This window comes from Azospirillum sp. BE72, from assembly GCF_031455875.1.
In the GTDB taxonomy this organism is placed as follows: Bacteria; Pseudomonadota; Alphaproteobacteria; order Azospirillales; family Azospirillaceae; genus Azospirillum.
The window spans coordinates 56,861-114,531 of sequence record NZ_JAVDTO010000012.1 but is presented as its reverse complement, the minus strand read 5'-3'; the positions used below and the strand labels follow the sequence as shown (position 1 = coordinate 114,531).

Here is a 57,671-nt window from a genome sequence, read left to right as displayed (position 1 = left end):
ATCGCCTGATCACCGACGGCTTCGCCCGCATCGCCCCGGAGGAACGCAAGGCGATCGAGCAGCGCTGGATCGGCCGCAGCCTGGGCGGGGTGAGCCCCGGACTGATCGACCTGCTGCTCAAGCTGCTGGCTGGGGTCGCGGTGCTGGGCATCGGCGCGCTGGTGTGGGTGCTGCTGCTGCGCCGGCAGGTCGAAAGCAAGACGGAAAGCCTGCGCACCGCGGTCGCCGCCCTGACCGCCAGCGAGGAGCGCGTCCGCACTATCTTCGACAGCGTCACCGACGCCATCTTCATCCACGACCTCGACAGCGGCGCCATCCTGGAGGTCAACCGCCGGATGGCGGAGATGTATCGCATCGGCGACACGCCGCTGACGGAAATCCATGTCGGGATGCTCAGCTCCGGCGTGCCGCCCTACACGCGGGACGAGGCGGCGGCCTGGATCCGCAAAACGTCCGGCGGCGAACCGCAGCTGTTCGAATGGCAGGCCCGCCGGCTGGACGGCTCCCTGTTCTGGGTGGAGGTCAGCATGCGGCGCGCCACCGTGGACGGCAACGACCGCCGCCTGCTGGTCGTCGTGCGCGACATCACCGAACGCAAGGCGGCGCAGGAGCGGGTGGAGTATCTGGCGCGTCACGACGTGCTGACCCTGCTGCCCAACCGGCTGCTGCTGCAGGACCGCACTGAACAGGCGCTGGCGCGGGCGGAACGCAGCGGCCGGCTGGTGGCCCTGGTCGCCTGCGGGCTCGACCGCTTCAAGACGGTGAACGACAGCCTCGGCCACGCCGTGGGCGACGCCCTGCTGCGCGCGACGGCGGAACGGCTGAAGGCCGCGGTGCGCGATACCGACACCGTCAGCCGCAGCGGCGGCGACGAGTTCATCCTGCTGCTGTCGGGCCTGCCCGACGGCGACGCGGTGGTCGAAACGGTCGCCTCCCTGCACGAGGCGATGGCGGCTCCCTTCCAGATCGACGGGCACGAGCTGACCGTCACCCTGTCCTCCGGCGTGGCGCTGGCTCCGACCGACGGCAAGGACTTCGCCACCCTGTTGAAGAACGCCGACACCGCCCTGCACCACGCCAAGGCCGCCGGCCGCGACACCCACCGCTTCTACGCCGAGGCGATGAACGCCGAGGCGGTCGCCCATCTCTCCACCCGCAGCGGCCTGCGCCGCGCGCTGGAACGGGGGGAGTTCCTGGTCCACTACCAGCCCCAGCTCAGCCTGGAGACCGGCGCCGTCGTCGGCGCCGAGGCGCTCGTGCGCTGGAACCATCCCGACAAGGGCATGATCCCGCCCGGCGCCTTTATCCCCATCGCCGAGGACAGCGGCCTGATCGTCCCCATCGGCGCCTGGGTTCTGGCGGAAGCCTGCCGGCAGGCGGCGGCATGGCAGGCCCGCGGCCTGTCGCTGTCGGTGGCGGTCAACCTGTCGGCCCTGCAGCTCCAGCGCAGCGATCTCGTCCGCACGGTCACCGGGGCGCTGGCCGACAGCGGTCTCGATCCGCTTCTGCTGGAACTGGAACTGACCGAATCGATGCTGATCCAGAACACCGATGTGGTGATGGACAATTTGCGCCGGATCAAGGCGATGGGCGTGCAGGTGTCGATCGACGATTTCGGCACCGGCTATTCCAACCTGTCCTATATCGGCCGCCTCGCGGTGGACAAGCTGAAGATCGACCGCAGTTTCGTCGCCGACCTCACCAGCAACCACGACAGCGCCAAGATCACCGCCGCCGTCATCCAGATGGCCCACGGCCTGAACCTGACCGCCGTGGCGGAGGGCGTGGAGGACGCCGAAACGCTGGAGGCGCTGCGCATCCTGAACTGCGACGTCGCCCAGGGCTATTACCTCGGCCGCCCCGGCCCAGCCGACGCGGTGGAACGCGCCGCCCGGCAGGTGAACCCGTTCAAGGTCGGGGCCTGAACGCGCAGTCCCCTCACAGTCCCTTCACCAGCGCGACAAGCTGGTCGAGCGCGGTCCCCCACCCCTGGTGGAAGCCCATCTCCTCATGCTGCGTCTTGGCCGCTTCGTCCTTGTGGAAGGCGATGGCGGTATAGAGCGTGCCGCCGGCCGTCGACTCTATGGTGACCGACGCGGTCATGAATCCGCCGCCGGTGGGACGGAATCCCGGCCCGAGCGCGTCGGTGAAGACCAGCAGCCTTTCGGGCTCCACCGCAAGGAAGCAGCCAGTGCTGTCGTTCCTCTCGCCGTTCGGCCCCTCCATCACCGTGCGGAACTTGCCGCCGGGCCGCAGGTCGATCTCGCAGGCGGTGGTCCGCCAGGGGGCCGGCGTGAACCACTTCATCAGAAGATCCGGCTCGGTCCAGGCCCGCCAGACAAGCTTCGGCGGAACCGCGACCTCGCGCTTCAGTTCAAGGTCGAGCTGCGGATTGAAGTCCGCTGGGGTGTAAGCGGTCATGGGGTCTCCTCCTCCCGTTCGTTCAGGTCCAGCACCAGGCTGTCCAGTTGGTCGAGCCGCTTGGTCCAGAGTGTCCGCTGGGCGTCCAGCCAGTCCTGCGCGACCGCCAGCGCCTCCGATTTCAGCGTGCAGGTACGCACCCGGCCGACCTTCCGCGTTTCGACGAGCCCGCTTTCCTCCAGCATCTTCAAATGCTGAAGAAAGCTTGGCAGAGCCATCTCGAAAGGTTTTGCAAGTTCGCTGACCGACGCCGGACCACGTCCAAGCGCCTGAAGAACCGCCCTGCGCGTGGGGTCGGCGAGCGCGCGGAAGGTCATGTCGAGTGCCGCATCCATGACGGCACCCTACCGGCAGTCGATACTTAGGTCAATGCCTAACTATCAGGGTCAGGCCGCCCCGTTCGCCACATGCAGGCTGATCACCCCGGCGACGATCAGGGCGATGCCCACCACCTTCATCACCGTCAGCGATTCCCCGAACACGAACACGCCGATGGCGGCGATGGCCGCCGTTCCCGCCGCCGACCAGATGGCGTAGGCGATGCCGACCTCGATGCTGCGCAACGCCTTGGCCAGCAGCACGAAGGCGACGCCATAGCACACCACCACCACGGCCGCGGGGCCGAGCCGCGTCATGCCGTCAGACATCTTCATCGCGGAGGTGCCGACGATCTCGAACAGGATCGCCACCACCAGATACAGCCAGCTCATCGCCGTCAAATCCCGACCAGCCCCGCGAAGCCGATCCCGCGGGCGGCGCAGGATGGACCGGGCGAGGGAGCGCCGCAAGAGCGGCCGAACACGGCCCACGCCGGACACCCACGGTTGACGCCACGCCCGGCGGGCCCTAGGGTCTTTGCCCTCATTCCTTGACTTTATCTATCTGGTTTCGAAAGGGTCCGACGATGACCGGCGAACGGGATCTGGCGTTGCAGGCGAAGGCATGGCCGTTCGAGGAGGCGCGCAAACTGGTCGCGCGCTTCGCGAAAGCGCCGCCCGCCAAAGGCTATGTCCTGTTCGAGACCGGCTATGGTCCGTCGGGCCTGCCGCATCTCGGCACCTTCGGCGAGGTGGCGCGCACCAGCATGGTGCGCCACGCCTTCCAGACCATGAGCGACATTCCGACCAGGCTGTTCTGCTTCTCGGACGACATGGACGGCCTGCGCAAGGTCCCCGACAACATCCCCAACAAGGAGATGGTGGCGGCCAACCTGGGCAAGCCGCTGACCCAGGTGCCCGATCCCTTCGGCACCCATGACAGCTTCGGCGCCCACAACAACGCCCGGCTGCGCGCCTTCCTCGACAGCTTCGGCTTCGAGTACGAGTTCCAGTCCTCCACCGACTGGTACAAGTCCGGCCGCTTCGACGAGGCGCTGCTCGGCATCCTGCGCCATTACGACGAGGTGATGGCGGTGATGCTGCCCACCCTCGGCGCGGAGCGTCAGGCGACCTACAGCCCCTTCCTGCCGGTCTCCCCCTCCACCGGCCGGGTCCTGCAGGTTCCGATGCTGGAGCGCAACGTCGATGCCGGCACCATCGTCTTCCAGGACGAGGACGGCAAGAAGGTCGAGCTTCCCGTCACCGGCGGCCATGTGAAGCTGCAGTGGAAGCCCGACTGGGGCATGCGCTGGTTCGGCCTCGGCGTCGATTACGAGATGTACGGCAAGGATCTGATCCCGTCGGCCGATCTCGCCGGCAAGATCTGCAGAATCCTCGGCGGCACCCCGCCGGAAGGCTTCAATTACGAGCTGTTCCTGGACGACAAGGGCCAGAAGATCTCCAAGTCGAAGGGCAACGGCCTGACCATGGAGGAATGGCTGGCCTACGCGCCGCAGGAAAGCCTCGCCCTCTACATGTTCCAGAAGCCGAAGTCGGCCAAGCGCCTCTACTTCGACGTGATCCCGCGTGCCGTCGACGAATATCTGACCTTCGTCGACAAGGTCCATGGCGAGGAGCCGGCGAAGAAGCTGGAGAACCCGGCCTGGCACATCCACAACGGCAAGCCGCCGGCGGTGCGCTCCGACGTGTCGTTCAACCTGCTGCTCAATCTGGCAGGTGCGGCGAATGCCGAGACCAAGGACACCATGTGGGGCTTCATCCGCCGCTACGCGCCGGACGCCACGCCGGAGAACAGCCCCTTCCTGGACAGCATGGTCGGCTATGCCGTGCGCTACTACCAGGATCAGGTGAAGCCGACCAAGCAGTTCCGCGCGCCCACCGATGCCGAACGCGCCGCCCTGCAGGACCTGCTGGCCAAGCTGGACAGCCTGCCGGCCGACGCGCGCGCCGACACCATCCAGAACGAGGTGTTCGCCGTCGGCAAGGAACACGGCTTCACCGAACTGCGGGCGTGGTTCCAGGCGCTGTACGAGGTGCTGCTGGGGCAGACCACCGGTCCGCGCATGGGCTCCTTCATCCAGCTCTACGGCATCGACGAGACCAAGGCGCTGATCCGCGAGAAGCTGGCGGCCTGATCCCGTTCTTTCCATTCGGATGAAAAGGGGGCGTCGAAAGGCGCTCCCTTTTTCGTTTACGAACCATTGCGAATGTTATCGTTTTCGAAATTGATCGTTCGTCTGACGTGCGACTCCCAATCTGCTCATGAAATGGGCGGAATACTGCATTTCCGCCCATCCGTTGGGCGAACCAAGCCTTATTCCATACCGCGCTATGCGGATGTCGCACCGCACCAATTCGAAAACCGTGGTACCGCTAACACGGCTGTGGCCGTACACTCCGCCTCGTTACTGCATTTTGCAGTGCGTTTCCTCCCTAGACTAAAGGCCGCGCCCCTATGGGCTGCGGCCCTTTTTTTGGCTTTTCCACACCCTCCGCCTCTCTACGCGCAGGATGTCACGGGCACGGCCGTAGCCAAATTAGGAACCCGTTAACCGGGACGGCGCTTCGATGGTGTGGATGCTCCCACCGCCGCCCTCGCCTCGCCTGAGCGGCGGCCCAACCCGAAGGTCCATGGTCCGGTGACAGCCCGGCGCTCCCCATCCCGCCCGTCCGCCGCTCTCCCGCCGGAGACGGACGGCGGAGTCGCGCCCGAGTTGATGGACTACCTGTTCGCCGATTCGCCGGACACCGCACCGCCGCCCGCACAGCCCGGCCGCAGCGTCGCCCGCCAGGTCGGCGACGTGCTGGTCGAATCGCGGCTGGCGGGCATGGGCGATGCCGACGTTCGCTCCACGCTGGCACGCAAGCTCTGCCGCCTGTTGCCCGACCTGCCGCCGGGCAGGGCCGACACCGTCAGCACCGTCGCCGTGCGCGCACTGGAACAGTTGGCCCGCGACCACATCGTCCGCGTGCGCGAAGCGCTGGCGACCGCGATCAAGGACATCGCCTGCGCGCCCCCGTCGGTGGTGGCGACGCTGGCACGCGACGTCGAACAATCGGTGGCCGAGCCGGTTCTGCGCTGCTGCGCCGCGCTCAGCGACGAGGATCTGCTGGACATCGTCGCTGCCGCCCCCGCCGGTTGGGCATTGTCGGCCATCGCCCGGCGCCACGGCATCGGTGCCGCCCTGTCCGACGCCATCGCCGGCAGTGGCCATGCCGAGGCGACCGGCATCCTGCTGGACAACAGCGGGGCGGTGATCGCCGAACCGACGCTGGAATCGCTGGTGGAGCAGTCCGCCCACCATCCCGACTGGCGGGAAAAGCTGGCCCGCCGCCCCGCCCTGCCCCGCCGGCTGGCGTTGCGGCTGGCGGATTTCGTCGATCTGGCGGTGGTGGAGCATCTGCGCCTCCGTCCCGATTTCGACGACGCCACGGTGGCGGAGATCGCCGCCACCACCCGCCGCCGCATCGACTGGGCCGAAGCTCCGGAAGCCTCCGAGTCGCCGGAACGTCGCGCCGTCCGCCTGCACCGGCTGGGCAAGCTGGACGAAACCGCCCTGGGCGACGCGATGTCGTGGAACGAGAGCGGATTCGTTCGGGCGGCGCTGACGCTCCGCGCCCGCGTGGCGCCGGAGGTCGTGGAGCTGATCCTGGACTCCCACGATCCGCAGGCGGTCACCGCGCTGGTCTGGCGTGCCGGCCTGTCGATGCGTTGCGCCATGCAGATCCAGGCCCGCGCCGCCGGCATCCACCCGCGCGCCATGCTGAACGCCCGGCAGGGCAGCGGCTTCCCGCTGTCCCCCGCCGAAATGGCCCGCCATTTGGAATGCTATGGGATTGGGCCGTAAGCTTGATCGTGCCGGCAAGCGTTGATTCCCTCCCCCGCCCAGCTCTCGCACAAAGCTACGCTTTGTGCTGACGCGACAGGCGGACCGTAGGTCCGCTGAGAGCGGAGGAGGGTTAGGGTGGGGGCAAGTGTATCAAGCCCCCTACACCCCAAACCCTTACTGCACGCCCCCGCGCGGCATCGGCTGGCGCGGCGTGACGCGGCCGGTCTGCGGGACCGGGGTGTCGGGCGAGACCTCCTTGTAATAGGGGCCGCGGTCGGTCGGTCCTTCCATCGCCTCGGCCGGGGTGACGATCTGCTCGCCGGTGCCGGCGTCGAAGGCGATCAGCGCCTGCTGGCGGACCTTGAGGCAGGCCTCGCGCTTGGCCGCCATCTCGGCCGACTGCGACCCGTCGAGCGTCACCAGCGGCAGCACCCAGCTGGACCGCTGGTCGGCGGGGATCGAGGTGTAGACGTAGTTGGTCAGCGGCTGGCAATAGGCGACGCTGGTTTCCGCCGCGGCGTCGGTGATCGGCGCGGCGGCGATGGCGGCGGTATAGTCGCCGACCGTCTGCGCCTGGGCGCCACCCGCAACCAGGGCACCGGCGATGCCGGCGCCGAGCGCCAGCGACATGGTCAGACCGGGAATGAAACGGGCCACGAGCTTGGCCATAAGCGCTCTCCTTCGACCATATTCGAACAAGGTAAGGACCGGACGCGAACCATACGTATAAAGCCGAACGCTCCGGCCGTTGGAAAGGATCATCGGGGGTGCGACGCAAAGCTGCAATGCCCCGCTTGCGGTGATGCTTGCCCTCCGCGACAAAACGCGCTACCTACGCTTCCGAAATCTCGGGGCGCTGGATCCCTAAGACGTTAGAATGACCAACGGTTCTAGTCTCCCGCTGAATGGGGGACGCTCAAACGTTTTAGGGAACGCTCCATGGCTCGCAAGAAGATTGCGCTCGTCGGTGCCGGCCAGATTGGCGGCACGCTGGCTCTGCTCGCTGCTCAGAAGGAACTGGGCGACGTCGTCCTGTTCGACATTGCCGAAGGCATGCCGGCCGGCAAGGCGCTGGATCTCGCCGAAACCTCCCCGGTCGAGGGCTTCAACGCCAGCCTGACCGGCGGCAACGACTACTCGGTCATCGAGGGTGCCGACGTCGTGATCGTCACCGCCGGCATCCCGCGCAAGCCGGGCATGAGCCGCGACGACCTGATCGGCATCAACAGCGGCGTCTGCAAGACCGTCGGCGAGGCCATCGGCAAGTACGCCCCGAACGCCTTCGTCATCGTCATCACCAACCCGCTCGACGTGATGGTGTGGGTGCTGCAGCAGGCGTCCGGCCTGCCGCCGGAGCGCGTGGTCGGCATGGCCGGCGTGCTCGACTCGGCCCGCTTCCGCTACTTCCTGGCCGAAGAGTTCAACGTCTCGGTCGAGGACGTCACCGCCTTCGTGCTGGGCGGCCACGGCGACACCATGGTCCCGCTGGTGCGCTACTCCACCGTCGCCGGCATCCCGCTGCCCGATCTGGTCAAGATGGGCTGGACCACGCAGGAGAAGCTGGACGCCATCGTTCAGCGCACCCGTGACGGCGGCGCCGAGATCGTCAAGCTGCTGAAGACCGGTTCGGCCTTCTACGCCCCGGCCGCCTCCGCCATCCAGATGGCCGAGTCCTACCTGAAGGACCAGAAGCGCGTCCTGCCGGTCGCCGCCCACCTGAGCGGCCAGTATGGCCAGGACGACCTCTACGTCGGCGTCCCGACGATCATCGGCGCCGGCGGCGTCGAGAAGATCATCGAGATCGAGCTGAACGACGAAGAGAAGGCGATGTTCCAGAACTCCGTCGACGCGGTGAAGACGCTGGTCGACGTCGTGAAGAAGCTGGACGCCGAGAAGTCCGCTTCCTAAGGCGGACCTGCGCGTTCTCCGGCGCCCTCCCGGCCCATTTTCCGGGTCGGGACGGCGCCGGTGGTGCGCCCGTCTTGTCCTTCAGTCGACCCGTTCTCGTCAGCCGAACCAAAAAACAGATGGACGCCCGATGAACATCCATGAGTACCAGGCGAAAAGCCTGCTGAAGAAGTACGGCGTCGCGGTTCCCCGCGGCGGCGTCGCCTACACCCCGCAGGAGGCCGAGACGGTCGCCCGCGAGCTGGGCGGGCCGGTCTGGGTCGTGAAGTCCCAGATCCACGCCGGCGGCCGCGGCGCCGGCCGCTTCAAGGACAACCCCGAGGGCAAGGGCGGCGTCCGCGTCGTCAAGTCGATCGAGGAAGTCGGCAAGAACGCGTCCGAGATGCTGAACCACGTCCTCGTGACGAAGCAGACCGGCGCGGAAGGCCGCGAGGTGAAACGCCTCTATATCGAGGAAGGCGCCGACATCAAGCGCGAGCTGTATCTCGGCATGCTGATCGACCGCGCCACCGGCCGCGTGACGATCATGGCCTCGACCGAAGGCGGCATGGAGATCGAAGAGGTCGCCCACAACACGCCGGAGAAGATCGTCAAGGTCGCCGTCGACCCGGCCACCGGCATCCAGGGCTACCACACCCGCAAGGTCGCCTTCGCGCTGGGCCTGGAAGGCAAGCAGGTCGGCGCCGCCGCCAAGTTCATCCAGGCCGCCTATCAGGCCTTCGTGGACCTGGACTGCGCCATCGTCGAGATCAACCCGCTGATCGTCACCGGGTCGGGCGACATCCTGGCGCTCGACGCCAAGATGAACTTCGACGACAACGCGCTGTTCCGTCACAAGGACGTGGAAGAGCTGCGCGACGAGGCCGAGGAAGACCCGGCGGAGATCGAGGCGGCCAAGCACAGCCTCAACTACGTCAAGCTCGACGGCAACATCGGCTGCATGGTGAACGGCGCCGGCCTGGCGATGGCCACCATGGACATCATCAAGCTGTATGGCGGCGAGCCGGCCAACTTCCTCGACGTCGGCGGCGGCGCCACGAAGGAGCGCGTCACCGCGGCCTTCAAGCTGATCCTGTCCGACAGCAACGTCGAAGGCATCCTGGTCAACATCTTCGGCGGCATCATGCGCTGCGACGTGATCGCCGAGGGCGTGGTCGCCGCGGCGCGCGAAGTGCACCTGCACGTTCCGCTGGTGGTGCGCCTGGAAGGCACCAACGTCGATCTGGGCAAGAAGATCCTGGCCGAATCCGGCCTGCCGATCCTCTCGGCCGACAACCTCGCCGATGCCGCCGAAAAGGTGGTCAAGGCCGTGAAGGAGGCCGCGTAACATGGCTGTTCTCGTCGACAAGAACACGAAGGTGATCTGCCAGGGCTTCACCGGAGCCCAGGGCACCTTCCACTCCGAACAGGCCATCGCCTACGGCACCAAGATGGTCGGCGGCGTCACGCCCGGCAAGGGCGGCGCCAAGCACCTCGACCTGCCGATCTTCGACACCGTGTCGGAAGCGGTGGAGAAGACCGGTGCGAACGCCTCGGTGATCTACGTGCCGCCGCCCTTCGCAGCCGACGCGATCCTGGAAGCGATCGACGCCGGGATCCCGCTGGTGGTCTGCATCACCGAAGGCATCCCGGTGCTGGACATGGTCCGCGTCAAGCGCGCGCTCGATGGTTCCAAGACCCGCCTGATCGGCCCGAACTGCCCCGGCATCATCACGCCGGACGAGTGCAAGATCGGCATCATGCCGGGCCACATCCACAAGCGCGGCAAGATCGGCATCGTCTCGCGCTCCGGCACGCTGACCTATGAGGCCGTCGCGCAGACCACGGCGGCGGGCCTGGGCCAGACCACCTGCATCGGCATCGGCGGCGACCCGGTCAACGGCACCAACTTCGTCGACAGCCTGGAGCTGTTCGTGAAGGACCCGGAGACCGAGGGCATCATCATGATCGGCGAGATCGGCGGCGACGCCGAAGTCCGCGGCGCCGAGTTCATCAAGGCGTCGGGCACCAAGAAGCCGGTCGTCGGCTTCATCGCCGGCCGCACGGCTCCTCCGGGCCGCCGCATGGGCCATGCCGGCGCGGTGATCTCCGGCGGCAACGACACCGCCGACTTCAAGATCGACTTCATGAAGTCGGTCGGCATCGCCGTCGCCGACAGCCCCGCCAGCCTGGGCTCCACCATGCTGAAGGTGTTCAAGGGCTGATCGCCTGCGGACGCCGCCTCACCGTGGCGTCCGCGGCCTTGCGCCTTTGAAGGAGAGGATGACGGGCGGGACGCTGCGGTGCCCCGCCCGCTGCCCCTCACCCCTCCGGGCAGCCCTCTTGGACGGACGGTCCTGGGGACCCATATGCAAGCGTCGACGGTGCGTTTCCGCGCCGCCGGCCTTCGTCGTCGGCGCTCACCCGTCGGCGTTTGCACATGGGGATCCAACCCCGTCCCCTTCATCCACACGAAATTCTCCCACAGGGACCCGGGTCCACGCCCGAGGTGAAACCATGTCGGCAAATCTGGAACAGACCTCGTTCCTCTTCGGCTCGAACGCCGGTTACGTCGCCGAGCTCTACGCCAGCTATCTGTCCAACCCGGCCGCCGTCGATCCCAGCTGGAACAGCTTCTTCCAGGATCTGGACGAGGATTCGCGCGCCGTCCTGGACGAGCTGCGCGGCGCGTCCTGGACCGTGTCCGATCTGGAGGACCCCAAGGCCAAGCGCGACCCGGTCGCCGAGAGCTTCATCGTCTCCGCCCCCAACGGTGCCGCCGCCAATGGCGCCGCCGCCGCGCTGAACGGTCCGGGCAACGGCGCCATGCTGGCCCACGCCCAGCAGATCTATGGCGGCATCAGCCCGCAGCAGCTGCGCGCCGCCACGCTGGACAGCATCCGCGCCCTGATGCTGATCCGCGTCTTCCGTGTCCGCGGCCACATGAACGCGCATTTCGACCCGCTGGGCCTGGAAAAGCGCGAGCCGCACCCGGAACTGGATCCGGCGACCTACGGCTTCGGCCCGGACGACCTCGACCGTCCGATCTTCCTGAACTACTCGCTGGGCCTGGAAACGGCGACCCTGCGCCAGATTCTCGAAATCCTGCACAAGACCTATTGCGGGACGATCGGCGTCGAGTTCATGCACATCCAGGACCCTGAAGAGAAGGCCTGGATCCAGGAGCGCATCGAGGGCGGCCGCAACCACACCGACTTCACGGTGAACGGCAAGCGCGCCATCCTGGAGCGCCTGACCGCGGCCGAGGGCTTCGAGAAGTTCCTGCAGCTGAAATACACCGGCACCAAGCGCTTCGGCCTTGAGGGCGGCGAGTCGATGATCCCCGCGCTGGAGCAGATCCTGAAGCGCGGCGGCCAGCTCGGCCTGAAAGAGGTCGTCGTCGGCATGGCCCACCGCGGCCGTCTGAACGTGCTGACCAACTTCATGGGCAAGCCCTTCTCCGCCGTCTTCTCGGAGTTCCAGGGCAACCCGTCGAGCCCGCAGGACGTCCAGGGCTCCGGCGATGTGAAGTACCATCTCGGCACCTCGTCGGACCGCGACTTCAACGGCAACATCGTCCACCTGTCGCTGACCGCCAACCCGTCCCACCTGGAATGGGTCAACCCGGTCGTGCTGGGCAAGGTGCGCGCCAAGCAGCAGCAGCGCCGCGACCTGGAGCGCGAGCAGGTGATGGGCGTGCTGATCCACGGCGACGCCGCCTTCGCCGGCCAGGGCATCGTGGCCGAGACGCTGGGCCTGTCGGAGCTGCGCGGCTACCGCACCGGCGGCACCATGCACTTCATCATCAACAACCAGATCGGCTTCACCACGAACCCGACCTATTCGCGGTCGGGCGTGTACTGCTCCGACATGGCCAAGATGGTGCAGGCGCCGATCTTCCACGTGAACGGCGACGATCCCGAAGCCGTCGTGCATGTCAGCCGCATCGCCATCGAGTTCCGCCAGAAGTTCAAGCGGGACGTCGTGATCGACATGGTCTGCTACCGCCGCCACGGTCACAACGAGGGCGACGAGCCGGGCTTCACCCAGCCCATCATGTACAAGAACATCCGCGCCCACGCGACCACGCGCGAGCTGTACGCCAAGCAGCTGGTGAGCGAGAACGTCATCACCCAGGCCGAGGGCGACCAGATCACCCAGGACTTCATGAAGAAGCTGGAGGGTGAGTTCGAGGCGTCCAGCACCTACAAGCCGAACAAGGCCGACTGGCTGGAAGGCAAGTGGGCCGGCCTGCAGGCGCAGGGCGCCGATTCGCCCCACCGCGGCGAGACCGGCGTGGACATCGCCAAGCTGAAGGAAATCGGCTTCAAGCTCTGCGAGTACCCGAAGGACTTCGCGATCAACTCCAAGATCGCGCGCCAGCTGGAAGCCAAGAAGAAGACGCTCGAATCGGGCGAAGGCATCGACTGGGCGACCGCCGAGGCGCTGGCCTACGCCACGCTGGTGGCCGAGGGCACCGGTGTGCGCCTGTCGGGCCAGGACTCCGGCCGCGGCACCTTCTCGCACCGCCATGCGGTGATGTACGACCAGAACACCGAAGAGAAGTACATCCCGCTCTGCCACGTCAGCCCGGATCAGGCGACCTTCGAGGTCCATGACAGCCCGCTGTCGGAAGCCGCGGTCGTCGGCTACGAGTACGGCTATTCGCTGGCCGAGCCGCACAACCTGGTCCTGTGGGAAGCGCAGTTCGGCGACTTCGCCAACACCGCGCAGACCATCATCGACCAGTTCATCTCGTCGGGCGAGTCCAAGTGGCTGCGCATGTCCGGCCTGGTGCTGCTGCTGCCGCACGGCTACGAGGGCCAGGGTCCGGAACACTCGTCGGCCCGTCCGGAACGCTTCCTGCAGATGTGCGCCGAGGACAACTGGCAGATCTGCAACGTGACGACGCCGGCCAACCTGTTCCACGTCTTCCGCCGCCAGATCCGCCGCAGCTTCCGCAAGCCGCTGGTCCTGTTCACGCCGAAGTCGCTGCTGCGCCACAAGCTGTGCATCTCCGACCTGTCGGAGATGGGTCCGGGCAGCAGCTTCCACCGCGTGCTGGGCGAGACCGCGAACGATCTGGCCGCCAACGACAAGATCCGCCGCATCGTCGTCTGCTCCGGCAAGGTCTATTACGACCTGCTGCAGGAGCGCATGAGCCGCGGCATCAAGGACGTGGTCATCCTGCGCCTGGAACAGCTCTATCCGTTCCCGAAGGATGCGCTGGCGGCCGAGTTCGCCAAGTATCCGAACGCCGAACTGGTCTGGTGCCAGGAAGAGCCGGAGAACCAGGGCGCCTGGTTCTTCGCCGACCGCCGCCTGGAAGCCGTGCTGAAGGACGTCGGCCACAAGGCCGGCCGCCCCTCCTATGTCGGTCGCCCGGCCACCGCCTCGCCGGCGACCGGCCTGCTGAAGCGCCACAACCAGGAGCAGGCCAAGCTCCTGGACGAAGCCCTGACGGTCCGCTGACCATCACCCAAGCGAACAAGAAGACGAACGAGGAAAAGAAATGGCTACCGACATCAAGGTCCCCACGCTGGGTGAGTCCGTCTCCGAGGCGACGGTCGCCCGCTGGCTGAAGAAGGCCGGCGAGGCCGTCGCCATGGACGAGGCGCTGGTCGAGTTGGAGACCGACAAGGTCACGCTTGAGGTGAACGCTCCGGCCGCCGGCGTGCTGGCGGAAATCGTCGCCGCGGAAGGTGCGAACGTCGAGGTCGGCGCCCTGCTGGGCGTCCTCAACGAGGGCGCCAGCGCCGGCGCTGCCCCGGCGGCTGCCGCTGCCGCCCCGGCCGCTGCTCCGGCTCCGGCCGCCGCGCCGGCCCCGGCTCCGGCCGCCGCTTCCGCTCCGGGCAACCTGGCTGCTTCCGGCCCGGCCGCCCGCAAGCTGGCGGACGAGAAGGGCATCGACGGCTCGTCCATCGCCGGTTCGGGCAAGGATGGCCGCGTGACCAAGGGCGACGTGCTGGCCGCCCCGGCCGCCAAGCCGGCCGCTCCGGCCCCGGCTCCGGCGCCGAAGATGGTGTGGGCTGCCGGCACCCAGGGCGACCGTCCGCGCGCGGCTCAGGAAGAGCGCGTCCGCATGACCCGCCTGCGCCAGCGCATCGCCGAGCGTCTGAAGGAGGCCCAGAACTCCGCCGCCATGCTGACCACCTTCAACGAGGTGGACATGTCGGCGGCGATCGCTCTGCGCGCCGAGTACAAGGATTATTTCGAAAAGCGCCACAAGGTGCGGCTCGGCTTCATGTCCTTCTTCGTCAAGGCCGCCGTCCAGGCGCTGAAGGAGATCCCGGCCGTCAACGCCGAGATCGACGGCACCGACATCGTCTACAAGAACTACTATGACATCGGCGTCGCCGTCGGCACGCCGCAGGGTCTGGTGGTTCCGGTCGTCCGCGACGCCGACAAGCTGGACTTCGCCGGCGTCGAGGGCACCATCGCCGCTCTCGGCAAGAAGGGCCGCGACGGCAAGCTGTCGATGGACGAGCTCACGGGCGGCACCTTCACCATCTCCAACGGTGGTGTCTACGGCTCGCTGATGTCGACCCCGATCATCAACCCGCCGCAGTCCGCCATCCTCGGCATGCACAAGACGATGGACCGCGCGGTCGTCATCGGCGGCAAGATCGAGGTCCGCCCGATGATGTATCTGGCGCTGTCCTACGACCACCGGATCATCGACGGCAAGGAAGCGGTCACCTTCCTCGTCCGCATCAAGGAGCTGATCGAGGATCCGCGCCGCCTGCTGCTGGACGTCTGATCTGAAAGAGGCAAGGGAGGGCGGCTGTCCCTCCTTTGACCGACCTGATCCGAGGGCTACGGCCTTTGGACTCCTGGAGGGGCGCCGCGAGGCGCCCTTTTCTTTTTTCCAGATACAACCTCAATCGAGAATCTTTCACCGATAACAATCGTTCCGGTCAGTTGACAGTCCTTGTGTGCCGGTATTGTCTCAGGAACCCGATTACCACTTAAGAGCGCCGTCATGCCGGTCAACATCCTCGATCTGGCCGTTGCCTCGAACACCGTCTATAACTTCCAGAAGGGCCGGGGCAACGACGCGGCTGCCTTCAACAAGGCGGAAGGGGCGCGGCGCTCCCCGCCCGGATTCCAGGTGATCTTCACCCATGAGGACACCGATGTCGGATTCTTCGGCGCCGTCTATCAGGAAAAGCACTCCGACCAGTACATCATCGCCTATCGCGGCACGGCGGTGGGCAGCAGCACCTCCGGCCAGATGGCCGGCGGCAAGAACCTGAAGACCGACATCGCCCTCTACACCATCGAAAGCCTGCCGGCCGGCATCCGCGCCGCCAAGCTTCTGCTGGAACAGGCGAAGGTCCTCATCAAGAAGGCGAGCCCCATCCTTTGCGGCCATTCGCTGGGCGGCGCCATCGCCACCATCGTCGCGGTGGAGGAAGGGCTGCCCTGCTGCGCCTTCAATGCGCCGACCGTGTCGAAGATGGTGCGCGGCGGCATCATCCACGGTCCCTATGTCCGGGTGCATCAGGAAAACCTGCCGGCCGTCGAAAAGCAGATCGTCAACTTCAACCTGCAATGGGACCCGATCAGCAAGTCGTCCAAGGCGGTCGGCAAGGTGATCAAGCTGCCGGCGACCCTGGCCGGCGGCGGCCATTCGCAGGACAAGGTGGTCGCCAACATCAAGACCAGCAAATACGCCTCGATGCCCTTCTTCGATCTGGTCGGCTGATCGGCCGATCCTGGCCGTTGGCTGGGTGTAGCTGACGATGGCTTCACGCAGAGCATCCCGGCCCCGGCGGGCGTAGGAAATGCTCTGCGCCAGGAATTCCTGACCCGGCAGTCGATGGTCGACCCGGCCCGCGTCCCGACATCGCGGCACCGGTCGACCGGCCCGGTCCTATTCCATTCCATTTCATTGCAGCGGAACGGCACCCCTCCCCTCTCGGGAGGCGCCGTCGCCGCGCTCCCATGCCTATAGCCTTGCGCGCACGAACGACTGTGCCTTGGTCCGTGCTCTATCGCCTCCATCCCCAACCTTCTCCTCTCGGAAGGGCTATCTGTTCGCCACAACGACAGTTCGCACCGCGCTCAAATCCTCTTGCAAGGCCGGTGGCATCTGGTATACCGTATCGATAATGTCAGTGCGGCACGGCTTTCCGGCCATGACGCACCGGCTCCCCCGGCGCCCAATCCAAGAGGGGGCGAGCGCCAAGGAGATCGACATGGAACAGACGGCAGCAGCGGGGTCGCCCGCGGTTGTTGCAGCAGCGGGCTCGCCCGCGGTTGTTGATTGCGAGCAGCTGGTGTCGGTGATCGGGGATGCGGTCATCGTGTCCGATCCGGCTGGTGCCATCATCCTGTGGAATGCGGCGGCCGAGCGGATGTTCGGCTTCACCCCCGCCGAGGCGATGGGCAAGTCGCTCGACATCATCATTCCGGAACGCCAGCGGCAGCGCCACTGGGACGGCTACGAGAAGACCATGGCCACGGGCGAAACCCGCTACGGGCACGATCTTCTGCGGGTCCCGGCGGTCCACAAGGACGGGCACAGCCTATCGATCGCCTTCACCGTCGCGCTGTTGCGCGGGACCGACGGTGCGGTGACCGGCATCGTCGCCGTGGTGCGGGATGAAACCGCCCGCTGGACCGAAGAGCGGACGCTGCGCCGCCGCCTTGCCGAACTCGAGGCGGTCACGACCGCGGCCGGCTGATCCGGTCCATCGATCCAGCCCCCCAACCAGACCCGCCGGATTTCGGCTCATCCGACTTCGGCGGACATCGAACACCGGCCGGCCACCGGCCTTGACGCCTCGATTCTTCGGGCGTCGGCCGGCCGGACAGCAGAGCAAGCAGAAACACGTCCACGGGACAAACGTAAACAACGCGAATAAAGGGAGTGTTGCAGTCATGACCAAGCCGCTCGAAGGCATCAAGATCATCGACTTCACCCATGTGCAGGCCGGCCCCGCCTGCACGCAGCTTCTGGCCTGGTACGGCGCGGACGTGATCAAGGTCGAACGTCCGGGCGCCGGCGACGTCACCCGCAGCCAGCTGCGCGACATCCCCGATGCCGATGCGCTCTATTTCACCATGCTGAACAGCAACAAGCGCTCCCTCACCCTGGACACCAAGACCGCCGAGGGCAAGGAAGTCCTGGAGCGTCTGATCAAAGAATCCGATGTCCTGGTGGAGAATTTCGGCCCCGGCGCGCTCGACCGCATGGGCTTCAGCTGGGACCGCATCAAGGAACTGAACCCCGGCATGATCGTCGCCTCGGTCAAGGGCTTCAGCGACGGCCACCATTACCAGGACCTGAAGGTCTACGAGAACGTCGCCCAGTGCGCCGGCGGTGCGGCCTCCACCACCGGTTTCTGGGACGGCCCGCCGACCGTGTCCGCCGCCGCGTTGGGCGACAGCAACACCGGCATGCATCTGGCCATCGGCATCCTGACCGCGCTCATGGCCCGCACCAAGACCGGCAAGGGCCAGAAGGTCGCCGTGTCGATGCAGGACAGCGTGCTGAACCTCTGCCGCGTCAAGCTGCGCGACCAGCAGCGCCTGGACCGCGTCGGCTACCTGGAGGAATACCCGCAATACCCGCACGGCAAGTTCACCGACGTCGTTCCGCGCGGCGGCAATGCCGGCGGCGGCGGCCAGCCGGGCTGGGTGCTGAAGTGCAAGGGCTGGGAGACCGATCCCAACGCCTACATCTACTTCACCATCCAGGGCCATGCCTGGGCGCCGATCTGCAAGGCGCTGGGTCGTGAGGAGTGGATCGACGACCCGGCCTACAACACGGCGCTGGCCCGTCAGGACAAGATCTTCGACATCTTCGCGATCATCGAGGATTGGCTGAAGGACAAGACCAAGTTCGAGGCCGTCGACATCCTGCGCAAGTACGACATCCCGTGCGCGCCGGTGCTGTCGATGAAGGAGATCGCCAACGACCCGTCGCTGCGCGCCAGCGGCACGGTGGTGGAGGTCGACCACAAGCAGCGCGGCAAGTACCTGACGGTCGGCAGCCCGATCAAGTTCTCCGACATGACGGTGGAGGTCACCGGCTCCCCGCTGCTCGGCGAGCACACCGACGAGGTGCTGGCTCAGCTCGGCTACGGCAAGGACCAGATCGCCGCCATGCACCAGGCCAAGGTGGTCTAAGGCACTTTGCCCCCACCCTAACCCTCCCCCGCTTCGGCAGGGGAGGGGACTGCCGCCACTCTCCCGCGACAGCACATCCTCCCTCCCCCGCGAAGCTCTCGCACAAAGCTATGCTTTGTGCTGACGCGACAGGCGGACCATAGGTCCGCTGAGAGCGGGGGAGGGTCGGGGTGGGGGCAAGCGATACAACCACTCCACACGAACGAAAACGGCGCCCCATCCGGGCGCCGTTTCCTTTTCTACAACTTCCCCCCGGCTACAGCCCTCACGCCTTCCCGGCGCGGTCCAGATCATCCAGGATCTCGCCGGCGCGGTTGGTCAGGGTACGGGCCAGCCGGGCATAATGGCCGTTGCCGGTCGCACGGGCGCGGTTGGCAGCTTCCGCGCCCAGCTGCGCCAACTCATGCGCCATCTTCCTGTAATCGGGCTTCCTGTAGTCAGGCTTCCGGAATTCGGACTTCCGACGGTCGGGCACTTCGCCCCACGCCAAATCCGCTACGGCACCAGCCTTCGGAGGAACCTTCGAAGCCACAACCGCCTCACCCGCTGATTGCATCGCGAAGGTGCGATCCTGACACGGCGAGGCGCGGGGTCCAACTGACGCTTACGGCAGGCCAGGCACAGCCTTTGGATGTGTCACGCTTGACCGAAGCGGATAGGCCGCTCCCGGTGGCTTGCTCCGCCGATGAGGCGCCAATCAGTCGTCAATCAGTCGTCGATCAGCAAGTCCAGCGTGGACCGCACCACCTGCACGATCTCGCCGCCATGGGGCGCGGCGCCCAGGCCGCGGGCGTTCATGATGATCGACAGTTCGTGTTCCGTCGTCGGGGCGAAGCGGGCGATCTCCGACACCAGATCGTCCGACAGCACGGCGTCGCGTGTCACGCCGGCCTGGACCGCGGCCTTGTCGCGCCAGCCGTTCAGCGCGGCGGCGATGGCCGCCTCGATCTGCTGCGACTCCTCCTTGCGGCGGAGATCGGTGAACAGCACCAGCACGCGCCAAGCGCCGTCGGCGTAGGCGGTCTCGATGCGCTGGACCTCGACCGTCCGCAGGAAGGCGGAAAGCTGCGTCTGCGCCTCCTCGGCGGTGGCGTCGGGAATGGTGAAGGTGCGGATTTCGGTGCTCATCGCCAATCCTGCTGTGAGGCCGTCCTGTTGGGCTCGGATCCTACACAGGATTGGCGCGTTCGGCAAACTGCGACCCTGCCGCAGGGGTGTTCCGGCCCCTTGGGGATACCCCCAATTTCCATATGCCGATTCTCCTCCCCCGCGCGTTGTGGGAGGAGCCGGGCGCTCACCCGACGCGCCAAGCGCAGGATGCCCAAGCGCAGGATGCGAGCCCCCGCCGCATGATCGCTGTGCCCCGAACACCGTGTCATGACTGCCGTGGAGTCCACCAATGACCGATCCCGAACCGCAAGCCACCCAAACCTCTGCCGAACCAGTCACCTCCGAACAGCCCGCCGCCGAACAGGCCGTCACGGAACCGCGCCGCGGCCGGAGCCGCTGGCGGACGCTGGGGTTCGGGCTGCTGCTGGCGCCGCTGGCCTTGGGGGGATTGGCGGTGCTGGCGGTTCTGTGGACCGGCGCCCTGCTCTACGACCAGCCCTTCGCCTGGTACAACCTGAACCGCATCGATGCGCAGGCCGACCGGGCGGCTCGGAACCCCGACTCGGTGTCGGTGGTGGCGCTGGGCGACACCGCGCTGCGCGACGCCACCCTGGACGAGCGCGGCATGGCGGAGCTTGCCGCCAAGCGCGGCGTGCCGAACCTGGAATTCCTGCGCATCGTCCACCGGCAGGCCCAGTTCGCCGATTTCGAGCCGCTGCTCGACCGGCTGCTCGCCGTGAAGCCGACGCTGATCCTGATCGACCGCGGCCTGTTGACCGCCAGCCGCGGCCCGATCGACGAGTTGGAGCGCTACGGCCACGGCCTGATGCGCCTTTACCGCGGTCAGACCCATGTGCAGGATCAGGTGGCGCTGCAGTACCGGCGCGGCTGCGGACCCACCCCGTCGGCATGGCTGACCGGCGGCACGCCCGACGCCGTCACCGGCAGCTCCGCCACGGCACGGCAGGTGCGCGCCTTCATCGACCGCGCCTGGGCCGCCGGCATCCGCGTCGCCCTGATCGAGGTGCACAGCCGCCCCGCCCCGCGCTCCACCGGCCTGATCGCCACCGCATCGGCCGGCGAGCCCGATACCCCCGCCGCCGCCCTGCCGCTGTGGAACTATGCCGCCAGGCAGGACGACGAGATGGACGCCGCCACCGCCTGCGCCAACCGCGAGGCCGGCGCCGATGGCCGCAACGCCTTCTCGGCCTGGCTGACCGGCGGCATCGCCGGGGCAGTCGCCGGGGCCCAGCCCGACCGCATGCCCGGTCGGGTGATCCCTGCCTCGGACTTGGAGAGGACTGCGTCCCACGGGAAGGCCGTAAGCGAATCCGCGTCCCTGCCCTGATGGAAAATTCTCGTCGGAAAACTCATCGTATGGAACACAAATAAGTTGAGCAATTCCGCGGCCAATGCAGCTTTTTGGTCGCTCCATCATCAAAGTGACATCCCCTCCGCCTAACATTCCGCAGCGCAGCAAGTGCAGGTGAAAACCGCAACTCCGCTGCGGACCAGGAGCAAAGGGGAAAGCAGTGATGGATTTCACCGTCAGCGATGTCCACGACCTTACCGAGATCCGTCTGAGCGGCCGCATGACCTTCACCGACCACAATGCCTTCCGGTCGGTGATCGCGGCGATGGACCGGCCGGCCGGACACCGGGTGGTCTTCGACCTGTCGGACCTCGAATTCGTCGATTCCACCGGGCTGGGCGTCTTCTTCATCGCGCACGACACGGCCCGCCGCAAGGATCTGCGGCTGGCGATGCAGGGTGCACGCGATCAGGTCCACCGCGTCTTCCGCGCGGCCAACCTGCACGGGATCATCCCGGTTTCGGCCTGATCGGCACGGCGGGGCGGATCCGATGGCTTCGGGACAGCTCTACGCGCTGGATCTCGGCCAGCCGCTGGGCGATCGGAAGGTGCTGATCGCCGACAACAGCCTGTATGACCAGCGCATCCTGAGCCGGTTCCTGCATTGGGCAGGCATCACGCGGATCGCCTGCGTCTCCAACGGGCCGGAGTTGCTGTCCTGCATCGGCGCCTTCGACCCCGACCTGCTGGTGATCGACGCCGACCTTGCCTGTGCCGACGACCTTCTCGCCCTGTGCCGGGAGTTGCGGAGCAACCCGCGCTGGCACGACCTGCCCATCCTGGTGCAGGGCGCCCAGATGACCGACCAGATGCGGACCCTGTGCTTTCAGGCCGGTGCGACCGACCTGCTGGGCAAGCCGGTCAATCCCGGCGAATGCATCGCCCGGGTCCGCTATCATCTGGAACGCCGGTCGATGGTGCAGGAACTGCGCGCCTTCCGCGAGCGGGTCGGCCAGGATCTGGGCCAGGCGCGGGCGATGCAGCTTTCGCTGGCGCCGGAGCCGCTGTGGCTGGAAGCGCTGGCGGACCGCCATCACTTGGCCATCGCTCCGGTGTTCGAAACCTCCGATGAGGTCGGCGGCGATTTCTGGACCGCGTTCGAGATCGATGCCGAACGGATCGGCGTCTTCATCGCCGACCTGTCGGGGCACGGCATCGCCGCGGCGATCAATGCCTTCCGGCTCCACACCCTGCTGGCGCGCCAGCCGATGGAGGAGTTGATGGAGCCGGCACGCCTTCTGACCAACCTGAACCAGCGCCTGTCCGCCATCCTTGCACCCGGTCAGTTCGCCACCGCCTTCTACGGAGTGATCGACCGCGGCAGCGACCGCCTGCACTATGCGGGCGCCGGCTCGCCGCCGCCGTTGCTGGCGAGGGCGGGCGGGCTGAGCGCGCTCGATTCGTCCGGCCTGCCCCTCGGGATCATGGAGGAGGCCGGCTACGTCACCCGCTCCGCTCCCTTCCGCGACGGCGATGCGCTGTTCCTCTATTCCGACGCCATGACGGAGGCTCAGGACGCCGACGACGCCATGCTGGGCGACGACGGGCTCGCCGATCTGGTGGCGCTGGCGCTGGCGGAAGCGCCGGCTTGGCCGCTTCTTTGGGTGATGACCCGCTTCACCGAGCGGTTCGGCACCCGGCTGTGCGACGATTTGACCGCCCTGTGGATCGCCCGGCAGGAGACGCCGGTCCACCTCTTTCCGCCTTTCGATTAAACCACTTTTTGTTTATGGTTTTGTGGTCGGGCGAGTCGCAACAGGAGACGGATGCATGGCTTCCATCATGATCAAGAAGGCCGGCGAAGGGCTGGTCTCGCAGGCCCACCGCAACGCCGACGTCGGCCCGACCAGCGGCAGCTCGGTCGTCTATGAAATCCAGAACGTGCCGGGCGACGTCAGCGTCGACGACGTGATCGTCGCCTTCAAGACCTTCAAGCCGGCCGACAAGGTGTACGAGATCGACTGGTCCGCCCTGTCAAAGTGATCAGGGAAGGGGGCAGCCAACGCCCCCTTCCTCACTCTCCTACCCCTGCAGCGCCGGATAGCGCTTGGCCCACACCTCCAGCTGGGCGACATGCTCGGCCTCTTCGGCGGCGAATTCCTCGGCCATCATGCGGACTTCCGAATCGGTGGTGGTCTTCGCCACCTCGGCGTAGAAGGCCTGCCCGCGCTTTTCGCTCTCCAGCGCCAGTTCCAGCGCGTATTCCACCGTCATCAGATAGTGCGAGCCTTCCATCGAGGCCGCTTCCGGGCTGTCGCCGTCCGGCCATTGGAAGTCTTCCGGCTTCAGATCCGGGATTTGGCGGAAGCCCGACCGTTCCCGCGCCTCGGCCAGATGCATGCGCGAGAATTTCGCCATCTGGCCGAAGAAGGCCGCGACCTCCTGGTTGCCATAGGTCTTCATCGTCTCCGACAGGTCGGCGAAGCGGTTGGCGGCGTCCTCCTCCAGCGCGCAGGCGTGGGCGAGGAACAGGGCGGCATCGTGGATATCGGTCATGGATCCCTTTGATGAGCGAATAAACCCGACGACCCCAAAACCATACAGTTTTTGCGGTCATCGGTCGCGCACCCTCGCCCCCTCCCCGCCCCTTGCGACCTTTTGGCGCGCACTGCCCTGCCCGGCGGCCGAAAAGCATTGCCTTTCGCCCCGGTTCGCGGCAGCAGACTCCCCCTCATGAGCAAGCCCGCCTTCCCCGCCCTGCCAATCGATCCCGTCCTTCCCGCCCTGTTGGAGGCGCTGGACCGTCGCGGCACCGCCGTGCTGCAAGCGCCGCCCGGCGCCGGCAAGACCACACGGGTGCCGCTGGCCCTGCTGGAGGCCGGTTGGCTGAAGGGCCGCAAGATCCTGGTGCTGGAGCCGCGGCGCCTCGCCGCCCGCGCTGCCGCCCGCCGGATGGCGTCGATGCTGGGGGAGGCGGTGGGCGAGACCGTCGGCTACCGCGTCCGCCTCGACACCAAGGTCGGCCCGAAGACCCGGATCGAGGTGGTGACCGACGGCCTGTTCCTGCGCCAATTGCAGGAGGACCCGGAGCTTCCCGCCTTCGGCGCTGTCCTGTTCGACGAGTTCCACGAGCGCGGCATCGACAGCGACCTCGCCCTTGCCCTGGTGCAGGAGGCGCGCGGCGCGCTGCGCGACGACCTGCGCCTTGTCGTGATGTCGGCGACGCTGGACGCCGCCCCGGTCGCCACCCTGCTGGCCGACGCCGAGGGCCCGGCCCAGATGGTGACCAGCGAAGGCCGCGCCTACCCCGTCGAGACCCGCCACCTCGACGCTCCCACCCAAGGCACCCGCATCGAGGACGCCGTCGCCACCGCCGTCCGCCGCGCCCTGCGCGAGGAGCCCGGCAACGCCCTGGTCTTCCTGCCCGGCGTCGGCGAGATCCGCCGCGTCCAGTCCCTGCTCGACCAGTCCGACCTCGGCCCCAACACCATCATCGCCCCGCTCTATGGCGACCTGTCGGCCGACGCGCAGGACCGCGCCATCTCCCCCACCCCGCCCGGCCAGCGCAAGATCGTGCTGGCGACCTCCATCGCCGAGACCAGCCTGACCATCGAGGGCATCCGCATCGTGGTGGACAGCGGGCTGATGCGGGTTCCGCGCTTCGACCCGCGCGGCGGCATGACCCGTCTGGCGACGGTGAAGGTCAGCCAGGCCTCTGCCGAGCAGCGCCGTGGCCGCGCCGGCCGTCTGGAGCCCGGCGTCTGTTACCGCCTGTGGCCGGAGGCGACGCACAAGGCGCTGGCCCCCTTCACCACGCCGGAGATCGAGGACGCCGACCTCGCCCCGCTGGCGCTGGAGCTTGCGGTGTGGGGAGTGTCCGACCCCGCCAGCCTGTCCTGGCTCGACCAGCCGCCGGCCGCGGCGATGGCCCAGGCGCGCGAGCTGCTGACCGGCCTCGGCGCGCTCGACCGCAAGGTCGATCAGAAAGACAACAAATCAGGTGCCATCACCCCGCACGGCCGCCGCATGGCCGGCTTCGGCGTGCATCCGCGTCTGGCCCACATGATGCTGGCCGGCAAGGCGATGGGCCAGGGCGCGCTCGCCTGTCTGGTCGCGGCCCTGCTGGGCGAGCGCGACATCGTGCGATCCCAACCGGGCTTCCGCGACGCCGACCTGCGCCTGCGCGTCGACCTGCTGCGCGGCGAGGAGCGCGGCGGCCACGGCGCGGCGCGCGGCCTCAGCGTCGATCGCGGCGGCGCCCAGCAGGCGGTGAAGCAGGCGCGGCAGTGGCGCCGCCAGCTTGGCGTGCGCGACGACGACGCGATGGACTCGAACGCCGTCGGCATTCTCGTGGCGCTCGCCTATCCCGACCGCATCGGCCAGCGCCGCCCCGGCGGCCAGCCCGGCGGGGTTGCGGCGCAGTATCGCCTGTCGGGCGGGCGCGGCGCCTATTTCCAGCAGGCCGAGCCGCTGTCGGCCGAGGAGTGGCTCGCCATCGCCGACCTCGACGGCGCCGCCCGCGAATCGCGCATCTTCCTGGCCGCCCCGGTGACGCTGGCCGATCTGGAGGAGAGCTTCGCTAACGACATCCGCAGCGAGACCATCGTCGCCTGGGACGCGCGCGAGCAGATGGTGCTGGCGCGGCGCCGCCGCATGCTGTTCGCCCTGATCCTGAAGGACGAGAAGCTGGCCAAGCCGCCGGCCGACGCCATGACCGCCGCGATGATCGAGGGCATCCGCACGCTCGGCCCAGCCTGCCTGCCCTGGACCGACGAGCTGCGCAAATGGCGCACCCGCGTGATGTTCCTGCGCATGAAGGAAGGCGACGTCTGGCCCGACCTGTCCGACCCGGCCCTGATGGACGGACTGGAGGAGTGGCTGGCCCCCTTCCTCGACGGCGTGTCGCGCCGCGCCCATCTGGAGCGCATCGACCTGTCGAGCGCCTTGCGCGCCCTGCTGCCCTGGGAGTTGCGGACCCGCCTGGACGCCGAGGCCCCGACCCATGTCGAGGTGCCGAGCGGCTCCCGCATCCCCATCGACTATGACGGCGAGGAGCCGGTTCTGGCGGTGCGCCTGCAGGAGATGTTCGGCCTTGCCGAGACCCCGCGCATCGCCGGCGGCCGGGTTCCGCTTCTGCTGCACCTGCTATCGCCCGCCCGCCGCCCGGTGCAGGTCACCCGCGACCTCGCGAGCTTCTGGGCCAACGCCTACAAGGCGGTGAAGGCGGATTTGAAGGGCCAGTATCCGAAACACTACTGGCCCGACAACCCGCTGGAAGCCGAGCCAACCGCCAGGGCGAAGCCGAGGGGGCGGTGAGATAAGGGCATATTTCTGATGTGCGAGGTTCTCGTTTCCTTGCGTGTTTTCAATAATCTGGCAATTTTCCTCGTCTCCAATATTGATAATGACAGCCGTCTCTCTCCTTGCTGATACGGAAGTGTGATGCGTGCCTCACGCGCCTGTTGGTAGAATTTCATGCTGAGCCAAGCACATTACCGTAGGAACGACCGAAAAGTTGATGCCGCCGAGCGAGTGATGTATACGCTTTCTACGTATAGCATATAGCAGCAGGACACATTATGACAATCGGTCGCATTGCAATCGTTGCTAGTGAATCTGATGTTGAGTTTGTCGAAAAGGTTAGAAACGGACTCACTATGCGGTCCTATGACAGCGAGTCCAATTTAGACATTTACACGGAGACAAAAAAAGAGAAAGTAGATTCACTTTTTTCAGACAAGTTCATTTGTACAATTATTGTCTTAAGTCAAGATTTATTCAATCAAATGCGTCATGACAAATATCTTAGAGATGCTGTTGTTGACGACCTTTACGATGACAATAAGCTTCGCGAAACTCTTCTGATTAAAAATGAAGATAACTTAGAAATTCCTGCAAATATCCGTAGATTTAGTATACTTCCAGTCGCTGGAGATGTCGATTTCTTGGTAGATGCCCTTCACAGGCGATTTAGCGGCTTGAAGTCTGCTTTCCCAGGGCATGGGAATTCTCTAGATGTTCACAAAATGCTTGAAATGTGCTATCCCGCATCTGATATTGTTTCAATTTCTGGCCGGCAAAGAGTTAAGCGTAAGTCTATCGGCTATGAGATATTTAAAATTAAAGAAAGACTCGATGTATTTGCGGATGATAAGTTTTTTGTTGTTTTAGAGATGAGCGCAACACTAGCAAATACCGCCGCTCATATTGCTGAGAATTTTCCCGATATTTTGTCTGAGAAAAATGTTGTCGTCCTTACCGACAGCAGGCGAAGCCCTATCGACAGCGAGCGGCACAGAAACAACGTTTCACGGATTTTTGGAAAGAAAGTATACTTCGTAACAGAATTCGTTAAGAATTATGTAATTAAGAGCATCTTATCCTCTGAGGCACCATCTGTTTTCCCGATTGAATTCTATGTTGATTCCAAGATCAACGGATTCAACATATCTGCACTCGAATTTCTTGATAATTGGTGGTCAGCTAACGACTCTCCCGTCTTGATGTTAGTTGGTGCGGGAGGCATTGGCAAAACCACACTTATTAGACAATTCATTTCCAAATCGTCCTCGGATCATCTTCATATGATTTATCTTGAGTCCGCTGAGGTTCTTTCGTATTTGCACTCTCATCTGTCAGAATACAGTAATATTAATGAACTTTATTCTCTTTATAGCGCAAATCAGAGAGCAATTAATGCACCTCAACTTGGGCGAGAAGCTTTCGAAATAGCAATCGCAACAGGAACTGTCGCGATTATAATCGATGGATTCGATGAGATTTTGACCAACCTTGCTAACATGGTAAATTTTGGCGAATTTATGGACTCAGTCCACAACCTGAATTACGGTAATACTAAGGTTCTAATCACCTGCCGTGATAATGTAGCAGACTTCAGCTATCCAAACGCTGTTTTCGCTGAACTTCTTCCATTCGACCGAAGGAGAGCTGAAGATTTCTTTAATTCAAGATTTCCTCACCAGCCCAAGCTTGTTAAAAAAGCGATTTCCATTGCGGACGAGTATTTTGCGGAAGGGTCTGATTTTAAATATATCCCCTTCGCTCTTGACATAATATGTACTATCTCTACCGATGATTCAGATGAAGAATTTAAGAATCAATTTTTCTCGGATATACTTAGGGAGGACATTAAGTTTGATGTAATCGTGTACAGCGTGTGCAACAGGGAAAGAGTAAAAAATAGATATTCACTAAACGTTGATTTACAAGTTCAGCTATTTTCTAAAATGGCATTGTCATATGGAGACAGCTGCCTTGATGCGCATTTTGAGAGTTTAGTCACAGATGTGACTGGAAATCAGGAAGTTATGAACCTTATTTCACGAGTAGTCCACAATAAGATGATTGCCCACCCTTTCCTGGTTAATCGTAGTGGGAAAATTAGTTTTCGTAATGATACCCTAGCAGAGCAATTTAGCGTTATTGGTTCCTATCTTAGCATAACTGACCAGCGGTCAAGAGACGATGATTTCATTCGCACGTTTTCAAGAAAGGCCAAGCTAGGAACATTTTACTTGCGCACTTTGTCATTTAGGTTCTCGTCATACAGCCTTGATCAAGCACACTATTATCTTTATGAAGTAGTTGACTTTCTCAGGAATTATAAAGGAAACCTTCATCAAAGTACGATCAGACAGGCTCTGAGTGGAATTGTTCATCTACTGATTCAAATGAACTTCGATAGAGGCGGCGCTGATGCTGACCTAAACACTCAGGCGGTAAAAAATGTTTTTCAGGATCCTGCTGACGATATAATCAAAGATTTCGTGCTGTGGGATATATCTTCATCACGTGTGCAGCAGAAAGTGCTATTCAACTTTAGAGGGTTGCATTTCCAAGAAGCAGAAATTGCGCGTTACGAATGGTTTTGGAACTGCCATTTTGATCGAAGGACTCTATTTGATGGAAGCCGACTGATAGATCTACAATCCCGTAGCAAAACAACTTCAGCGACCGCTAACAACTTTTCACAATCCTGTCAGACTGACGCGTCAGTACAGGAAATGGTTACCATCGGGGCTAAAAAGGCCGTTCTAGTTACGCAAAGCATTCATGAGGATATGGTTTGCTTTTTTAAGCTTTTCTTTGACAGGCAAATAATTACGCAAAGAAGTGAACACAATGTTCATGGATATTACAAAGGAGGAATCGATGTAAAATGGATTGTCAAATGCGCTCTGAAAACCGGCCTCTTAGTAAACAAGGGAACTGACAACTCCATCCCAAAAGGAGTTTTAAAGGTCCCTGCAAACGCTGCTAAAGAGGTATACGATTTTGTTTATCAGGGCGTTGCAAGCGCAAGAATAAAGAGCATAGTATCTGAACTAGTAAAGGAGCCGACATAATGTACGATCTTGCCTTGTCATTCGCTGGAGAAGATCGTGATATCGCAGAGAAAATTGCAGTGGAGGTCAGAAATAAAGGGTTTAACGTGTTTTATGATTTTTTTGAGCAGGAAGAACTCTGGGGAGAGGATCTAACCATAGCACTTCCAAAGAGGTATCGAAACGCTCGGTTTTGCGTTGTCCTTGCATCTGATATCTATCTGAAGAAGATGTGGACCAAGTTCGAGCGCCAAGTGATTGTCGAACATTTTCTTAAACTTGGCGCAAGCGGATATGTCCTACCGGTTTTTCTTGGAAATGCTGAGCAGGAGTTGCCTGGAATATCTAAACTGATCGGTTATCGTACATTACGTGACCTCAAAGAACTTCCAGACTTGATAGACGCCATTTGCAGGAAACTGGCGCTCGTCAAGTAAGGTGCATGATGTAATCGGTCGATTCGGGGGGGGCCAACTCCATGACCATGGCCCCCACCCATGCTAACCTCTACTCTCAATCACCCGCGGAGGGCACCGCATGGCCCGACAGTGGCGATCCGCCACCTCCGCACATTCCGCCGAAACCGCCCCTTGGCTCCGAGTGTCACCTTGCGCCCGAACTTCACGTGCCGGATGGAACAGTGAACAGTCCCCCGATATCTGTTCCACGCTGTTCCACCCACCCAACCCCGCCCCCAAAACGAAACGGCCCCCTTCCCTTGCGGGAAGAGGGCCGTCGTCATTTCAGCTATCCGAAGCGGCTCAGTCGCGCTTGACCGTGTCGCTGTTCAGCGCGGCCTGGGCGGCGGCGAGGCGGGCGATCGGCACGCGGTAGGGCGAGCAGGAGACATAGGTCAGCCCGACCTTCTCGCAGAAGGAGATCGAGGCCGGGTCGCCGCCATGCTCGCCGCAGATGCCCAGCTTGATGTCCGGACGGACCTTGCGGCCACGCTCGGTGGCGATCTCCACCAGTTCGCCGACGCCGGTGACGTCCAGCGACTGGAACGGGTCCTGCTCCAGGATGCCCTGGCGCTGGTACTCCGGCAGGAAGCTGCCGGCGTCGTCGCGCGACAGACCCAGCGTGGTCTGGGTCAGATCGTTGGTGCCGTAGCTGAAGAACTCGGCCGACTCGGCGATCTCGCCGGCCTTCAGGGCCGCGCGCGGGATCTCGATCATCGTGCCGGTCAGATACTCCACCGTCACGCCGGTCTCGGCCTTCACCTGCTCGGCGGCGCGGTCGATCACCGCCTTGAGGATGTCGAACTCCTTCTTCGTGATGATCAGCGGGATCATCACTTCGGGAATGACGGCCTCGCCGGTGGTCTTGGCGACCTCGGCGGCGGCGGCGAAGATGGCGCGGGCCTGCATCTCGTAGATCTCGGGGTACGAGATGCCCAGACGGCAGCCGCGATGGCCCAGCATCGGGTTCGCTTCATGCAGCTGGATGGTGCGGTGGCGAACCCGCAGCGGATCGGTGCCGGTGGCCTGGGCGACCTCCGCCATGTCCTCGTCGGTGTTGGGCAGGAACTCGTGCAGCGGCGGGTCGAGCAGGCGGATCGTCACCGGCAGGCCGGCCATGATCGTGAACAGCTCGACGAAGTCCTTCTTCTGGAAGGGCTCCAGCTTGGCGAGCGCCTTGCGGCGGCCGGCCTCGTCCTCCGCCAGGATCATCTCGCGGACGGCCAGGATGCGCTCCGGGTCGAAGAACATGTGCTCGGTGCGCGACAGGCCGATGCCCTCGGCGCCGAACTTCCGCGCGGTGCGGGCGTCCAGCGGGGTTTCGGCGTTGGCGCGGACCTTCATCCGGCGGATGCCGTCGGCCCAGCCCATCAGGGTGGCGAAGTCGCCCGACAGTTCCGGCTGGATCGTCGGCACCTCGCCCAGCATCACCTCGCCGGTGGAGCCGTCGATGGTCAGGATGTCGCCTTCCTTCACGGTGACACCGCGGACGGCCATCTGCTTGGTCTTGTAGTCGATGCGCAGGTCGCCGGCGCCCGACACGCAGGCACGGCCCATGCCGCGGGCAACCACCGCCGCGTGGCTGGTCATGCCGCCACGGCTGGTCAGGATGCCGCGGGCGGCGTGCATGCCGTGGATGTCCTCGGGCGAGGTCTCGATGCGGCAGAGGATCACCGACTCGCCCTTGCCGGCCATCTGCTCGGCCTCGTCGGCGGTGAACACCACCTTGCCGGATGCGGCGCCGGGGGAGGCCGGCAGGCCCTTGGCGATCACCTTGCGGTCGGCCTTGGGGTCCAGCGTCGGGTGCAGCAGCTGGTCGAGCGAGGCCGGATCGATGCGGCGGACCGCCTCGTTCTGGTCGATGACGCCTTCGTTCGCCAGATCCACCGCGATCTTCAGCGCCGCCGGGGCGGTACGCTTGCCGTTGCGGGTCTGCAGCATGAACAGCTTGTTCTGCTGGACCGTGAACTCGATGTCCTGCATGTCGCGGTAGTGCTTTTCCAGCTTGAGGCGGACCTCGTTCAGCTGGTTGAACACCTCCGGCATCACCTCCTCCATGGCGGGGAGGTCGGACTTGTTGGCGATCTTGCCGGCGATGGTCAGGTGCTGCGGCGTGCGGATGCCGGCGACGACGTCCTCACCCTGCGCATTGACCAGATACTCGCCGTAGAAGGCGTTCTCGCCAGTCGACGGGTTGCGGGTGAAGGCCACGCCGGTGGCGCAGTCGTTGCCCATGTTGCCGAAGACCATGCACTGCACGTTGACCGCGGTGCCCCAATCGGCCGGGATGTCGTGCAGCTTGCGGTAGGTGATGGCGCGGGCGTTCATCCAGGAGCCGAAGACGGCGCCGATGGCGCCCCACAGCTGCTCCTGCACATCCTGCGGGAAGGGCCGGCCCAGCTCGCGCTCGACCGCCTTCTTGTAGTCCTCGATCACCGCCTGCCAATCCTCGGCCGACAGGTCGGTGTCGAGGTTGTAGGACTTGTCGCGCTTGTGGTTGTCGAGGATGTCCTCGAAATGGTGATGCTCAACGTCGAGCACGACGTTGGAATACATCTGGATGAAGCGGCGATAGCTGTCGTAGGCGAAGCGGCCGTCGCCCGACCGCTTGGCGAGACCGGCGGCGGTCGCGTCGTTCAGGCCCAGGTTCAGGACGGTGTCCATCATGCCGGGCATCGACGCGCGGGCGCCGGAACGGACCGACACCAGCAGAGGGTTGGCCGGGTCGCCGAACTTGGCGTCCATCGCCGTTTCCAGCCGCTCGACCGCGGCCTTGACCTGCGTCGTCAGCTCCGGCGGATAGGAGCGGCCGTTGGCGTAGAAATAGGTGCACAGCTCGGTGGTGATCGTGAAGCCCGGCGGAACGGGCAGGCCAAGATTGGCCATCTCGGCCAGATTGGCGCCCTTGCCGCCCAGCAGGTTCTTCATATCGGCCCGTCCTTCGGTGGCACCGGCCCCGAAGCTGTAGACCCACTTGGATTCACCCTGGCTCGCCATCGCGGAATTCCTCTCGCCCCATGGTCGTCCGGCGTGCGGGTGCTCCCCTTGTGCTCCACGGGCGGTCCGCCGGGCGGGTCTGATCCGCTCAGCGGGACACCGTGGTCAGTTTGCTTGACCGCACATGCCGCTGAGTGGACCTTCTATCGCCCCAAACGTTGGGACACAAGACAGTCGCGTGGTCTAGAACGGGATGACCTGCGCTTCGCCGGCAAAGGAGCGTTGCGACTATATCGTATTGGACGGATCCCCTTTACTCCGGCGGATCCGCATAAGCACCGATTCGAATGGTGAATTGCGGCCGAAGTACCCCGCAAATCCAAAGAAAAACGGGATCATTTCCGCCGCAAATGTTTCAGATGCTGAAGCAGGCGTCGGCCGGACACTCCACCCAGTGCTTGCCCTCCCCGGCCAACCAGTCCGCCAGCGCCGCAGCCGGCATCGGCCGGGCGAAGCGGTATCCCTGGCCGATGGCGCAGCCTTCCGCCTCCAGCATGCGGTGCTGGGCCTCGCGCTCCACCCCTTCGGCCACGACGGTCAGGCCCAGCGCCTCGCCGATCTGGATGATGGCGCGCACCAGCGGCCGGTTGGCGGCGTCGATGTCCAGCTCCTTGACGAAGCTGCGGTCGATCTTCAGCTCGCCGACGGGGAAGCGCTTCAGGTAGCTCAAGGAGGAATAGCCAGTGCCGAAATCATCGATCGACAGGGTGACGCCCAGCGCATGCAGGGCATCCAGCGCGTCATGGGCCCCGACCTCCTCCGTCATCATCAGCCGTTCGGTGATCTCAAGCGTCAGGTCGCCCGCCGGGATGCCGTTGGCGGCGAGCACGGTGCGGACCTGGTCCGGCAGGTCGCCGCGGGCGAAGCGGACGGCCGAGACATTGACCGCCAGCCCCGGCACCGGCACCCCGGCTGCGCGCCAGCGGCCGAGCTGGGCGACCGAGGTCTCCAGCACCCAGCTGTCCAGCCGGTCGATCAGCCCGCATTCCTCGGCCAGCGGCACGAACTCCATCGGCGAAACCGCTCCCCAGCGCGGGTGGGTCCAGCGGATCAGCGCCTCCACCCGGTGCAGACAATGCGGCTTCAGCCGGACCTGTGGCTGGTAATGCAGTTCGAACGGCGCCTCGCCCCCCGCATCTGCCCGTGGGCCATTCTCCTGCCGGTCCAACGCCTCGCGCAGCGCGGCCTCCATCTCCAGCCGGCGCACCGCCTGTTCGTTCATGTCGCGGCGGAAGAAATGGCAGCGGTTGCGGCCGGCCTGCTTGGCCCGGTACATCGCCGCGTCGGCCTGGCGCAGCAGCGTGTCGAAATCCATGCCGTCGTCGGGATGCACGGCGATGCCGATGCTGGCGGTCGGGGTCAGCGTCAGGTCGGCCACCGTCAGCGGCACCGACAGACTGGCGAGCACCCGCTCCGCCAGCAGCGCGGCATGGGCGGCGTCGCAGCCCGGCAGCAATGCCACGAACTCGTCCCCGCCCAGCCGGGCCAGCGTGTCGCCTTCGATGAACAGGCGCCGCAGCCGGTTCGCCACCTCCACCAGCAGCTGGTCGCCGACCGCATGGCCCAGCGAATCGTTGATGGTCTTGAAGCGGTCGACGTCCAGGAACATCAGCGTCACCGGCTGGCGCGTGCGTCCGGCCAGCGCCAGTGCCGCGGTGGCACGGTCGGCCAGAAGCTGGCGGTTGGGCAGCCCGGTCAGCGTGTCGAAATAGGCCAGCCGGTTGATCTCCGCCCGCGCCCGGTCATGCTCGATGGCCAGCGCGCACAAATGCACGCAGGCCTCCACCAGCCGCCGGTGGAAGGGGGCGGCGGGACGCGGCTCGCGGTAATAGAGCGCGAAGCTGCCCAGCATCCGGGCATTGCGCCCCTTGATCGGGTTGGACCAGCAGGCGGCCAGCCCATGCGACAGCGGGACGTCGCGGTAAGCCGCCCAACGCGGATCGCCGGCGATGTCGGTGGACATCACCGCCTCGCCCCGGCTCATCGCGCTGCCGCAGCAGCCGACATCCGGCCCGATGGCCAGCCCGTCGATGGCAGCGGCATAGGCGCCGGGCAGCGACGGGGCGGCGGCCACCCGCATGCGGTTCTCGTCGTCGCGCAGCATCACCGAACAGGTGACCTCCGGCGCGCAGGCCTCCACCTGCCGGCACAGGAAATCCAGAACCTGCTTCAGCGACCGGCCGGCGGCCACCAGTTCCAGCACGTCCTGCTGCAGGCGGGCCACCGCTTCCGCCCGCTCGCGCTCGTCGAAACAGCGCATCTCGCACAAAAGCAGGGCGTCCGCACCGTCGGCCAGATGCTGCCAGTGCAGATCGACCGGAACCGGGTCGCGGCGCGGTACGCAGAGCGTGCCGTTGCCGGGCGGCTGATGCTCGCCCTGCGCCCAGTCCCACACCGTCCGCCAATCGCGTCCGCCGATGTCGAGCAGGGCAGGCAGCGACCGGCCGATCATGCCGTCGAGCGGACAGCCGGCAAGGCGGGCGAAAGCCGGATTGGCGCCGACGATGGTTCCGTCGGGCGCGGTCCAAACCAGCGCGGCGCTCCATTGCGCAGCGGTCACCCGCAAAAGGCGATCGGACGGCAGACGGTCGTCCAGCGCGGCCCCGGCCGAATCCATGACCCCTGATCCCCCCGGACATCCTTCGGGGAACGCCGCGCCGGCGCTCCCGGGAGAATCAGCTAACATGAACACACGCTGCGCGGTCAAGCGCTCGTCGCATTCGGACCCTGCTGGTACAACCACCCGAGACCGGTTCCAAACAGCGGACCTCGGATCCCTTGGTGCGCAAGCAAAAGGGAGGAAGCGGTCTCCCGCTCCCTCCCTCTTCTTTCGTCACCCCAAAGCGCCCGGACCGGACACCCTGCGGGGAAGGCTCAGCTGCAGCCCGTGGTCGACCCGCAGCTGTCGCACTTCAGGCAGGTGCCGTTGCGGACCAGGGTCATGTTGCCGCACTCGCCGCAGGGATCACCCTCGTAACCGCGGGCGCGGGCCTCGCGGATGCGGTCGAAGCGCTGCTCGCTGGTGCTGCCGCCATAGGCCGTGCCGGTGGCCGCGGTCGAGGCGACATGGCCCTGGGCGGTGGCGGCGGCGACCGCCGGGCTGGCCGACATGGCGGCCTGGACCGACGCCTGGGTGCCGGCCGACGCGGTGGCGCTGACGGCAGCCGTGTCGGTGCCGGTGGCGGCGAAGGCCGCCGCGGCGCTGGCTCGCTGGGTCTGCCCGCCATGCAGGACGCGCAGGTTGTTGCGGACATAGCCGGTCGACGCGATGCGGCGGACGATGTCGGACGGCTGCACCTGGGTGTCCGGCAGGTCGCCCTGCTTGTCGCCGCTGCCCACCGTGAAGGGCACCAGATCCTCCGGCGTGGCGTGCGCCAGATCGGTGCGGTTCAGGTAGGAGATGGCGATCTCGCGGAAGATGTAGTCGATGACCGAGGTCGCCATCTTGATGGTGTCGTTGCCGGTCACCATGCCCGACGGCTCGAAGCGCGTGAAGGTGAAGGCCTCCACGAACTCCTCCAGCGGCACACCGTATTGCAGGCCGATCGACACCGCGATGGCGAAGTTGTTCATCAGCGACCGGAAGGCGGCGCCTTCCTTGTGCATGTCGATGAAGATCTCGCCCAGGCGACCGTCCTCATACTCGCCGGTGCGCAGGTACACCTTGTGGCCGCCGACATTGGCCTTCTGGGTGTAGCCCTTGCGGCGGTGCGGCAGACGCTCGCGCGAGCTGCTCTTCCGCTCCACCACCCGCTCGATCACCTTCTCGACGATGCGCTCGGTGACCATCTGGGCGCGGACCGCGGCCGGCGCCTCGATCATCGCCTCGACCGCCTCGCCATCCTCCTCGTCGTCGAGCAGGGCGGCCTGCAGCGGCTGGCTCAGCTTGGAGCCGTCGCGATACAGCGCGTTGGCCTTCAGGCCCAGGCGCCAGGACATCAGGTAGGCGTCCTTGCACTCGTCGACCGTCGCCGTGTTCGGCATGTTGATGGTCTTGGAGATGGCGCCGGAGATGAAGGGCTGCGCCGCCGCCATCATCGTGATGTGCGATTCCCAGGACAGGAAGCGCTTGCCGATGCGGCCGCAGGGGTTGGCGCAGTCGAACACCGACAGGTGCTCTTCCTTGAGGAAGGGCGCGCCTTCCAGCGTCATGGCGCCGCAGCAGAAGGTGTTGGCCTGCTCGATCTGCGCCTTGGTGAAGCCGATGTGGCTCAGCAGGTCGAAGCCCGGGGCGTCCAGCGTCTCGACCGGAATGCCCAGAGTCTGGGTGCAGAAATCGGCGCCGATGGTCCAGCGGTTGAAGACGAACTTGATGTCGAAGGCGGTGGCGAGGTTGCCCTCCAGCCGCTCCAGCAGCTCGTCGGTGAAGCCCTTGGCCTTCAGCGACTCGTGGTTCACGCCCGGCGCGGTCTTCAGCGTGCCGTGGCCGACCGCATAGAGCGCGATCTCCTCGATCTGGTCCGGGGTGTAGCCGAGCGTCTTCAGCGCCTCCGGCACCAGTCGGTTGACGATCTTGAAATAGCCGCCGCCGGCCAGCTTCTTGAACTTCACCAGGGCGAAGTCGGGCTCGATGCCGGTGGTGTCGCAGTCCATCACCAGGCCGATGGTGCCGGTCGGGGCGACCACGGTGGCCTGGGCGTTGCGGTAGCCGTGGGCCTCGCCCAGTTCCAGCGCCTCATCCCACACCCGGACGGCGGCGAGCGCCAGTTCCTGGTCCGGACAGAGGTCGGCGACGAAGGGCACCGGCTCGACCGCCAGACCCTCATAGCCGTTCATCTCGCCGTTGGCGGCGCGCCGATGGTTGCGGATGACCCGCAGCATGTGGTCCCGGTTGGCCTCGAAGCCGGGGAAAGTACCCAGCTCCTGCGCCATCTCGGCCGAGGTGGCATAGGCGACGCCGGTCATGACGGCGGAGATGCCGGCGCAATAGGCGCGGCCCTCGTCCGAGTCGTAGGACAGGCCGGACGCCATCAGCAGGCCGCCGAGGTTGGCGAAGCCCAGGCCCAGCGTGCGGAACTCGTAGGAGAGCTGGGCGATTTCCTTCGACGGGAACTGCGCCATCAGCACGGAGATTTCCAGCACGATGGTCCACAGCCGGCAGGCATGCTCGAACGCCTCGACGTCGAAGGAACCGTCCTTCAGACGGAACGACATCAGGTTCAGCGACGCCAGGTTGCAGGCGGTGTCGTCGAGGAACATGTACTCCGAGCACGGGTTCGAGGCGTTGATGCGCCCCGAAGCCGGGCAGGTGTGCCACTCGTTGATGGTGCTGTCGAACTGCACGCCCGGATCGGCGCAGGCCCAGGCGGCGTAGCCGACCTTGTCCCACAGGTCGCGGGCACGGACGGTCTTCACCACCTTGCCGTTGGTGCGGCCGATCAGGTTCCAATCGGCATCGTCCAGCACCGCCTGCACGAACTCGTTGGAGATGCGCACGGAGTTGTTGGAGTTCTGGCCGGAGACCGTCAGGTAGGCTTCGGAATCCCAGTCGGTGTTGTAGGTCTTGAACTCGATGGAGGTGAAGCCCTGGCCGGCGAACTGGATCACGCGCTGGATGTAGTTCTCCGACACCTGATCCTTGCGGGCGGCGAGGATCGCCTTCTTGAGCTCCTTGTTCTCCTTCGGGTCCAGGCCCGACTGGGCGGCGGCCATCACCGTCGTCAGGTGCTTCTGGCAGATCTTGGAGCCGGTCACGAGCGCCGCGACCTTCTGCTCCTCGTTCACCTTCCAGTCGATGTAGCCTTCGATGTCCGGGTGGTCCATGTCCACCGTGACCATCTTGGCCGCACGCCGCGTGGTGCCGCCCGACTTGATGGCGCCCGCCGCGCGGTCGCCGATCTTCAGGAAGCTCATCAGGCCCGACGACTTGCCGCCGCCGGCCAGCTTCTCGCCCTCGCCGCGCAGGCGGGAGAAGTTGGAGCCGGTGCCGGAGCCATACTTGAACAGGCGGGCCTCACGCACCCACAGGTCCATGATGCCGCCCTCGTTCACCAGGTCGTCGGCGACGGACTGGATGAAGCAGGCGTGCGGCTGCGGATGCTCGTAGGCCGAGGCGGAGGAGGTCAGCAGGCCGGTCTTGAAATCGACGTAGAAGTGGCCCTGGCTCGGGCCGTCGATGCCGTAGGCCCAGTGCAGGCCGGTGTTGAACCACTGCGGGCTGTTCGGGGCCGCCATCTGGGCGGCCAGCATGAAGCGCATCTCGTCGAAGAAGGTGCGGGCGTCGGCTTCGGTGTCGAAATAGCCGCCCTTCCAGCCCCAATAGGTCCAGGTGCCGGCCAGACGGTCGAAGACCTGCTTGGCCGAATGCTCACCGACGAAACGCTTCTCCTTCGGCAGGGCGGCCAGCTTCTCCTGGTCGGCTTCCTTGCGCCACAGCCAGGACGGAACGGTGTTCTCCTCCACGGCGCGGAGCGCGGCGGGAACGCCGGCCTTGCGGAAATACTTCTGGGCCAGGATGTCGCTGGCGACCTGCGAGAAGTTGTCCGGCACCTCGATACCGGTCTGCTGGAAGACGATCGTTCCATCCGGGTTGCGGATCTCGCTGGTCGCCTGGCGGAAGCCGAGGCTGGCGTAGGCGTCCTGACCTTCGTGCGTGAAACGACGCTCGATCCGCATGATGAGACTGTCCCCTGCTTGGAGCCCGCCGCGGCGGACTCGAATGGAAATGTGGTGCGACCCGTCCTGATCGGAGCGGCCGGCGGTCCTGTCCGCCGTCCGGCCCGGCAATGCAGATGGCGCCGTACAAACAGGGGGCCGATGCCCGACTGTCCGCCGTCGCCGCTGTGTTGCCGGGACCGGGGCCGCCGCTCGGGGCCGGCCGGGTCACGTGGGCGGCATCCTATCCAGCGCGACCGGGGCAAGCAAGCCCCACTCTGCTAGATATTGTGGTTGACATCACCGAACCCCTCAAAACCTTGATCTCGTGGTGTTCAACCCGTGACCGGGGATCCTGTTCCCGCCTGCCAAGAAATTTTTTAAGGCGGTGGTGGTGGGCCGCATCGCGACCGCGAGGCACAAACTGTAGGCACTCGAATCACCGTCCATGCTGGACCGAACGGCGCCACCCCCTGATTAGAGCGCAAAACACAGCCGTTCGCCAGTGCTTCGTTGCTGCGGAAATCAACATATTGTTGCCTGTGGCCCATTGCACCCACCACCGATTCGCTGTGTCGCGACTCGAGGCAAACCGGCGGAATCCCTGGGGCGACTCGAAAAGCCGGCCATTCCCGACGCCGAGTCGCCGCTATCGGTCCGGAACCAAGACACGGAAGAGGGGCAGAGGCAGCCACCCCGCAACTATTTCCTGCACGCCCGGTTGAAGGCCGTGGAGCCAAGGTGACTCCATCGTGGGTTGGGGGAGGAGAGGCACCCATGCGGAAGATCACGCACAAGATGTGGTTGGGGCGGACCACGCTGACGCTATCTGCGCTGACACTGCTGGCCGGGATGGCGGCTCCGCCGCAGGCCGCCGCACAGACCATGATCATCAACGGCTCGACTCCGGTCGTCGGCGCCGCGGTGGAGCGCAAGACCGGTCCCAGCGTCGACCAGTTGATGAACCGCAACGTCGTCGGCGCGGACGGGTCGAAGATCGGCACCGTCACCGACGTGATCCTCGACGACAAGGGCGAGGCCCAATACATCGTCATCCATTCCGGCGGCATCCTGGGCTTCGGCGGCAAGGACATCGCGGCCGACCTGACCCTGGCCGACATCCGTACCGGGACCGAGGCGATCCAACTGCGCGACGTGACCGCCGCCAGCGTCCGCGACATGCCCGAATTCCGCTACGACGACAGCATCACGTCCCTGACCCGCAGCCCGGAACCGCGGCGGTAGCAACCGGACCGACCAACGAAAAAGGCCGCGCCCCAAGCGGGACGCGGCCTTTCTCTTACCCTTCCGGGAGATCGCTAAGCCCCCTCCCCTCCTCTCGGCGGACCGAAGGTCCGTCCGATGCCGAAGGGGAGAACGGCGTCAGGCGATCACTCGTCGTTCTGCTGCTTGCGCTTCAGAGCGGCGCCCAGGATGTCGCCCAGCGAGGCGCCCGAGTCGGACGAACCGAACTCGGCCATCGCCTGCTTCTCTTCCTCCATCTCGCGGGCCTTGATGGACAGCGAGATGCGGCGGGAAGCGCGGTCGATCTGGGTGACCTTGGCGTCGACCTTCTCGCCGACGGCGAAACGGTCCGGGCGCTGTTCGGAACGCTCGCGGGACAGGTCCGACTTGCGGATGAAGCCGGTGTAGCCCTCGCCGACGGCCACTTCGATGCCGCCGTCCGTCACCTGCGTCACGGTGCAGGTCACGACCTCGTTCTTCTTCAGACCGGCAGTGGCGGCTTCGAACGGGTCGTTCGCCAGCTGCTTGATGCCCAGGCTGATGCGCTCCTTCTCGACGTCGACGTCGAGAACCTTGACCTTGACGCGGTCGCCCTTCTTGTACTCGGCGATCGCCTCTTCACCCGACTTGTTCCAGTCGAGATCGGACATGTGGACCATGCCGTCGATGTCGCCCGGCAGGCCGACGAACAGACCGAACTCGGTGATGTTCTTGACTTCGCCTTCCAGCTCGGTGCCCGGACCGAACTTGTCGGTGAAGGTCTCCCACGGGTTGTCCAGGCACTGCTTCAGGCCGAGGCTGATGCGGCGCTTCTGCGGATCGACGTCCAGGACCATGACCTCGACTTCCTGCGAAGTCGACACGATCTTGCCCGGATGGACGTTCTTCTTGGTCCAGGACATTTCCGAGACGTGGACCAGGCCCTCGATCCCCGGCTCCAGCTCCACGAAGGCGCCGTAGTCGGTGATGTTGGTGACGCGGCCCTTGAACTTGGCGCTGACCGGGTACTTGGCTTCGACGCCTTCCCACGGATCGGCTTCCAGCTGCTTCATGCCGAGGCTGATGCGCTGGGTCTCCGGGTTGAAGCGGATGACCTGGACCGTGACGGTCTGGCCGATCTGCAGGGCTTCCGACGGATGGTTGATGCGGCGCCACGCGATGTCGGTGACGTGCAGCAGGCCATCGACGCCGCCCAGGTCAACGAACGCACCGTAGTCGGTGATGTTCTTGACGACGCCCTGGAGGATCTGGCCTTCCTTGAGGTTGGCCACCAGCTCCGAACGGGCCTCGGCGCGGCTCTCTTCGAGCACGGCGCGACGCGACACGACGATGTTGCCGCGCGAGCGGTCCATCTTCAGGATCTGGAACGGCTGCGGGGTGCCCAGCAGCGGGGAGATGTCGCGGACCGGACGGATGTCGACCTGGCTGCCCGGCAGGAAGGCCACGGCGCCCGACAGGTCGACCGTGAAGCCGCCCTTGACGCGGCCGAAGATGACGCCGGTGACGCGGGTCTGGTCGTTGAACGACTTCTCCAGCAGGGCCCAGGCCTCTTCGCGCTTCGCCTTCTCACGGCTCAGCATCGCTTCGCCGTTCTTGTCTTCCATCCGCTCGAGGTAGACCTCGACGGTGTCGCCCGCCTTCAGCTCGGGCGGCTGGCCGGCAACGGCGAATTCCTTCAGCGCGACGCGGCCTTCCGACTTCAGACCGACGTCGATGGTGACCATGTCGTTCTCGACGGCGACGACGCGTCCCTTGACGACCGTACCTTCGAGCGACTCGGCCGCGCCCAGCGACTCTTCCAACAGAGACGCGAAGCTTTCCTTTTCGACCGTGCGGGCCAGTGACTGTGCCATTGAAACTCCTAAAGGTGGCGCGAAAGCAGCCCCGTTCCGGTCCCTCCCGCGGCAAAACGGGTGGGACCTCGACCGAACCGCCGCGCCGGGCACCACGCCCGGCGACTTGGTTGATGGTTTTCCGTGGAGGGCGTCCGACCCGCCCGCGCCGCTTCCGACCGCCGGAACCGCGGCGTCACGCCGCTGGCTTCAGACCGGTCTTCGAGCCGATGTGAGCGACCGCCATCGAGAACACCTGATCGGCATCGAGAGCGGAGGTATCAAGCACAAAAGCGTCGACAGCCGGACGGAGCGGGGCTACCGCTCTCTGGCTGTCACGCGCATCACGAGCCTTCATGTCCTCCAGGACATCGGAGGATATAGCCGGAATCCCCCGTCTCTGCAACTCCTTGAGTCGCCGTTCGGCCCGGACCTCCACCGAAGCGGTAACGAACAGTTTGGCCTGGGCATCGGGGCAGACCACCGTTCCGATGTCGCGCCCGTCCAGGACCGCTCCCGGCGCGCCGCCCGGCGGATGGGCCGCGAAGCGCCGCTGGAAGTCGAGAAGCGCCGCCCGCACCTCCGGCACCGCCGCCACCTTGCTGGCCGCCTGCGCCGCCTCGTCGGTGCGCAGCGCCACCTCCTGCAGGATGGGGTGCTCCGGGTGCAGTTCATAGGCCGCCCGCGCCGCCGCGGCATTGTCGGCCGGATCGCCGCCGGCCCTGAGGACCGACACGCCGACCGCGCGGTACAGCACGCCGGTGTCGAGATGGGCGAAGCCGAAGGCGTCGGCGATGCGCTGCGACAGGGTGCCCTTGCCGCTGGCGGCCGGACCGTCGATGGCGACGACGACCGCCTTGGCCGGGGTCTCCTGGTTGGATAGCGGCTGCGTCATCGCCTCACGCCTCGCCGATCTTCGCGCCGAGCCCGTTCATCAGACCGACGAAGCCGGGGAAGCTGGTGTCGATGAAGGCGCCGTCGTCGACCGAAATCGGCTGTTCCGACGCCATGCCCAGCACCAGGAAGCTCATGGCGATGCGGTGGTCCATGGCGGTGGCGACGGTGGCGCCGCCCTTCGGCCCCTTGCCCGTTCCACCGGTGCCATGAACGGTCAGGCTGTCGTCGGCGCCGACCTGCACCGACACGCCGCAGCGGGTCAGGCCTTCCGCCACCATGGCGAGGCGGTCGCTCTCCTTCACCCGCAGCTCCTTCAGGCCCAGCATCACCGTGGTGCCCTCGGCACAGGCGGCGGCGGCGGCCAGGATCGGATATTCGTCGATCATGCTCGGCGCGCGGTCGGCCGGCACCACCACGCCCTTCAGGGCGCTGTGCTTCACCCGCAGGTCGGCCACCGGCTCGCCCGCCTGGTCGCGGCGGTTCTCGAAGGCGATATCGGCGCCCATCTCCACCAGCGTGTCATAGAGGCCGGTGCGGCGCGGGTTCATGCCGACGTCGTTCAGCAGCAGCTCCGAGCCCGGCCGCAGCAGGGCGGCGACCGCCGGGAAGGCGGCGCTGCTGGGATCGGCCGGCACATGGATGGTCCGGCCGCTCAGTTCCGGCTGACCGATGACGGTGACGGCGAGGGAACCGTCCTCCAGCCGCTCGGTCGTCACGGTGGCGCCGAAATGGCGCAGCATCAGTTCGGTGTGGTCACGCGTCGGCTCCGCCTCGATCACCGTAGTGGCGCCGGCGGTGTTGAGCCCGGCCAGCAGGATCGCCGACTTCACCTGGGCCGACGCCACAGGCAGGCGGTAGGTGATCGGAACCAGATCGCCGCTGCCGATCACGGTCAGCGGCAGCCGGCCGCCGGACCGCCCGACGAAGCGGGCGCCCATCTCCTCCAGCGGCTTGGTGACGCGGGCCATCGGCCGCTTGTTCAGCGAGGCGTCGCCGGTGAAGACGCAGGTGATCGGATGGCCGGCAACCAGCCCCATCAGCAGGCGGGCGGCGGTGCCGCTGTTGCCCATGTCCAGCACCTGGGCCGGCTCCTGCAGCGCGCCCAGCCCGACGCCGCGCACGCGCCAGACGCCGGCCCCCTGGCCGTTGTCTTCCCGCTCCGCCTGGGCGCCCAGCAGGCGCATGGCGGCGGCGGTGTGCAGGACGTCCTCCCCTTCCAGCAGGCCGTGGATCACCGTCTCGCCCACGGCGATGGCGCCCAGCATCAGCGACCGGTGCGAGATCGACTTGTCGCCGGGCACGCGGATGCTGCCCTGGATCGCGCCGGTGGCGGCGGAGCGCAGCGGCTTCGCCTGCGTGACGGGGGTCTGCGTGACGGGGGCCTGCGTCATGGGACGGGTCCTTCGGATCGGAAAGCGGTTGTGGCCGCGTTCCTATCACAGCCCCCGTCGTGATGCGAGAGGGCCGGACTCCATCCGCCTCCCCTCCAGATGCCGGCCGGGCAGAAACGAAAAGAGGCCGCCCGAAGGCGGCCGCGAGTTCAAGGAGGAAACCAAATGGAGGAGTTGCACGGTGTGCAGGTCCGTTCTAGCCAGTTATGGTTAACGTCCTGTAAAGGCAACCCCTGTCCGGCCGGGATACCTCTTTCCCGCGACGCCTGCGCACCGGCGGCATCCGGCTGCGCCGCCCTTCCGGCATCTTTTTTTTGACAAGCGCCTCTGGCCGTGGCAAAGGGCGCCTCTTGAGAACCCCCCTGATTTTTGTGACGGAGGACACTGGCGTGGCCAAACCCGAATGGGGCGTCAAGCGCATCTGCCCGAGCTGTGGCGCTCGCTATTACGACATGCGCAAGGACCCGCCGGTCTGCCCGAGCTGCGGTGCGCAATTTGATCCCGAAGCCCTGCTGAAGTCCCGCAAGGCCCGCCCGGCCCCGGCCGACGACACCAAGAAGGTGGCGGTGGTGGCCGAGGACGAGGAGGAGGCCGAGACCGAGGCCGAGACTCCGGAACTCGAGGATGTCGAGGACGACATGTCCGTCGAGGACATCGAGGAGACCGATGAAACTGCCGACGATGAGGACGATGTCCTGATCGAGGACACGTCGGAGCTGGGCGAGGACGACATGGACGAAGTCGTCGACGTCGAGGGCGAGGACGAGGAGGAGCGCTGACCGGCGCCCTTCCCGGTGGGATGGGAGCGTCGTTGGAAGAGGCGGGGATGCCGGTGAAAAAAAGCGCGAAACGGTCGATTTTCCGCTTGCATCACTCCGCCGCCTGACTATTATCCCGCTCCACCAAGGCCGGACGGAAACGACCGGCCCCCAGAGTTAAGGGGCCATAGCTCAGCTGGGAGAGCGCTACAATGGCATTGTAGAGGTCAGGAGTTCGATCCTCCTTGGCTCCACCAACACACTGAAGGCTCGGCAGGCGACTGCCGGGCCTTTTGTCTTTCCCGCGCGGCTTGATGTCGGAACAGGTCTTTGTTCCCGCATGATAGGCAGCGGAATGGACGCCACACCAAATAAATAGATTTTTATCGAAATTAACTCCACCATGGGATGAGTTGAATTTTGGAATGCAGGCATTCGCATGCTGCACGCAAAACTACATGGAAAGCTCCGCTACGATGCGGAAGGAAACGCAAAGCTTCTGGAAGACAGTCTAACGTCGACGGTCTTCGAACGGCTCGCCTATCTTCCGGACGATCGACTCATCGCGATCCTCTTCGATCCTTCGCTCTGGCCCCTGCACCCTCCGCTCATACTCCCGGTGTCGGTCGAGTCCGTCACCTTCTGGCCGCTCTGGGCGTGGCCCAAGACCACTACTCCCACCGTCACCCGCAGATCGACCGAACCCGACCTCGTCATCGAGTTCGACGATCGGATCCTGATTGTCGAAGCCAAGCGGCACGACGAGACGCCGACCCAGTTCGGCAACCAACTTGCCGATGAATGGTGGACGGCCCGCCACAAGTTCGCCGATGGACGGCCCGTATCCGTCCTGGCCGTGTCGGGACTGCGCGATCCGAAGCGTGAGTTGGAAATATTGAAGCGTGACGCGCTGAACCGGCTGGCCGCTCTTTCCCGCGGTGAGTTCGACGACCGGCCGGAGACTTTTGATCTTGGATACGTGTCATGGCGGGACCTGTATCTCCTGACCCGGAAGGCGCTGTCACATGACCGGCCAGAACAGAACCGGCTGCTGGAGGACATTGGCAGCGGGCTTATCAGACACGGCGTAAGGCTGACGGAGCCCTGCTGGCTCGACGGAATGCAGAAAATGGATTGGTCGACTTTGAAGAGCCCGTTTGCCACCGACCATTTCCGCCGGTCGGACCTTCCTTTTCTCGGCCTCCAAGGCGGAATGCGCACCTGCCCCAATTTCTTTCGAGAGGGAATATTTCATGACTGATTCTGACCGCAACGACCTGACGGCGGCGCTTGCAGACGTCCGCCGGGCATACCGGCTGCTCTGGGGATACCAAAAGCGGATCCTGCACATCGTAGCGGAAATCCGCGAACAGCTCGGCTTCATACCAAGCTCGATCGAGTATCAGTTCGATCCACCGGACCAGAAGATTGAGGATCCGAGTCGGTGGATGTGGGATGCTCTGCCATTCAGCATGATCGGCTTCGAGGCAGAGCAGGGAGAGGGTCGCGCACAGTGCGGCAGCCGCATGCTCTACATCGATGTGGTGTCGGACACCGGCCTCGCGCAGGAAAAGAACCGGAGCGGCAACAAGTGGGAGCCCAAACCAGACCGCTTCCAGCCGCCGGAGGACTGCCGCAGTGAATTACGCCTGTACATCCTGCAAAACAGCAGGGAACGGGATGAGAATTTCGCCTGGCACCGGGACGTGGTCGTCGAGGTTGGGCATTGGAAGGCGGAGGGCGCCGCATACAGGGACGCGAGCACCGGCGTCCTGATCTATGGGGAAACGATCGATCTGATTGAGTTGGGCAACCGGGCGGCACTCGCCGCTCGCATCGACCGTTTCCACGTCAGCGCGCAAACCCAATTGAACGCTCTTTCCCGACGCTAAGGGGTTTGAAGCCCAAAACGGCGAAGGCCGCGAACCCGTTCCGGTTCGCGGCCTTCAGAATGGTGGGCGGTACTGGGATTGAACCAGTGACCCCTACGATGTCAACGTAGTGCTCTCCCGCTGAGCTAACCGCCCACTGTATCGACCGGCGGAGGAGCGCGTGGCGTCGTTCCGTCCGGCGTGGGCGGGTGTATACCCACCTCGGCGCGGACGCGCAAGCCCTTTCATGAGCCCTTGCGCTTTTTTTGCCGGACGGCGGCAGGGCGGTGGGCGTTCCCGTGACAAAAGGCCCCCCTGTCCATTACATCATTGAACCATGGACGCCTCCTTCGACGCGCAACGCGACGCCGGTGCCGGCGCCGGTCCGGCCATTCCGGCGGCGGACGCCCCGGCATTCGAGATTCTGGCCCCGCAGAGCCAGAGGCTGCCGCTCGTCCTGGCGTCGCCGCACAGCGGGAACGCCTATTCCGCCGCCTTCCTCGCCTCGTCCCGGCTGGATGCCCGGGCGCTGCGCAAGTCCGAGGATTGTTTCGTCGACGAGATCTTCGCCTTCGCTCCCGGCTTCGGCGTGCCGCTGATCCGCGCCTTGTTTCCGCGCGCCTATCTGGACGTCAACCGCGAAGCCTACGAACTGGATCCGGAGATGTTCGCCGATCCGCTGCCGGCCTACGTCAACACCCGCTCGCCCCGTGTCGCGGCGGGGCTGGGCACCATCGCCCGCGTGGTCGCCAACGGCGAGGACATCTACCGCGGCAAGCTGCGCTTCGCCGAGGCGCTGGACCGCGTCAGCCGCTGCTACACTCCCTACCACAATGCCCTGCGCCGGCTGGTGGACGACACCCGCGACGCCTTCGGCCACGCCCTGCTGATCGATTGCCATTCGATGCCGTCGGCCAGCACCGCCACCACCGGGAAAGGTGGCGGGCGGGGCGGCAACCATCCCGAGATCGTGCTGGGCGACTGTTACGGCAACGCCTGCGCGCCTGCGGTGATCGACGCGGCGGAGGAGTTCCTGCGCGGGCTCGGCTATGCCGTCAGCCGCAACAATCCCTATGCCGGCGGCTACACCACCCGCCATTACGGCCGGCCGCGCCAGGGCATCCACGCCCTGCAGATCGAGATCGCCCGCGACCTCTACATGGACGAGGCGGCCCTGAGCCGCCTGCCCTATCTGGACGTGCTGGCCCGCCACATGACCGAACTGGCCGACACGCTGGGCCTGCTGCCGCCCCACGGCCTGGGACCGCGCTGACACCGCGGGTCCCGCTCCACGGTTTGGGGGGCGGTTTTAGGGGCCGCTTTAGGGCCATTGCCCCGCCCCTGCCACAGTTTCCCGCTATCACCTCAAGGGCCAAGCTTCCGCTTGGCGCCGGTCCGCAGCCCGGCCTTCGCGCAAAAAAAGGGCCGCGGGCGAACCCGCGGCCTTCAGTCTAGGGAGGAAACGCCCAAGAAGTGCGTTACGCCAACGTCCACGCCGAGGCACGACCGTTGCCGCACTGCACAATATGAACGCGCCCCCGGCCGGCTTCAAGAGCAAAAAGAATTTCTCATGCATTACATCATGTTAACCTGCGAGAGAGGTATCGCGAAGCGGATAGCGCACAGGACCTTTCGCTGCATTGCAGCATGACCCTTCGTGCAAGGGCATGACCGAAGGGACGGGAGGCAGCGGGACCTTGGGACCCCTGTCTTGAGCTTGACGGCCGGCGCCCGGAACCAAGACCGCCGATGTTCGTTTCAGAGTGGTCCAATGCCGGGTATCCGCCAAAGGCGGTCCGGTTTGCGGGCTGCGGAACGCCCTGCCGGCGGCCAATAAGGAGAAGAAGATCGTGAGCAGGCTCGTCGTCGTATCCAACCGGGTGGCCCTGATGGAAGAGGGCAAACAGGCGGCCGGCGGTCTCGCCGTCGCCATCCTGGCAGCCCTGAAGAAGACCGGAGGCATCTGGTTCGGCTGGAGCGGAAATGTCGTCGACGGCGAGTCCCAGGCCGAACCGACCCGGACCGATGCCGGGAAGCTGACCTACGCCACGCTCGATCTCGGCCGCCGCGACCATGAGGAATATTACAACGGCTTCGCCAACCAGACCTTATGGCCGCTGTTCCATTACCGGCTGGGCCTGATCTCGGTGAACCGGCGGACGCGCGAGGGGTATGAGCGGGTCAACGCCTATTTCGCCGACAAGCTGGAGCCGCTGCTTCGCGCCGACGACATGATCTGGGTCCACGACTATCACCTGATCCCCTTCGGTGACGAACTGCGCCGCCGCGGCTGTTCGCAGCGCATGGGCTTCTTCCTGCACACGCCCTTCCCGCCGCCGGAACTGCTGACCGCCCTGCCCAACCATCGCGACCTGATCCGCGAACTGTGCGCCTACGATCTTGTCGGCTTCCACACCGCCTCCGACCTGCGCGGCTTCTGCGACTACATCCGCACCGAAACCGACGGCACGGTGGAGCAGCGCGGCGCCTATGGCAGCGCCATGATCCGGGCCTTCGGCCGCACCCTGATGGCGAAGGTCTTCCCCATCAGCATCGACACCCCGGCGCTGGAAAGCCTCGCCCGCACCGCCGGCCGTTCGCGCCAGGCCGAACGGCTGCGCGAAAGCCTGGTCGGCCGCCGGCTGATCATCGGCGTCGACCGGCTCGACTACTCCAAGGGCCTGCCGCAGCGCTTCGCCGCCTTCGAACAACTTCTGGAAAGCTATCCGGAGCATTGCAACCGCGTCTCCTTCCTGCAGGTCGCCCCGCCGAGCCGCGAGGACGTGCCGGAATACATCGCCATCCGCCGCGAACTGTCGGAGATGGCCGGCCGCATCAACGGCCGCTTCGCCGAGTTCGACTGGCAGCCGATCCGCTACCTGAACCGCAGCTTCGGCCAGCGCGTGCTGGCGGGTTTCTACCGGCTGGCGAATGTGGGGCTGGTGACGCCGCTGCGCGACGGCATGAATCTGGTCGCCAAGGAGTATGTCGCCTGCCAGGACGGCGACAATCCGGGCGTCCTGGTGCTGTCCCAGTTCGCCGGCGCCGCGCATGAGATGGGCGAGGCGCTGATCGTCAACCCTTTCGACATCGAGGGCGTCGGCGACGCGCTGCAGCGGGCGCTGACCATGCCGCTGGGCGAGCGCAAGGAGCGCCACGCCGCCCTGATGCGGACGCTGCGACGCCACGACATCAGTTGGTGGCGTGAAAGCTATGTGGACGCGCTGACCCGCGCACCGTATGACTTTCCGGTCACCTGAGCATCCGCTCGGCCCACCAGCAGCGCAGGTCCGGACCCATGGCCGCCTCTCCCATCCTCGTCGCAGACATCGGTGCCACCAACGCGCGCTTCGGCCTGATCGACGGCCGGATGGTGCGCGAAGCGCGGGTGCTGCGCTGTGCCGATTATGTCTCGATCGAGGATGCGGCCACCGCCTACCTGTCGGCGGTCGGGCTGGCGGCGCCGGGCACGCCGGGCCGGCCGCGGCGCGGCGCCTTCGCGGTGGCCGGGCCGGTCACCGGCGACCACATCGCCATGACCAATCTGGTCTGGCAGTTCTCCGTCGGCCGCGTGCGCGACGCCCTGGGTCTGGAGGGGCTGGTCGTCATCAACGACTTCACCGCCGTCGCCCTGTCGGTGCAGCGTCTGGCCGAGGAGGACCGCCGGCAGGTCGGCGAGGGGACGCCGCAGCCGGGTGCCGTCGTCGCCGTGCTGGGGCCGGGCAGCGGGCTGGGCGTGTCGGGGCTGGTGCCGGGGGCGAACGGCCGCTGGACCGCGCTGTCGGGCGAGGGCGGTCATGTCACCATGGCGCCGATCAGCGACCGCGAGAGCGCCGTGCTGGCCCAGCTGCGCAAGGGCTTCGACCATGTCTCGGCCGAGCGGGTGCTGTCGGGTCCGGGCCTCGTCAACCTCTACAACGCCCTGTCGATCCTGGACGGGCGCGAACCGGCCGCCCTTACCCCCGCCCAGATCACCGACAACGCCCTGGCCGGGACCGAGCCCCACTGCGTGGAGGCGGTGGAGATGTTCTGCGCGATGCTGGGCACCGTCGCCGGCAACCTCGCCTTGACGCTGGGCGCGCGGGGCGGCGTCTACATCGCCGGCGGCATCGTGCCCAGGCTGGGGACGCTGTTCGCCCATTCCCGCTTCCGCAAGCGCTTCGCCGAGAAGGGCCGCATGCGCGACTTCCTGGCCCCGATCCCCACCTATGTCGTCACCCACGAACTGCCCGCCTTCCTGGGCCTCGCCGAGGCCGCCGGGGCGGAATAGGCACCGGACAAGGACACGCCGGAGGGTGCGACCAATCGCGCGCCCATCGGCGGTTGCCCCTATTGCGCCACTTGTCGCTTGAACCGGTGGGATCGTCCCCACATGGTTGTTCCGATCCCTTTCGGATCCCATCGGAACGCCATCCCACCGGAAAGCCCCCGACAAACGCCATGTCCACCGACCTTCGCGTCCGCTTCCTGCACCCGTCGGGCGCCATCGGCCCCGGCAAGATCGCGTTGCTGGAGGCCATCGACCGCACCGGCTCCATCTCCGCCGCGGCGCGGTCGCTGGACATGACCTTCCGCCGGGCCTGGTTCCTGGTGGAAACGATGAACACCGTCTTTCGCGAGCCGGTGATCCGCACCAGCGTCGGCGGCCGAGAGGGCGGCGGCGCCGGCCTGACTCCGCTGGGGCAGGAGGTGGTCGCCCGCTACCGCCGCATGCAGGAGGAGGCCCGCAAGGCCGCCGAACCGCACCTGCGCTGGCTGGACGAGATGCTGAAGGAGGAGCAGCCCGAGGACGGAAAGTCCGAAGACGGGGGCGGGACGCCGCCGGCCGGCTGACCGCTTGATTTGCCAGCCAAGTCATCGGCTTGGCCGCTTCAAGTTATCGTCGAAACTCCGCCAAGTGCTGATGTCCGCTTTTTCTTCCATGCGCGCGGTGCAGCCCTGGGCACCGGGAAGCCCGGTGGTGCGGCGGGGCGCCGCGCCGTACATATGGCTCCGTTGCAGCTTGGCGTCAGCGTGACCGATCGGCAACAGACGTTTTCCCGGCATCCCATCCGCCACACCACCCGAACGGGCCGCTTGCGCGGCACCGCAAGGGACCCTTGCGCCCTTCAGCCCCCTCCCGAGCCACCGCCGCCATGCTGTCCCTCCCCCTGCCCATCACCGCCGCCGATGCCTTCGGCGCGGCGGCCTTCGCCGGTTCATGCCTGTGGCCGCTGATGAAAAAGCGCCGCGCCCTGCTGGCCGGGCAGGCGGCGACCAACCTGATGTTCATCATCCACTATGTGCTGTTGGGCGCCCACACCGCGGCGGCGCTGTGCCTGCTGGTGGTGACGCAGGCCCTGGTGGCGATGCCGGAGGGGCGCAACCGCTGGCAGACCGCGGCCTTCGCCGCCACGGTCCCGGCCATCGCGACAATCGCCGTCTTCACCTGGTCGGGCCTGCCCTCGGCGCTGTCCAGCCTGGGCATCACCTTCTCCACGCTGGCGCGCTGGCAGTCGGATGCGGTGCGCATGCGCCTGTTGCTGCTGGTGGCCGGCGCCTTCTGGATCAGCCACAACGCGCTGGTGATGTCGCCCTTCGCCATGGCCTCGGACCTCTTCAGCGCCGCCGCCAACCTGCTGCGCCTGCGCGGCGAGCGCCGCAAGGCCGCTCCGGCAGATGCCGGCACGGCGAACGCCAATGCGACGCCGAAGGGTCTTGCCGCCGCCTGACGACACCGGCTCAAAGCCGCCTCGCATGACCGGGCTAACGCCTCCGGATGGGTCCTGCCTGTCCGGAGGCGATCGAATTGGGCACTGGCGCACCGGCACGCTCCCGCCTAAAAGGAGCCAGACGCGCTTTACGGCGCAGTGCAACAGGCGCCTTACGGCGCACCGCAACGGCAGCGACGAAGGACGGCCCATTCATGCTGAAGCGTCTTTACGACTGGACCATGGCCAAGGCCGCGTCGAAGGATTCGACCAAGTGGCTGGCCGGGGTGTCCTTCGCCGAAAGCTCCTTCTTCCCGCTGCCGCCGGACCTGCTGCTGGTGCCGATGGTCATCGCCAACCGCAAGGCGGCCTGGAAGCTGGCGACGATCTGCACGCTGGCCTCGGTGGTCGGCGGCATCGCCGGCTACATGATCGGCTATTTCCTTTACGAGACCATCGGCCGCTGGGTCATCGATTTCTACCACCTGACCGACAAGTTCGAGCAGTTGCGCCAGACCTTCGTCGATTACGGGGCGGAGATCCTGATCATCAAGGGCATGACGCCGATCCCCTACAAGCTGCTGACCATCACCGCCGGCGTGGCCCATCTGCCGCTGTGGGTGTTCATCGGCGCCTCGATCATCTCGCGGTCGATGCGCTTCTATCTGGTCGCGGCCCTGCTGTACTTCTTCGGCCCGCCGATCCGCGCCTTCATCGAGAAGCGGCTGACGCTCGTCACCAGCGTGTTCGCGGTGGCGCTGATCGGCGGCTTCCTGGTGGTGAAGCTGCTGTAACCCGCCACCCTATTTCAGACAGACAGGACCTCCATGCCTCCGCGCGGGCGCCCGCCCCATCCCAGCCGCTCCCGCCCCCACCACCCCAGGCCCGCCGCCCCGACAGCTCCGTCCACCCCGGAGCTCACGGAATCGCGCAAGCTGTTCCGCGTCGCCGGGCTGGCTGCCGTCTCCGCCCTGTTCGCCCATGAACCGGAGCGGGTGGAGCGCCTGTTCTTCGACGAGCGGCTGAAACCGGCGGTCGGGGCCTTCTGCAAGACGATGGCGGCCGCCCGCAGGCCCTACCGCATGGTGGAGGGAGAGGAGCTGGCGAAGGTCGCCGGCACCGTCCTGCATGGCGGGGTGGTGGCGCTGATGGCGCCGCGCAGCGTGCCGCTGTTCGATCCGGAGGTCGCGCGCCGCGCGGGCGAGCCGCTGCTGATCCTGGACGGCGTCGGCAACCCGCACAATCTGGGCGCCATCCTGCGCACCGCCGCCTTCTTCGGACTGCCGCGCGTGCTGGTCTCCGACCATCCCGGCCAAGCCCTGCCGTCGGAGGCCGCTTATCGCGTGGCGGAGGGCGGGTTCGAGTGGGTGACGCTGGAACGCGCCCCAGCATTGCCCGCCCTGCTGAAGCGGCTGCGCACCAGCCACCGGGTCTTCGGCACGGCACTGGACCAGAGCCGCCCGACGGTGGATGCCGGCGCGCTGACCGGCTGGCGCGGCAAGCAGAACACAAAACCGCCCGCCGTCATCCTGGGAAACGAGGAGGATGGCATCCCGCCGGCCACGCTCGCGGCCTGCGAGGCGGTGCTGACCATCCCCGGCAGCGGGCGCATCCAGTCGCTGAACGTCGCCGCCACCGCCGCCATCCTCATCCACGCCCTGGCGACGGGCTGAACGCGCTCCAGCGCTACCCGAGCATCAGGATCAGCACCAGCGCGACCACGGCGACCGACGCCAGCGGCAGCAGTTCCACCCCGTTACGCGTCCAGGTCGGCGCGGCGTGGTGATGGCCCGCATGGCCGGTCCCGATGTCGTCGGCCCAGCCATGGCGCGACGGCACGGCACCAGGGGCCGAGACCGCCGGTGCTGCCGGGCTCGCCATGTCGACCACGCCGTCGCCGCGGCGGTAATCGCCGGTCTGCCGGGCCAGCGCCGGGTTGGGACGGCCCTGCATCAGGCGCGAATCGTCCAGTTCGACCTCGACACCGGCCGCTTCGACCCGCTCGATCACCGCGGCGGTTTCCTCCGGCGTCATGGTGTCCACGGGCAGGATGCCGCCCAGCGCCTCGGCGCTCAGGCGGTTGCCGTTGCGGCGGCCATGCTCGATCAGCGATTCGACGAGGCGATCGTCGGTGGTGCTCGCCATGGTGACTCTCCTTTCTCAAGTTCCTCCTGGCTCACAGGGTCAAACACGGGGAAACGCCCGAAGGTCCCGACATGCACGGCGAGCCCTGCGCCATCTTGCCGCGGCCGGGCCGCGACCCGACATAAGGGGTCCCTCCAACGGATCGCTACTGATGGGAGACCCGACCATGCTGGGGCATTTCATGCGCAAGCCGCCGACGCTGCCGACGCCGGAGGAGGCGCTGCCCGGCCGCAGCCAACCCGTTCCGGTGCCCGACCAGCATCACGTCAACGGCCACCGCCTCGCCCCGCCCTACCCGCCCGGACTGGAGGTCATCGACCTCGGGCTCGGCTGTTTCTGGGGGGCGGAGCGCAAGTTCTGGCAGGTTCCCGGCGTCTGGGTGACCGCCGTCGGCTATCAGGGCGGCCACACCCCGAATCCGACCTATGAAGAGGTCTGCTCCGGCCGCACCGGCCACACCGAGGCGGTGCGCGTGGTCTACGATCCGGCGATGGTGACGGCCGAGGATCTGCTGCGCGTCTTCTGGGAATCGCACGACCCGACCCAGGGCATGCGCCAGGGCAACGACGTCGGCACCCAGTACCGCTCCGCCGTCTACACCCACACCCCCGCCCAGAAGGCGGCGGCGGAGGCGACGCTGGCCGCCTACCAGGACCGGCTGGCGCAAGCGGGTTACGGCCCGATCACCACGGAGATCCGCGAGGCGCCGCCCTTCTACTTCGCGGAAGGCTACCACCAGCAGTATCTCGCCAAGAATCCCAACGGCTATTGCGGGCTTGGCGGCACCGGCGTCACCTGCGCCGCGTGATGAAGCGCGGGTAAAAGCCGGCCAGTAAAAATCGGCCAGTAAATGCCGGGTTACGGCGCGCCCGCCGGGCTTGGCCCTCGCGGTTGCGCCGAACCGGCCCTTGCGGGTATGGTTCCGGCGGCTCTTGAAAGCTCCGGCGGCGTTACCCCCGCGGGAGCGCCGCCCGTCCAGCTGCGATTGTCATGACCAAGGAAAGAACCGAGCTGGCGACGCCGTCCCTCAGCGGCCTGCTCGAATTCTGGCTCACCAAATCCGTCGCCGGCCGGCCGCCGGTCCCCAGCAGCATCTCCCCGGCCGATTTGCGGCCGTGGAAGGACAACATCGTCGTGTTCGAGGTGATCGGGGAGGAATCCGGCACCTTCGTCTATTCCTATTACGGCAAGGCGCTGGTCGCGGCCTTCGGCCAGTCGCGCCTGGGCGCCACGCTGGACGATCTGCCGCCGGAACAGCGCGCCGTGCTGCAACCGGAATACGAGACGGTGCGCCGCGAACGGCTGCCTGTCGCCCGTGTCCACACCGCCGTCTTCGGCGGCCGCAGCCGCAGCTTCGAACGGCTGGTCCTGCCGATGTCCAGCGACGGGGTCGGCATCGACAAGCTGCTGGTCGCCGCCTACGAGATGACGCCGCGCGAGCTGGCGGCGCGCCCGCCTCTGCCGGGCGGCTCCTCCTCCGGTCCAGTCCCCCTCACCGTTCAGAAGCCGGGAGCCTCGGCATGACCCCGCGTATGCCGCATCTCGCCGCCCCGCCCACCCAGGCGGGCGTGGTGACCGCCGACGAGTTCAATCTATGGTGCGCGCTGAACGGCCGCCCCTTCAACCTCGTCCCCAACCCGCGCCCCGACGGCCGCGTGATGTGGGATGTGGAGGTTCTGCCCGGCACCCCGCGCGCCGGCACCGTCTATTCCACCAACCTGTCTGACGAGGCGCTGGCGGTGGTCGCCGGCTTCGCCTTCCTGTCGGGCGTCGAATGGGCCTATGAGGCGCGCGACCCGGCCGAAGCCGAGGCTCCCGCCGCGCCCCCGTGCGAGGCTGCGCCGGCGCCGGAAGCGGCAAGCCCCTGCGCGCCCGCACCGGCCGCACCGCAGGCCGCCCCCGCTGCCGCACCCGCCGCTCCGGCGGAGCCGGTGGACTATCCCACCGTCTATTCGCTCCCCGCCGTCACGCTGCTGCAGAACCCGCCGCCGCGCCCGGTCCAGCAGCATGACGAATCTGTGCTGGCCCGCAATGCGCGGATGCTGGAAACCGTCCTGAAGAACTTCCGCGTCCGCGGCGAGATCATGGACGTGCGCCCCGGCCCGGTGGTGACGCTTTACGAGTTCGAGCCGGCCCCCGGCACCAAGTCGGCCACCGTCATCAACTTGACCGACGACATCGCCCGCTCCATGAGCGTGGTGACCGCCCGCATCGCCATCGTCCCCGGCCGCAGCGTCATCGGCGTCGAGCTGCCGAACCCGGTGCGCGAGATGGTCTACCTGCGCGAGAGCTTCGACCACGACGCGTTCCGCAACACCACGGCCCAGCTCGCCATCGCGCTCGGCAAGGACATCAGCGGCGAGCCGGTGGTGGCCGACCTCGCCCGCATGCCGCACCTGCTGGTCGCCGGCAC

46 protein-coding genes and 2 tRNA genes (2 of these 48 running past the window's edge) are annotated in these 57,671 nt (G+C 65.9%); 33 read left to right on the top strand and 15 right to left on the bottom strand.

Annotation, left to right across the window (positions count from 1 at the left end):
• Window positions 1-1,925: the 3' portion of an EAL domain-containing protein gene (locus J2Y49_RS23480; protein ID WP_310117403.1), read on the top strand. The gene continues 790 nt to the left of window position 1, outside the view; only the last 1,925 of its 2,715 coding nucleotides appear in the window; its start codon lies beyond the left edge, outside the window; it ends in the stop codon at window positions 1,923-1,925.
• Between the two features lie 13 nt (window positions 1,926-1,938).
• Here J2Y49_RS23480 and J2Y49_RS23475 read toward each other — a convergent pair whose 3' ends face one another.
• From J2Y49_RS23475 to J2Y49_RS23465, 3 genes are read right to left on the bottom strand one after another with little or no spacing between them, the layout of a single operon-like run.
• Window positions 1,939-2,421, bottom strand: a complete 483-nt coding sequence (locus J2Y49_RS23475) for an SRPBCC family protein (RefSeq protein WP_310117402.1) — start codon at window positions 2,419-2,421, stop codon at window positions 1,939-1,941.
• A complete protein-coding gene (locus tag J2Y49_RS23470; RefSeq protein ID WP_310117401.1) occupies window positions 2,418-2,756 on the bottom strand; it encodes a metalloregulator ArsR/SmtB family transcription factor in 339 nt (112 codons plus the stop codon). Before J2Y49_RS23470 ends, J2Y49_RS23475 begins: the two co-directional genes overlap by 4 nt.
• 51 nt (window positions 2,757-2,807) lie before the next feature.
• The gene (locus J2Y49_RS23465; RefSeq protein WP_310117400.1) at window positions 2,808-3,131 is read right to left on the bottom strand and encodes a multidrug efflux SMR transporter; all 324 of its coding nucleotides are present in this window, start codon (window positions 3,129-3,131) and stop codon (window positions 2,808-2,810) included.
• 194 nt (window positions 3,132-3,325) lie between these two features.
• On the opposite strand from J2Y49_RS23465, the gene J2Y49_RS23460 reads away from it, so the two are divergent.
• Entirely contained in the window at window positions 3,326-4,894 is a 1,569-nt protein-coding gene (locus J2Y49_RS23460) for a lysine--tRNA ligase (protein WP_310117399.1), read from the top strand.
• 438 nt (window positions 4,895-5,332) lie between these two features.
• On the top strand, window positions 5,333-6,607 hold the full coding sequence (locus tag J2Y49_RS23455) for a DUF2336 domain-containing protein (RefSeq protein ID WP_310117398.1): 1,275 nt from the start codon (window positions 5,333-5,335) through the stop codon (window positions 6,605-6,607).
• A 156-nt stretch (window positions 6,608-6,763) separates the two neighbouring features.
• On the opposite strand, the gene J2Y49_RS23450 is transcribed toward J2Y49_RS23455, so the two are convergent.
• Entirely contained in the window at window positions 6,764-7,258 is a 495-nt protein-coding gene (locus J2Y49_RS23450) for a hypothetical protein (RefSeq protein WP_310117397.1), read from the bottom strand.
• 270 nt (window positions 7,259-7,528) lie between these two features.
• Here J2Y49_RS23450 and mdh point away from each other — a divergent pair, with 270 nt between their 5' ends.
• The 8 genes from mdh (at window position 7,529) to frc (ending at window position 18,613) form a co-directional block, all read left to right on the top strand.
• Window positions 7,529-8,497, top strand: coding sequence for a malate dehydrogenase (gene mdh / locus J2Y49_RS23445; protein ID WP_109449684.1), 969 nt, complete (start codon window positions 7,529-7,531; stop codon window positions 8,495-8,497).
• Between the two features lie 130 nt (window positions 8,498-8,627).
• Window positions 8,628-9,824, top strand: coding sequence for an ADP-forming succinate--CoA ligase subunit beta (gene sucC, locus J2Y49_RS23440; RefSeq protein ID WP_149228034.1), 1,197 nt, complete (start codon window positions 8,628-8,630; stop codon window positions 9,822-9,824).
• A gap of 1 nt (window position 9,825) precedes the next feature.
• A complete protein-coding gene (sucD, locus tag J2Y49_RS23435) occupies window positions 9,826-10,701 on the top strand; it encodes a succinate--CoA ligase subunit alpha (protein ID WP_310117396.1) in 876 nt (291 codons plus the stop codon).
• 292 nt (window positions 10,702-10,993) lie between these two features.
• Complete coding sequence (locus J2Y49_RS23430; RefSeq protein WP_310117395.1) at window positions 10,994-13,948, top strand: 2-oxoglutarate dehydrogenase E1 component; 2,955 nt, start codon at window positions 10,994-10,996, stop codon at window positions 13,946-13,948.
• 40 nt (window positions 13,949-13,988) lie between these two features.
• A complete protein-coding gene (gene odhB, locus J2Y49_RS23425) occupies window positions 13,989-15,236 on the top strand; it encodes a 2-oxoglutarate dehydrogenase complex dihydrolipoyllysine-residue succinyltransferase (protein ID WP_310117394.1) in 1,248 nt (415 codons plus the stop codon).
• Between the two features lie 222 nt (window positions 15,237-15,458).
• Entirely contained in the window at window positions 15,459-16,184 is a 726-nt protein-coding gene (locus J2Y49_RS23420; protein WP_149228158.1) for a hypothetical protein, read from the top strand.
• A gap of 493 nt (window positions 16,185-16,677) precedes the next feature.
• On the top strand, window positions 16,678-17,166 hold the full coding sequence (locus J2Y49_RS23415; RefSeq protein WP_310117393.1) for a PAS domain-containing protein: 489 nt from the start codon (window positions 16,678-16,680) through the stop codon (window positions 17,164-17,166).
• A 196-nt stretch (window positions 17,167-17,362) separates the two neighbouring features.
• Window positions 17,363-18,613 (top strand): formyl-CoA transferase, encoded by a 1,251-nt coding sequence (frc, locus tag J2Y49_RS23410; RefSeq protein ID WP_310117392.1) that lies wholly within the window; start codon window positions 17,363-17,365, stop codon window positions 18,611-18,613.
• Window positions 18,614-18,878: 265 nt separating this feature from the next.
• Here the strand turns inward: frc and J2Y49_RS23405 are convergent, their stop codons facing one another.
• Together J2Y49_RS23405 and J2Y49_RS23400 are read right to left on the bottom strand one after the other, a co-directional pair.
• A complete protein-coding gene (locus J2Y49_RS23405; protein WP_310117391.1) occupies window positions 18,879-19,025 on the bottom strand; it encodes a hypothetical protein in 147 nt (48 codons plus the stop codon).
• Window positions 19,026-19,321: 296 nt separating this feature from the next.
• On the bottom strand, window positions 19,322-19,741 hold the full coding sequence (locus tag J2Y49_RS23400) for an HRDC domain-containing protein (RefSeq protein WP_014246674.1): 420 nt from the start codon (window positions 19,739-19,741) through the stop codon (window positions 19,322-19,324).
• Window positions 19,742-20,012: 271 nt separating this feature from the next.
• Between J2Y49_RS23400 and J2Y49_RS23395 the strand changes: the two genes are divergently transcribed.
• The 4 genes from J2Y49_RS23395 (at window position 20,013) to J2Y49_RS23380 (ending at window position 23,078) form a co-directional block, all read left to right on the top strand.
• Window positions 20,013-21,071 carry a hypothetical protein gene (locus J2Y49_RS23395; protein WP_310117390.1) on the top strand — a complete coding sequence of 353 codons (1,059 nt, stop codon included), beginning with the start codon at window positions 20,013-20,015 and terminating at the stop codon, window positions 21,069-21,071.
• Window positions 21,072-21,258: 187 nt separating this feature from the next.
• Entirely contained in the window at window positions 21,259-21,564 is a 306-nt protein-coding gene (locus J2Y49_RS23390; RefSeq protein ID WP_310117389.1) for an STAS domain-containing protein, read from the top strand.
• A 22-nt stretch (window positions 21,565-21,586) separates the two neighbouring features.
• Entirely contained in the window at window positions 21,587-22,810 is a 1,224-nt protein-coding gene (locus J2Y49_RS23385) for a fused response regulator/phosphatase (protein WP_310117388.1), read from the top strand.
• Window positions 22,811-22,865: 55 nt separating this feature from the next.
• Complete coding sequence (locus J2Y49_RS23380; protein ID WP_310117387.1) at window positions 22,866-23,078, top strand: hypothetical protein; 213 nt, start codon at window positions 22,866-22,868, stop codon at window positions 23,076-23,078.
• 39 nt (window positions 23,079-23,117) lie between these two features.
• On the opposite strand, the gene J2Y49_RS23375 is transcribed toward J2Y49_RS23380, so the two are convergent.
• A complete protein-coding gene (locus tag J2Y49_RS23375; RefSeq protein ID WP_310117386.1) occupies window positions 23,118-23,591 on the bottom strand; it encodes a ferritin family protein in 474 nt (157 codons plus the stop codon).
• Window positions 23,592-23,768: 177 nt separating this feature from the next.
• Between J2Y49_RS23375 and hrpB the strand changes: the two genes are divergently transcribed.
• The 3 genes from hrpB (at window position 23,769) to J2Y49_RS23360 (ending at window position 29,817) form a co-directional block, all read left to right on the top strand.
• Entirely contained in the window at window positions 23,769-26,351 is a 2,583-nt protein-coding gene (hrpB, locus tag J2Y49_RS23370) for an ATP-dependent helicase HrpB (protein WP_310117385.1), read from the top strand.
• A 263-nt stretch (window positions 26,352-26,614) separates the two neighbouring features.
• Complete coding sequence (locus J2Y49_RS23365) at window positions 26,615-29,401, top strand: ATP-binding protein (RefSeq protein ID WP_310117384.1); 2,787 nt, start codon at window positions 26,615-26,617, stop codon at window positions 29,399-29,401.
• Window positions 29,401-29,817 carry a TIR domain-containing protein gene (locus J2Y49_RS23360; protein WP_310117383.1) on the top strand — a complete coding sequence of 139 codons (417 nt, stop codon included), beginning with the start codon at window positions 29,401-29,403 and terminating at the stop codon, window positions 29,815-29,817. The genes J2Y49_RS23365 and J2Y49_RS23360 overlap by 1 nt, the downstream gene beginning before the upstream one ends.
• Window positions 29,818-30,141: 324 nt before the next feature.
• Here J2Y49_RS23360 and ppdK read toward each other — a convergent pair whose 3' ends face one another.
• The 3 genes from ppdK to J2Y49_RS23345 form a co-directional block, all read right to left on the bottom strand.
• Window positions 30,142-32,835 (bottom strand): pyruvate, phosphate dikinase, encoded by a 2,694-nt coding sequence (gene ppdK / locus J2Y49_RS23355; protein WP_310117382.1) that lies wholly within the window; start codon window positions 32,833-32,835, stop codon window positions 30,142-30,144.
• A 355-nt stretch (window positions 32,836-33,190) separates the two neighbouring features.
• Window positions 33,191-35,452 (bottom strand): EAL domain-containing protein, encoded by a 2,262-nt coding sequence (locus J2Y49_RS23350; RefSeq protein WP_310117381.1) that lies wholly within the window; start codon window positions 35,450-35,452, stop codon window positions 33,191-33,193.
• Window positions 35,453-35,709: 257 nt separating this feature from the next.
• Window positions 35,710-39,450, bottom strand: coding sequence for a vitamin B12-dependent ribonucleotide reductase (locus J2Y49_RS23345; protein WP_310117380.1), 3,741 nt, complete (start codon window positions 39,448-39,450; stop codon window positions 35,710-35,712).
• 756 nt (window positions 39,451-40,206) lie between these two features.
• Between J2Y49_RS23345 and J2Y49_RS23340 the strand changes: the two genes are divergently transcribed.
• Window positions 40,207-40,674 carry a PRC-barrel domain-containing protein gene (locus J2Y49_RS23340; protein WP_310117378.1) on the top strand — a complete coding sequence of 156 codons (468 nt, stop codon included), beginning with the start codon at window positions 40,207-40,209 and terminating at the stop codon, window positions 40,672-40,674.
• A gap of 146 nt (window positions 40,675-40,820) precedes the next feature.
• On the opposite strand, the gene rpsA is transcribed toward J2Y49_RS23340, so the two are convergent.
• From rpsA to aroA, 3 genes are all read right to left on the bottom strand, one after another.
• The gene (rpsA, locus tag J2Y49_RS23335) at window positions 40,821-42,527 is read right to left on the bottom strand and encodes a 30S ribosomal protein S1 (RefSeq protein ID WP_014246655.1); all 1,707 of its coding nucleotides are present in this window, start codon (window positions 42,525-42,527) and stop codon (window positions 40,821-40,823) included.
• A 175-nt stretch (window positions 42,528-42,702) separates the two neighbouring features.
• The gene (gene cmk / locus J2Y49_RS23330; protein ID WP_194911391.1) at window positions 42,703-43,401 is read right to left on the bottom strand and encodes a (d)CMP kinase; all 699 of its coding nucleotides are present in this window, start codon (window positions 43,399-43,401) and stop codon (window positions 42,703-42,705) included.
• Between the two features lie 4 nt (window positions 43,402-43,405).
• A complete protein-coding gene (gene aroA / locus J2Y49_RS23325; RefSeq protein WP_310117377.1) occupies window positions 43,406-44,794 on the bottom strand; it encodes a 3-phosphoshikimate 1-carboxyvinyltransferase in 1,389 nt (462 codons plus the stop codon).
• Between the two features lie 389 nt (window positions 44,795-45,183).
• Between aroA and J2Y49_RS23320 the strand changes: the two genes are divergently transcribed.
• The 4 genes from J2Y49_RS23320 (at window position 45,184) to J2Y49_RS23305 (ending at window position 47,444) form a co-directional block, all read left to right on the top strand.
• Window positions 45,184-45,573, top strand: coding sequence for a TIGR02300 family protein (locus J2Y49_RS23320; protein WP_310117376.1), 390 nt, complete (start codon window positions 45,184-45,186; stop codon window positions 45,571-45,573).
• Window positions 45,574-45,733: 160 nt separating this feature from the next.
• Window positions 45,734-45,809: transfer RNA gene (locus J2Y49_RS23315), tRNA-Ala, on the top strand.
• A gap of 182 nt (window positions 45,810-45,991) precedes the next feature.
• A complete protein-coding gene (locus J2Y49_RS23310; RefSeq protein WP_310117375.1) occupies window positions 45,992-46,813 on the top strand; it encodes a hypothetical protein in 822 nt (273 codons plus the stop codon).
• Complete coding sequence (locus tag J2Y49_RS23305) at window positions 46,806-47,444, top strand: hypothetical protein (RefSeq protein ID WP_310117374.1); 639 nt, start codon at window positions 46,806-46,808, stop codon at window positions 47,442-47,444. The genes J2Y49_RS23310 and J2Y49_RS23305 overlap by 8 nt, the downstream gene beginning before the upstream one ends.
• Before the next feature lie 60 nt (window positions 47,445-47,504).
• On the opposite strand, the gene J2Y49_RS23300 is transcribed toward J2Y49_RS23305, so the two are convergent.
• Window positions 47,505-47,579 (bottom strand) — tRNA-Val (locus J2Y49_RS23300).
• Between the two features lie 181 nt (window positions 47,580-47,760).
• Between J2Y49_RS23300 and J2Y49_RS23295 the strand changes: the two genes are divergently transcribed.
• The 7 genes from J2Y49_RS23295 to J2Y49_RS23265 all read left to right on the top strand — a co-directional run bounded on the left by J2Y49_RS23295 (window position 47,761) and on the right by J2Y49_RS23265 (window position 54,786).
• On the top strand, window positions 47,761-48,696 hold the full coding sequence (locus J2Y49_RS23295; RefSeq protein ID WP_310117373.1) for an N-formylglutamate amidohydrolase: 936 nt from the start codon (window positions 47,761-47,763) through the stop codon (window positions 48,694-48,696).
• 577 nt (window positions 48,697-49,273) lie between these two features.
• Window positions 49,274-50,683, top strand: coding sequence for an alpha,alpha-trehalose-phosphate synthase (UDP-forming) (otsA, locus tag J2Y49_RS23290; protein WP_310117372.1), 1,410 nt, complete (start codon window positions 49,274-49,276; stop codon window positions 50,681-50,683).
• A 38-nt stretch (window positions 50,684-50,721) separates the two neighbouring features.
• Entirely contained in the window at window positions 50,722-51,693 is a 972-nt protein-coding gene (locus tag J2Y49_RS23285) for a glucokinase (protein WP_310117371.1), read from the top strand.
• Between the two features lie 170 nt (window positions 51,694-51,863).
• Entirely contained in the window at window positions 51,864-52,256 is a 393-nt protein-coding gene (locus tag J2Y49_RS23280; RefSeq protein WP_310117370.1) for a LysR family transcriptional regulator, read from the top strand.
• Window positions 52,257-52,558: 302 nt separating this feature from the next.
• Window positions 52,559-53,134, top strand: a complete 576-nt coding sequence (locus J2Y49_RS23275) for a YgjV family protein (RefSeq protein ID WP_310117369.1) — start codon at window positions 52,559-52,561, stop codon at window positions 53,132-53,134.
• A 194-nt stretch (window positions 53,135-53,328) separates the two neighbouring features.
• Window positions 53,329-53,907 (top strand): YqaA family protein, encoded by a 579-nt coding sequence (locus tag J2Y49_RS23270; protein ID WP_014246643.1) that lies wholly within the window; start codon window positions 53,329-53,331, stop codon window positions 53,905-53,907.
• Window positions 53,908-53,940: 33 nt separating this feature from the next.
• The gene (locus J2Y49_RS23265; RefSeq protein ID WP_310117368.1) at window positions 53,941-54,786 is read left to right on the top strand and encodes an RNA methyltransferase; all 846 of its coding nucleotides are present in this window, start codon (window positions 53,941-53,943) and stop codon (window positions 54,784-54,786) included.
• A gap of 13 nt (window positions 54,787-54,799) precedes the next feature.
• Here the strand turns inward: J2Y49_RS23265 and J2Y49_RS23260 are convergent, their stop codons facing one another.
• Complete coding sequence (locus J2Y49_RS23260; protein ID WP_310117367.1) at window positions 54,800-55,258, bottom strand: hypothetical protein; 459 nt, start codon at window positions 55,256-55,258, stop codon at window positions 54,800-54,802.
• Window positions 55,259-55,424: 166 nt separating this feature from the next.
• Between J2Y49_RS23260 and msrA the strand changes: the two genes are divergently transcribed.
• The 3 genes from msrA to J2Y49_RS23245 form a co-directional block, all read left to right on the top strand.
• On the top strand, window positions 55,425-56,066 hold the full coding sequence (gene msrA, locus J2Y49_RS23255; RefSeq protein WP_310117483.1) for a peptide-methionine (S)-S-oxide reductase MsrA: 642 nt from the start codon (window positions 55,425-55,427) through the stop codon (window positions 56,064-56,066).
• 182 nt (window positions 56,067-56,248) lie between these two features.
• On the top strand, window positions 56,249-56,782 hold the full coding sequence (locus J2Y49_RS23250) for a hypothetical protein (RefSeq protein WP_014246639.1): 534 nt from the start codon (window positions 56,249-56,251) through the stop codon (window positions 56,780-56,782).
• Window positions 56,779-57,671, top strand: the 5' portion of a protein-coding gene (locus J2Y49_RS23245; protein ID WP_310117366.1) for a DNA translocase FtsK. Its footprint extends 1,048 nt past the window's final position; 893 of the gene's 1,941 nt are visible here — the first part of the coding sequence; the start codon lies at window positions 56,779-56,781; the stop codon falls past the right edge of the window. Before J2Y49_RS23250 ends, J2Y49_RS23245 begins: the two co-directional genes overlap by 4 nt.

Bases quoted from the DNA above. Each gene is read 5' to 3' on its own strand.
- J2Y49_RS23365 (WP_310117384.1), top strand. From the start codon at position 26,615: ATGACAATCGGTCGCATTGCAATCGTTGCTAGTGAATCTGATGTTGAG.
- cmk (WP_194911391.1), bottom strand. From the start codon at position 43,401: ATGACGCAGCCGCTATCCAACCAGGAGACCCCGGCCAAGGCGGTCGTC.
- hrpB (WP_310117385.1), top strand. From the start codon at position 23,769: ATGAGCAAGCCCGCCTTCCCCGCCCTGCCAATCGATCCCGTCCTTCCC.
- mdh (WP_109449684.1), top strand. From the start codon at position 7,529: ATGGCTCGCAAGAAGATTGCGCTCGTCGGTGCCGGCCAGATTGGCGGC.
- J2Y49_RS23350 (WP_310117381.1), bottom strand. From the start codon at position 35,452: ATGGATTCGGCCGGGGCCGCGCTGGACGACCGTCTGCCGTCCGATCGC.
- J2Y49_RS23265 (WP_310117368.1), top strand. From the start codon at position 53,941: ATGCCTCCGCGCGGGCGCCCGCCCCATCCCAGCCGCTCCCGCCCCCAC.
- J2Y49_RS23460 (WP_310117399.1), top strand. From the start codon at position 3,326: ATGACCGGCGAACGGGATCTGGCGTTGCAGGCGAAGGCATGGCCGTTC.
- J2Y49_RS23340 (WP_310117378.1), top strand. From the start codon at position 40,207: ATGCGGAAGATCACGCACAAGATGTGGTTGGGGCGGACCACGCTGACG.
- J2Y49_RS23400 (WP_014246674.1), bottom strand. From the start codon at position 19,741: ATGAGCACCGAAATCCGCACCTTCACCATTCCCGACGCCACCGCCGAG.
- J2Y49_RS23380 (WP_310117387.1), top strand. From the start codon at position 22,866: ATGGCTTCCATCATGATCAAGAAGGCCGGCGAAGGGCTGGTCTCGCAG.
- ppdK (WP_310117382.1), bottom strand. From the start codon at position 32,835: ATGGCGAGCCAGGGTGAATCCAAGTGGGTCTACAGCTTCGGGGCCGGT.
- J2Y49_RS23415 (WP_310117393.1), top strand. From the start codon at position 16,678: ATGGAACAGACGGCAGCAGCGGGGTCGCCCGCGGTTGTTGCAGCAGCG.
- J2Y49_RS23390 (WP_310117389.1), top strand. From the start codon at position 21,259: ATGGATTTCACCGTCAGCGATGTCCACGACCTTACCGAGATCCGTCTG.
- J2Y49_RS23250 (WP_014246639.1), top strand. From the start codon at position 56,249: ATGACCAAGGAAAGAACCGAGCTGGCGACGCCGTCCCTCAGCGGCCTG.
- J2Y49_RS23360 (WP_310117383.1), top strand. From the start codon at position 29,401: ATGTACGATCTTGCCTTGTCATTCGCTGGAGAAGATCGTGATATCGCA.
- J2Y49_RS23375 (WP_310117386.1), bottom strand. From the start codon at position 23,591: ATGACCGATATCCACGATGCCGCCCTGTTCCTCGCCCACGCCTGCGCG.
- rpsA (WP_014246655.1), bottom strand. From the start codon at position 42,527: ATGGCACAGTCACTGGCCCGCACGGTCGAAAAGGAAAGCTTCGCGTCT.
- J2Y49_RS23310 (WP_310117375.1), top strand. From the start codon at position 45,992: ATGCTGCACGCAAAACTACATGGAAAGCTCCGCTACGATGCGGAAGGA.
- sucD (WP_310117396.1), top strand. From the start codon at position 9,826: ATGGCTGTTCTCGTCGACAAGAACACGAAGGTGATCTGCCAGGGCTTC.
- msrA (WP_310117483.1), top strand. From the start codon at position 55,425: ATGCTGGGGCATTTCATGCGCAAGCCGCCGACGCTGCCGACGCCGGAG.
- odhB (WP_310117394.1), top strand. From the start codon at position 13,989: ATGGCTACCGACATCAAGGTCCCCACGCTGGGTGAGTCCGTCTCCGAG.
- J2Y49_RS23275 (WP_310117369.1), top strand. From the start codon at position 52,559: ATGCTGTCCCTCCCCCTGCCCATCACCGCCGCCGATGCCTTCGGCGCG.
- J2Y49_RS23260 (WP_310117367.1), bottom strand. From the start codon at position 55,258: ATGGCGAGCACCACCGACGATCGCCTCGTCGAATCGCTGATCGAGCAT.
- J2Y49_RS23475 (WP_310117402.1), bottom strand. From the start codon at position 2,421: ATGACCGCTTACACCCCAGCGGACTTCAATCCGCAGCTCGACCTTGAA.
- J2Y49_RS23295 (WP_310117373.1), top strand. From the start codon at position 47,761: ATGGACGCCTCCTTCGACGCGCAACGCGACGCCGGTGCCGGCGCCGGT.
- J2Y49_RS23270 (WP_014246643.1), top strand. From the start codon at position 53,329: ATGCTGAAGCGTCTTTACGACTGGACCATGGCCAAGGCCGCGTCGAAG.
- J2Y49_RS23385 (WP_310117388.1), top strand. From the start codon at position 21,587: ATGGCTTCGGGACAGCTCTACGCGCTGGATCTCGGCCAGCCGCTGGGC.
- J2Y49_RS23465 (WP_310117400.1), bottom strand. From the start codon at position 3,131: ATGAGCTGGCTGTATCTGGTGGTGGCGATCCTGTTCGAGATCGTCGGC.
- J2Y49_RS23430 (WP_310117395.1), top strand. From the start codon at position 10,994: ATGTCGGCAAATCTGGAACAGACCTCGTTCCTCTTCGGCTCGAACGCC.
- sucC (WP_149228034.1), top strand. From the start codon at position 8,628: ATGAACATCCATGAGTACCAGGCGAAAAGCCTGCTGAAGAAGTACGGC.
- J2Y49_RS23450 (WP_310117397.1), bottom strand. From the start codon at position 7,258: ATGGCCAAGCTCGTGGCCCGTTTCATTCCCGGTCTGACCATGTCGCTG.
- J2Y49_RS23305 (WP_310117374.1), top strand. From the start codon at position 46,806: ATGACTGATTCTGACCGCAACGACCTGACGGCGGCGCTTGCAGACGTC.
- J2Y49_RS23345 (WP_310117380.1), bottom strand. From the start codon at position 39,450: ATGCGGATCGAGCGTCGTTTCACGCACGAAGGTCAGGACGCCTACGCC.
- frc (WP_310117392.1), top strand. From the start codon at position 17,363: ATGACCAAGCCGCTCGAAGGCATCAAGATCATCGACTTCACCCATGTG.
- J2Y49_RS23470 (WP_310117401.1), bottom strand. From the start codon at position 2,756: ATGGATGCGGCACTCGACATGACCTTCCGCGCGCTCGCCGACCCCACG.
- J2Y49_RS23280 (WP_310117370.1), top strand. From the start codon at position 51,864: ATGTCCACCGACCTTCGCGTCCGCTTCCTGCACCCGTCGGGCGCCATC.
- aroA (WP_310117377.1), bottom strand. From the start codon at position 44,794: ATGACGCAGGCCCCCGTCACGCAGACCCCCGTCACGCAGGCGAAGCCG.
- J2Y49_RS23420 (WP_149228158.1), top strand. From the start codon at position 15,459: ATGCCGGTCAACATCCTCGATCTGGCCGTTGCCTCGAACACCGTCTAT.
- J2Y49_RS23285 (WP_310117371.1), top strand. From the start codon at position 50,722: ATGGCCGCCTCTCCCATCCTCGTCGCAGACATCGGTGCCACCAACGCG.
- J2Y49_RS23405 (WP_310117391.1), bottom strand. From the start codon at position 19,025: ATGGCGCATGAGTTGGCGCAGCTGGGCGCGGAAGCTGCCAACCGCGCC.
- J2Y49_RS23395 (WP_310117390.1), top strand. From the start codon at position 20,013: ATGACCGATCCCGAACCGCAAGCCACCCAAACCTCTGCCGAACCAGTC.